Genomic DNA, 54,944 nt, shown 5'->3' on the forward strand with positions numbered 1-54,944 from the left:
CCGCGGCTCCCGGAGGCGGCGCTCCGGCGCAGCGTCCGGCCGCCGCCTCGGGCTCCGGCGCGCCCGCGCGTCCGGGTGGTTCGCGTCCGGCCGCTCCCGGCGGTCCGGCGCAGCAGCGTCCGGCGGCCTCGGGTGCGCCCGGCGCGCGTCCGGGTCCGGCGCAGCAGCGTCCGGCGGGTCCGGGTGCTCCCGGCGCCCGTCCGGGTCCGCGTCCCGCGGGTCCGCGCCCCGGCAACAACCCGTTCACCTCGGGCAGCACCGGCATGCCGCGTCCGGCGTCGCCGGGCGGTCCGCGTCCCGGCGGTCAGGGCGGTCCCGGCGGCATGCCGCCGCGTCCGCAGGGTGCCGGCGCGGCCGGTCCCCGTCCGGGCGGCACCGGTGGTCCCGGTGGCCCGCGTCCGGGCGGTTCGGGCGGCCCCGGCGGCCCCCGTCCCAACCCGGGCATGATGCCCAACCGTCCGTCTCCGGGCCCGCGCCCGGGTGGCGGTCCCGGCGGTCGTCCCGGTGGTCCGGGCGGTCGTCCGGGCGGTCCCGGCGGTGGCGGCGGCGGTCGTCCCGGCTTCGCGGGTCGTCCGGCGGGTCCGGGCGGCGGCGGTGCCGGTCGTCCGGGCGGTCCCGGTGGCGGCGGCGGTCGTCCCGGCGGTCCCGGTGGCGGCGGCTTCGGCCCCCGTCCGGGTGGCGGCGGCGGTCGTCCTGGCCCCGGCGGTCGTGGCGGCACGCAGGGCGCGTTCGGTCGTCCGGGCGGTCGTCCGGGTCGTGCGCGCAAGTCGAAGCGTCAGCGTCGTCAAGAGTTCGACAACATGTCGGCTCCCGCGATCGGCGGCGTGCAGGCTCCCCGTGGCAACGGCACCGTCCTGCGCCTGTCGCGCGGCGCCTCGCTGACCGACTTCGCGGACAAGATCGGCGCGATCCCCGGCTCGCTCGTCCAGATCATGTTCCACCTGGGCAAGATGGTCACGGCGACGCAGTCGGTCTCCGACGAGGACCTCAAGGACCTCGGTGTCGAGCTGGACTGGGACGTCCAGATCGTCAGCCCCGAGGAGGAGGACCGCGAGCTGCTCGAGTCCTTCGACCTCGAGTGGGGCGAGGACGAGGGCGACGAGGAAGACCTGCTTCCGCGTCCGCCGGTCGTGACCGTCATGGGTCACGTCGACCACGGCAAGACCCGCCTCCTCGACGCGATCCGCAAGACCAACGTGGTCGCGGGCGAGGCCGGCGGCATCACCCAGCACATCGGCGCCTACCAGGTGGCCACCGAGGTCAACGGCTCCGAGCGCAAGATCACCCTGATCGACACCCCCGGTCACGAGGCGTTCACCGCCATGCGTGCCCGCGGTGCGAAGTCGACGGACATCGCGATCCTCGTGGTCGCGGCGGACGACGGCGTCAAGCCGCAGACGATCGAGGCCCTGAACCACGCGCAGGCGGCCGACGTGCCGATCGTGGTCGCGGTCAACAAGATCGACAAGGAGGGCGCCGACCCGACGAAGGTGCGCGGACAGCTCACCGAGTACGGGCTGGTCGCGGAGGAGTACGGCGGCGACACGATGTTCGTCGACATCTCCGCGAAGCAGGGCCTCGGCATCGACGAGCTCCTCGAGGCGGTCATCCTGACCGCCGACGCGGCGCTCGAGCTCAAGGCCAACCCGGAGCAGGAGGCGCAGGGCATCGCGATCGAGGCGCACCTGGACAAGGGCCGCGGCTCCGTCGCGACCGTCCTGGTGCAGCGCGGCACGCTCCGCGTCGGCGACGCGATCGTCGTCGGCGAGGCGTACGGCCGCGTCCGCGCGATGCTCGACGAGAACGGCGCCAACGTCGCCGAGGCGGGCCCGTCCCGTCCGGTGCAGGTGCTCGGTCTCACCACGGTGCCCGGCGCCGGTGACAACTTCCTCGTGGTCGAGGAGGAGCGCACCGCCCGCCAGGTCGCCGAGAAGCGCGCCGCCGCCAACCGCAACGCGCTGCTGGCCCGCCGCAACAAGCGGGTCTCCCTCGAGGACCTGGACCGGGCCCTCAAGGAAGGCCAGATCCAGCAGCTCAACCTCATCCTCAAGGGCGACGTCTCCGGTTCCGTGGAGGCGCTCGAGGACGCGCTGCTCAACCTCGAGGTCGGCGACGACGTCGAGCTGCGGATCATCGACCGCGGCGTCGGTGCGATCACGGAGTCGAACGTCACCCTCGCGGTGGCGTCGGACGCGATCATCATCGGCTTCAACGTCCGCCCCGAGGGCCGGGCGCGGACGATGGCCGAGCGCGAAGGCGTGGATGTCCGGTACTACTCGGTCATCTACCAGGCCATCGAGGAGATCGAGGCCGCGCTCAAGGGCATGCTCAAGCCCGAGTACGAAGAGGTCCAGCTGGGCACGGCGGAGATCCGCGCGGTCTTCCGCTCGTCCAAGCTCGGCAACATCGCGGGCTGCATGGTCACCTCCGGGCAGATGCGGCGCAACGCCAAGGCGCGCCTCATCCGCGACGGGGCCGTGGTGGCGGACAACCTCACGCTCGAGGGTCTGCGCCGCGAGAAGGACGACGTCACCGAGGTCCGCGAGGGCTTCGAGTGCGGTATCAACCTTGGTTCGTACAACGACATCAAGGTCGACGACCGCATCGAGACGTTCGAGATCCGCGAGAAGCCGCGCGGCTGATCGCAACGGCAACGGATGCCCTCCGCGTCGACTCGTCGGCGCGGAGGGCTCTCCGTTGCGGCGGCCGCGCGGCCGCCGCGGCGGGACCGGCACCTTGGGTGCCACGGAAGAACCAAGGGAAAAACCACAGGCAGGACACGCGTTCCACGCGGTAGAAACCAAGAACACATTCCCTGATGGCCCCCGGGCGCCTGGCCCGTGATGCCCGTGTTCGTAGGAACAATCACCCTCGATCTGCTGTTCGGTGATGTGCACTCCCTCAAGGAGAAGCGCTCGCTGCTGCGGCCGATACTCGCGGACCTGCAGCGCAAGAACGCCGTTGCCGCCGCCGAGGTCGAATACCAGGATCTGCACCGGCGCGGCCGGATCGGCATCGCGGTGGTCTCCGCGACCGTCGAGCGCTGCGCCGAGGTGCTGGACGAGTGCGAGCGGCAGGTCGCCGGGCGCCCCGAGCTAGAGCTGCTGTCCGCCCGCCGCCGGGTGTTCAGCGAAGACGATTGACCGGGCCGAAGGGCCCAAGTTGGAGGATCAGTGACCGACCACGCGCGGGCGCGCAAACTGGCGGACCGCATCAAGGTCGTCGTCGCCGAGACGCTGGACCGGCGGATCAAGGACCCCCGCCTCGGCTTCGTCACCATCACCGATGCCCGAGTGACCGGTGACCTGCGCGAGGCCACCGTGTTCTATACGGTCTTCGGCGACGAGACCGAGCGCGAGGCGAGCGCCGCGGCGCTGGAGAGCGCCAAGGGCATCCTCCGGAGCGCCGTCGGACGGGAGACGGGTGTGCGGTACACGCCGACCCTGACCTTCGTCGCGGACGCCATTCCGGACAACGCCCGCCAGATCGATGAGCTCCTTGCCAGGGCGCAGGAGGCCGATGCGGCGGTACGCTTCACCGCCGCGGGTGCCAGCTACGCCGGCGACGCGGACCCGTACCGCACCTCGGGCGAGGACACCCTGGACTCGGAAGGCGACGAGGAAGGCGACGGGGACTCCACGAAGGAGGAAACGGAGCGTTGAACCCGACGGTGTCGGCGGCCGGAATCCCCGGACCCGCCAAGTCAGTGGACCCCCTGCCGGGCGACGGCCTGGCTGGTCAGGCGGTGCGCTCCACCGAGCCTGCCGGGCCGCCGACACCGCCGGGCGAACAGGACTGGGACGCGGTCGTGCGGCTGATCGCCGACGCGTCCCGGATCGACCTGTTCGCGCACGTCAACCCGGACGGCGACGCACTCGGCTCGGCCCTCGCGGTCGGGCTGGCGCTGCGCGCCGCCGGGCGCGACGTGCACGTGTCCTACGGCGACGACCCGCTGGTGGTGCCGGCGTCGCTGACCTTCCTGCCCGGCCAGGACCTGCTGGTCCCGCCGGCGGAGGTGCCCGACCGCCCGGACCTGGTGCTGGTCTTCGACGCCGCGAGCAGCGAGCGCCTGGGCCTGCTGCGCGCCAAGGCGGCCGCGGCCGACGCGCTGGTGGTCGTCGACCACCACGCGTCGAACACCCGGTTCGGCACCCACCATCTGATCGACACCACCGCGCCCGCGACGGCGGTCCTGGCCGAGGAACTCGTCGCGCGGATCGGCGGCGAGCTGACCGCCGACATCGCGACCGCGCTCTACACCGGCCTGGTGACCGACACCGGGTCGTTCAAGTACGCCGCCACCACGCCCGAGACACACGCGATGGCCGCGCGGCTGCTGGCCACCGGCATCCCGCACGACGTCATCTCGCGCGCCATCTGGGACACCTGCCGGTTCGGCTACCTCAAGGTGCTGTCCGGCGCGCTCGCCGCCGCCCGCCTGGACGACACCGCCGCCGGCGGCCTGGGCCTGGTGTGGACCGTGGTCACGCGCGCCGACCGGCAGGAGCACGGCATCCGCCTCGACGAGATCGAGGGCGTCATCGACGTGCTGCGCAAGAGCGCCGAGGCCGAGGTCGCGCTGGTGCTCAAGGAGGACGACGCGGGCCGCCTGCAGGCGTCCGCGCGCTCCAAGGGCCGCGTCGACCTGGGCCGGGTGTGCACCGCGCTGGGCGGCGGCGGACACGCCTTCGCGGCCGGGTACACGGCCGACGGCGACACCCCGGAGGCGGTCGTCGACCGGTTCCGGGCCGAACTGGGCGCGCAGGCCGGCACCGGGCCCGCCTGAGCGCCGTACCGACGGCGTGCCCGCACCCGGACGCGCCCCCTCCGAGAGACCGCCGAGAAAGCCACCGATGAGCAAGCCACGCCGCACCGGCCCCCCGCCCCCCGACGGCCTCGTCGTCGTCGACAAGCCCGCGGGCCTCACCTCGCACGACGTGGTCGGGCGGATGCGCCGGATCGCCGGCACCCGCAAGGTCGGGCACGCGGGGACGCTCGACCCGATGGCCACCGGAGTGCTCGTCATCGGCGTCGAGAAGGCGACCCGGCTGCTCGGGCACCTCGCGCTCACCGAGAAGACCTACGAGGCGACGATCCGGCTCGGCCAGGCGACCGTGACCGACGACGCCGAGGGCGAGGTCACCGAGACGGTGTCCGCCGCCGCGGTGACGCGTGACGGGATCGACGCCGGGATCGCCGGGCTGACGGGCGCCATCATGCAGGTGCCTTCCAAGGTCTCCGCGATCAAGGTGGACGGCAAGCGCTCCTACGCGCGCGTCCGCGAGGGCGAGGACGTCGAGCTGGCCGCGCGCCCGGTGACCGTGTCGCGCTTCGACGTGCACGACGTGCGGCACCTGAGCGACCCCGCCGACCTGGTCGACCTCGACGTGACCGTCACCTGCTCGTCCGGCACCTACATCCGCGCGCTGGCCCGCGACCTGGGCACGCACCTCGGTGTCGGCGGGCACCTGACGATGCTGCGCCGCACCGCCGTCGGCCCGTACACGCTGGACGCCGCGCGCACGCTGGAGCAGCTCGAGGAGTCCTTCTCGGTGCTGCCCATCGCGGACGCCGCCGCGGCCGCGTTCCCGCGCCGCGACGTCACCGAGGACGAGGCGCGCCTGGTCGCGCACGGCGGCCGGCTCAAGGCCGAGGGCGCCGCGCCGGGCCCGGTCGCGGTGTTCGGGCCGGACGGCACGTTCCTCGCCCTGGTCGAGGAGACGGGCGGTCAGGCCAAGCCGATCGCGGTGTTCGTCGGCTGACCACGGGCGGCGAGGGGCGACGGGTGGGTGGGCCCGATCAAGGCCGGTGCCCGGCGCATGGCAGGCTTGGTCCTGCGATGTCCTGCGACGATCCCGCAGGGGCGCGAGGAACCGGCACTGGAACGGCATCAGGAACAACGGCACGGGAACGAGGAGCATCACGGTGCAGCGCTGGCGGGGCTTGGAGGACGTCCCATCGGACTGGGGGCGCTCCGTCGTCACCATCGGGTCCTACGACGGTGTGCACCGCGGGCACCAGCGGGTGATCGGCCAGGCCGTCGAGATCGCCCGTGAGCACGGCGTTCCGTCGGTGGTCGTGACGTTCGACCCGCATCCGAGCGAGGTGGTCCGCCCCGGCAGCCACCCGCCGCTGCTGACGCCGCACCACCGGCGCGCGCAGCTGATGGAGGCGCTCGGCGTCGACGCGGTGCTGATCCTGCCGTTCACGCTCGAGTTCTCCCGCCTCGACGCGGCGGACTTCGTGCGCCAGGTGCTGGTGGACGCGCTGCACGCCAAGATCGTCGTCGAGGGCCGCAACTTCCGCTTCGGCCACAAGGCGACCGGCAACGTCGAGCTGCTGGAACGGATGGGCGCGGAGTTCGACTTCACGGTCGTCGAGCCCGAGCTGTTCACCGACGGCGACACGGTCTTCTCTTCGACCGTGGTGCGCGGGAAGGTCGCCGAGGGCGACGTGGACGGCGCCCGCGCGGTGCTCGGCCGGCCGCACCGCGTCGAGGGCGTCGTGGTCCGCGGCGACCAGCGCGGCCGCGAACTCGGTTACCCCACCGCGAACCTGGAGACGCTGCCGTACACCGCGATCCCCGGCGACGGGGTGTACGCGGGCTGGCTCGTGGTCGGCGACGACCGGCTGCCCGCCGCCATCTCGGTCGGCACCAACCCGACCTTCGACGGCACGGAGCGGCGCGTCGAGGCCTACGCGATCGACCGCACCGACCTGGACCTGTACGGCGTGCACGTCAGCGTCGAGTTCCTGACCTACCTGCGCGGCATGGAGCGCTTCGACTCCATCGAGGCGCTGCTCGAGCGCATGGCCGACGACGTGAAGCGGGCCCGCGACCTGGTCGACGCCTACGACGCGGAGCGCGCCGCCTGACCGTGTGAGGATGACGCTCGCGAACGCTCGCTCGCGGCTGAACAGCGAAGGGGGGGCTCCCGCCGAACGGCGGGAGCCCCCCTTCGTGTTGCCGTCAGCTCTGGTGCGGCGGCTGCTGCCACGGCTGGCCCGGGTAGGGCTGCTGGCCGCCCTGCTGCGGGTACTGCTGCTGGCCGGGGTACGGCTGCTGCGGGGGCTGGCCCTGCTGCGGCGGGTACGGCTGACCGCCGTACTGCGGCTGCCCCTGCGGCGGATAGGGCTGCTGCTGGGGCGGATACGGCTGCTGCTGCGGCGCGTACCCCTCCGGCGACCACTGCCCCTGCTGCGGCCAGCCCGCCTCGCCGCCGGCCGTCCGGGCGAAGTCCTCCGCCACGATGGCCGCCAGCTCGAAGTACGCCTCGCGGGTCTTCGGCCGCATCATCTCGAGGTCGAGTTCGGCGCCGGCGGACAGGTGCTCGTCGAACGGCACAACAACGACCGCCCGGCAACGCGTCTCGAAGTGCGCCACGATGTCCTCGGTCTTGACCAGCTTGCCGGTCTCGCGCACCCCGGAGATGACGGTGATGCTCCGCGCCACCAGGTCCGCGTAGCCGTGCGCCACCAGCCAGTCCAGCGTGGTGCTGGCGCTCGTCGCCCCGTCGACGCTCGGCGTGCTGATGACGATCAGCTGGTGCGCGAGGTCGAGCACGCCGCGCATCGCGCTGTAGAGCAGGCCGGTGCCCGAGTCGGTCAGGATGATCGGGTACTGCTGGCCCAGGACCTCGATCACCTTGCGGTAGTCGGCGTCGTCGAACGTCGTGGAGACCGCCGGGTCGACGTCGTTCGCCAGGATCTCCAGGCCGCTGGGGGCCTGCGACGTGAAGCGCCGGATGTCCATGTAGCTGTTCAGGTGCGGCAGCGCGGTCACCAGGTCGCGGATGGTCGCCCCGGTCTCGCGGCGCACCCGGCGGCCCAGCGTGCCGGCGTCCGGGTTGGCGTCGATCGCGATGACGCGGTCCTGGCGCTCGGCGGCCAGCGTCGACCCGAGCGCGGTCGTCGTCGTGGTCTTGCCGACGCCGCCCTTCAGGCTGATGACCGCGATCCGGTACCCGTTGAGGACGGGCGTGCGGATGCGCATCAGGCGCTCGGCGCGCTGGACTTCGGCGGCCTTGCCGCCCAGCTTGAACCGCGGCGTCTGACGGCGCGCCTGCGGCTGGCGGCGCAGCAGACGGTCCGACGTCAGCTCGACGGCGGCCGTGTAGCCCAGCGGCGCGCCGCCGACGGCGCGGGCCGGGCCCGGCTGCATCGTGTTCGGGTCCCACCCGGACACCGGCTGCTGGCCGGGCGCGGGGTAGCCGTCTGCACCGGGCTGGCCCGGCACGCTGTACACCGGGCCGCCTTGCGGCGGGGGGTACGGCGCGGCACCGGGGGCACCGGCGTACGGGCCGGGTTGACCGGGCTGGCCGGGCTGACCCGGCTGCGGGGGTTGCCCGGGCGGGTATTGGCCGCCCTGCGCGGGGTCCTGCGGGTACTGGCCGTACGGCGGCCCGGCGGGCGGCATCTGGCCCTGACCCGGCGGCGGGTACGGCGCGCCGTGCGGCGGCGTGTGCGGACCGGGGGCGCCCGGCGGCGGGAACGGCCCACCGGGGAAGGGCTGTTGCGGAGCACCCGGACCCTGCGGAGCTCCCGGACCCTGCGGGGCACCTGGACCCTGCGGGGCACCTGGACCCGGCGGCGGATAGGGCGCGCCGTGGGGCGGTGTGTGCGGACCCGCGACGCCGGGCGGCGGGAACGGGCCGCCGGGGAAAGGCGGTTGGCCTTCCTTGGGGCCGGGTGCCCCGGGCGCTCCGGGAACGGGGGGACCGTCGTGCGGTGCCCCTTGTGGTGCCCCGTGCGGGAATTCGGGTGCGTGAGGCGCGGCGGGGCCGCCGGGTGCTCCCGGCGGCGGGCCGTCGTACATCGGAGGGGGACCACCGGGCGCGGGCGCACCCGGGGTTCCGGGTGCCGGCGGGCCGGTGTGGGAGGCCGCGTGCGCGAACTCGGGGCCGTGCGGCGCCGCCGGGCCACCGGGCGCGGGAGCGCCGGGAGTTCCGGGATCGTGCGGGCCGTCGTGCGGTGCCGCGTGGGGGAACTCGGGGCCGTACTGCGCGGCAGGACCGGCAGCGGGTGCGCCGCCGGGCGCCGCGGGGGCGTCGGGCTGCGGGGCGTGCGCGGGTTCGGGGGCGTGCGGTGCGTCCGGTGCGTGGTCGGCGACGACCGCTCCGGCGGGCCCGGACGGACCGTCACCATGCGTGTCGGCGGCCGTCGGTGACGCCTCGTCAGGGCGGTGCGGGGACTCGGGCGCGTCTCCTGCCCCCCGCGGGTAGGAGTCCGCGCCTTCGTTCACCGCGGAGTCCGCCGGGGCCGCGCCGTCGGCCGCGTGCGGCTCGTCGATGGCCGCGGCCGGCGTGAAGCCGGTGTCCCACGCGCCGCGTTCGGCGCCGGGGGCGACGAACTGGTCGGGCTTGCCGGACTCGTCGCGGGTCGCGTCGTCGCCGCTCTGCGCCTCGGCGTCGTCGCGAGGCGCGGCCGAGGCGTGGTCGGTCACGTGCGCCGGCTCGGCCGGGGCGTCGTCGACGACGGCCTGGTGCGCGCCGCTGCCGCCCACCGGCTCGGGTTCGGCCTGCCGGGCGAGGCCGGGGTGCGGCGCGTACGACGGCGGCCGTTCGGCCGACTCGGCGGGCTGCTCGGTGTGGGGCTGGCCGTGCTGTTCGGCCTGCGGCGGGACGGGGCCCGGGTGCGGCGCGTACGACGGCGGCTGTTCGGCGTCCGCGGCGGGAGCGGGCGCGGTCGAGACCGGTGCGCCGCTGGGCGGCGGCATGTCGGGGCCGCCGTACGGCGCGGCGGGCGCGGGCTGTTGCGGCGCGCCGCCGTGCCCGGGCGCGCCCGGACCGTGCTGCTCGACGGGTGCGTATGCGCCGGGTGCCTGCTGCTGCCATCCGGCCGGCGGCGTCGCGAATCCCTGCTGGGGGTCGTGCGGTGCGGGGCCGCCCGGCACCGGAGGCTGCCACGGCGCGGGACCCTGCGGACCAGGCGCGTGCTGCGGCGGAAGGTGCGGAGGCCGGCCCTGCTGCCATCCGGCGTCGGGTCCCGGCTGCGGCTGCGGCTGTGCCTGGGGCGCGGGCTGCCAGCGGCCGTCCGGACCCCAGAAGCCGTTCTGGGCGGGAGGCGCGGCCGGCGGCGCTGGCGGTCGCGGCGGCGCGCCCTGTCCGGCCTGCGGCGGCACGGCCGCGTTGGGGCTCACGTAGCCGGGCGGAGGCGGCATGTCGTCGGTGATCGGCGGGAGATAGCGGGTGGGTGCGACGTCCGGGCTGCTGCCGGGACCCGGCTGCGCGGGGCCGCCGGGCGTCCAGGTCGGTTCGGCGCCGCCGAACTGCCCCGGTACGTCCGGATTCTGGCGTGGGGCGGCCGCGTCGGGCGTCACCGGCTCGACGTACGGGCCCGACTGCCGCGGAGCCGCGGGCGACTGTCCCGCCGACTCGTCGACGATGGGCTGCCCGTACCAGGAGGGCATGGTGAAGTCAGGACCTGACCATTCCTCCTCATCGTCGACCGGGGTCTCGATGTGTGTGCCGTCCTGCTCGCTGCTCACCACTGGTCCTTCCGATCATCCGGAGGACGATGGGGTTCCGCCCCGTGGATCCGCCCCCGGCGTTCCGGGCCACTTCCCGGGACAACGGTCCCGGGGACCCCAGACTATTGAACCCGGGGCGCTGCGTCCCGGGTCGGTCAGTCCATACGCCGCGGCGGGCCCAGGAACGACACCTCGACCTGAGTCGGGGTCAGGAGAACGTACCGGCGGACCCGGCTGGTGCACCACAGGGTCAGCTCGTCGGTCATGGCGGGCAGCGCGTCGGCGTCCTGCTTGGTCAGGTTGAGCGCGTACGCGGCGGCCTGCGCCTCGATGGGGGAGACGCGTTGGAGGCCGACCAGGTCGGCGTCCGCCAACCGGCCGGCCAGGCGCGGGTCGAGGAACGGCAGCAGCGTCAGCGTGGTCTGCCACGGCGTCGACGCGAGCCGGTTGCGCGGCGGGCGCGCGCCGCAGTCGCGGATGACCAGCACCGGGCTCGCGGGGGAGGGGCCCTGCGGGCCGAGCCGGCCCACGGGGTGCACGGTGACGGCCTGTTGGCCGCCGCCGGCCTGCTGCGCCATGGGCGTCCACAGGTGCGGGCGGCCGGACTCGATCGCCACGCGCGCGCCGATCGCGGCGGCGCGCAGCGCGATGAGCTGCACGAGGTAGGCGCCGCCGATGAAGGAGATCTCGTACGGCTCCGGGCGGAACAGCCCGAGCACCGCGGGCGCGCGGTCCTGGTCGACGCCGACGACGATGCCGTCGTCGCTGACCGGCATGGTGAGCGCGCCGAGCTGATCTTCCGTCAGGACGTGGCTGTCGTGACGCGGTCCGAACCTTCCGAGGAGCTTCACGCGCCACCTCCCAGCGGAATCGTCGCCAGCAGACCCGGCTGCTGTTCGAAGTCGAGCCGAACCAGGGACAGTCCGGCGTGCCGGCCGCGCGCCTCCAAGTGGCGTGCCGCGGCTTCGAGTTCGTCGGAGGAGCGGGCCGACACCCGCACGTGGCCCTGCACCGCGAGCGAACCGCCGCCGCCCATGTGCGCGGTCAGCGCGAACGTGGTGGCGATACCGGGCGCGCCGGTCAGCGAGGCGATCACGTCCGGCGAGCCGGCCGCGGTCAGCTTGGGCCAGCGCGACACCCAGTACGTCGCGTGCCAGCGGTCGTCGCAGCGCCAGGCGTGCCGCGACTCGGCGATCCGGGCGGCGGTGCGCGCCCGCCCGGGCTGCGCGGCGCGGTTGATCCCGCACGACGCGATCAGCGCCTGCACCAGGCCCTGTTCGTCCAGCGGACGCGCGGTCAGTCCGTTCGCCGCGAGCGCCGCCGTGAGCTGGTTCACCGCGCGCAGCAGCGTGCGCTGGGCGCCCTCGTAACCGCCGCCGCGCGCCGCGATCGCCGTCGTGCAGCGGCTCGGGTCGAGGCGCACCGCGACCCAGGTCTGACGCACCGCCGGGACGTTGAGGTTGTCGCGCTGGCTCAGCTCCTGGTAGGCGCGGGCCGCCATCGCCTCGGCGGGCAGGTGCGGCGCCGGCGCCGGGCGGCTGTGCAGCACGACCTGCGCGGAACCGACCACGATGCCGTCCACGGACAGCGCGGACGCGACCGCCGCGAGCGGCAGCGGGTGCCCCGCGCGGCGCGGCCGCAGCGGCTCGTCCGGGGCCTCGACCAGCAGGACAGAGGTCAGGAACGTTCCGTCGCCGACCATGCCGACAGTGCCGTGCGTACGGTCGTAGGCGGCCTCGAGCGCAAGTCCCGGCACACACGTGCGGATCGGCGCGAGGTCCGCGGACCCCGAGGCCTCGTCGGGCTCCGGCGGCGCCGGCCGCTGGCGCTTGCGGAAGTCCGCCACGATGCCCGGCCACAGCGCCAGGCGCCGGCCGTGGAACGGCACCCAGACACCGATGAGGATGACCACCGCGAGGACGCCGCCGGGCACCACGAGGAACTTCTTCGTGGCGAGGGGGACGGCGATCAGCAGCGCCGCGAGCTGCAGTGCGACAAGGTGCTGCACGAGCAACGGGCCGATGCGCCCCGGACGCGGCTGGAGGCGCGGTGTGGCGCTCGCGCTGGGCGCGGCGATCGCGGCGTACCCGCCGGTGCCGCCGCTCGAGGGACGTGTATTACGGCGCGAGCCGCGCCTACTGCGCGGTGGTGCGGATACGGACACCTTGGCGATTCCCCCTGTGAGCCCGTCGGCGTGCAGCGATCTGCAACTGGCGTGCAACTACGGCAACTGGCGGTTCCCGGTGCGGAACACCGTACGGTACGGGGCGGAAGGAGTGGCGGGAAAGGCCCCCGAGTTCGACGCCCCAGGCCGCGAACGCGTCGGGTACTCTACGCCACGCGGATCGTCGGCTACGGGGAGAACGATGGCATCGCGCCGTGAACAGTTGGAAGCGTACGTCTTCGCGCGGCGCCGTCTGGTGGCCGGATTTGTGCAGCCGGAGCCCAGTAACGGGGGCGCTGCGGAGGAGAAGGCGCCGCGTCCGTTCCGTGCGCTGCTGCCCGGTCTGGTGGTCGGGGCCCTGATCCTCACCGGTTTCGGTGTGTACGGCCTGATCCGGCCGGGCACGCCGCCCGGCTGGAAGGACAAGGGCAGCCTCATAGTCGGGCGCGACTCCGCGAGCCGGTACGTGTACCTGGACGGCAAGCTGCGTCCGGTGCTGAACATCGCGTCGGGCCGACTGCTGCTGGACCCGGGCAAGTTCAAGGTGAACCTGGTCCCGGAGAAGGTGCTCAACAGCGTCGAGCACGGGTCCGCGCTGGGTATCCCGAACGCGCCGGACCGGCTGCCGAGCGCGAAAGAGGTCGCCAAGCCGAAGCCGTGGACGGTGTGCGAGCAACCCGTCCAGGACACGGACGGCAAGCCCGACTTCGGGCGCGACCCGCAGCTGAGCGTGTTCGTCAACCAGGCTCCTGCGCAGGGCGTGCTCAACGCGGACGAGGCGCTGTTCGTGGAACGCCGCGACGACAAGGGCACCAACACGGGGAGCTACTACATCGTCTACGGCGGACGGGCGTATCCGTTCAAGAGCAAGGAAATCCGCTCGGCGCTGCGCCTCGACACGGCCACGCCGCAGCCGGTGACCGAGAAGTGGCTGAGCACGTTCGAGCAGGGTAGCGAGATCGTCCTGCCCACGCTCGACGGCTACGGGAGCCGCAGCGCGAACGCGGGCAAGCTCGGCCCGGCGCTGAACAAGGTGGGCATCATCCTGCGTGCCGAGGGCGGCGGGCAGGAGTACGTGGTGACCATGAACGGCGTCATGCCGATCTCCAAGTTCACAGCGTCGCTCTTCCTGGCCAGGCCGGACGCTAAGCAGAAGCTCTATCCTGACTCGCAGGTGACCGAATTCGAGGTCGGCATCGGCGAGTTGGCGGGTATTGTGCAACAGGGCCAGGTCTTCATGGCCGACAAGGGCTGGCCCGAGGTGATGCCCGCGCAGGCCAACAGGATCGGTACCGACCTGAAGGCCGCCGCCCGACTGACCGTGTGCAACACGTACACAGGGACGTATGCGGGGGGTGTGCCGCAGACGAAGCAGTCCGCCTGGTACACCCTGCCGGCCAACCGTGTCGAGGGCGTCGCGGTTTCCGTGCCGCCGGGCACCGGCATGCTCATCCGTGAGGCCACCGGTCGCGCGGAGGACCAGACGGGGACGCTCTACCTGCTCACCGACACCGGTCTGCGGTACCAGATCGTGAACGACCCGCCGCAGAACGGCAGCCAGCCGTCGGCGCCCGGCGCCGACAGCGAGGCGAAGATCAGACTGGGCTACAAGGACGTTGCGGCAACGCCTGTTCCGCGCTCGTGGACCGAACTGGTCCCGGTAGGAGCACGCTTGAGTGTCGTCGACGCTAAGAAGACGCAAACATTCTGAGGCGTAAAGTGTCCTGCGGGACGTCGCTCCCACCCCGGAGTGACGTACCGTCAGCCAAGTTCCATCTCTCTTGACTCGCGCGTTGCGCAAGCCCCCAACGGGCAAGATCGACGCAAAAGTTGAGTAACCAGAGATGGAGCGCCGCTTGGGTTACCGATCAGACAACCGTTAGTGTCCAGAACACCAACGGTCTCACAGGGGGATGGTGGATCATGGCGGGTGCATACAAGGCAACAATCGAGGAACTCGACGCGCTGGCCAAGCGCATCGACGCGGACCAGGCCGAGATCAACGGCCTGATCCTGGGATTCAACGCCGTCGTCGACGGCGTCGCGACCGCCTGGCAGGGCGAGGCCGCCATGGCCTACAAGCGCCTGCAGGAGAAGGTCAACGAGCTGATGAAGAACCTCAACGTCCAGCTGGACGGGATCGGCCAGATGATGGGCGCGGGCGCGAAGAACTACCGCGAGGTCGAAGAGGCCAACAAGCAGCAGATGGCCTCCATCACCGCCGCGCTCGGCTAGTCGAAGCGCCGTAGTCCTCGGCCGGGGGTCTGGTCCCCGGCCCGTTCCGAACCAAAGACGGGGAGTCATTATGGGTTCGCCCATTGTCGTAACGTTCGCCGCGATCGAAGGCGCGGCGGCCGAGATCGCGCGGATCGACGGTCAGATCCAGCAGAAGCTGGGCGACCTCAAGCGCGAGGTCCAGCGCGTGTCGGGCACCTGGGAAGGCCAGGCGCAGGCCGAGTACCAGCAGAAGCAGCAGGCCTGGGACCGCGACCAGGAGGGCATGCACGAGCTCATCCTGCAGATCTCCAAGGCGCTGACCGAGGGTGCGCGCGTGTACCAGGAGACGGAGAGCGCGAACGCGAAGATGTGGGGCTGACCTACCCGGTCCGCACCACCGCGACGTGACGCGCCCGGCCGGCGGCCGATCCATTCGGCCGCTCGGCCGGGCGCGACCCGTCTCCGCGGTCCCGCGTCGTGCGCCTCACGGGCGCGCGAACTTCCGTTCCACCGCCGCCCGTTCCTCGCACGGCTGTCCCCGCGACGGCTGTCCTCGATCCGGAGGGTCCTCCCACCGTGCATCCCGTCCGGCGGACCAGGCCCGGAGCGACGCTGCTCGCCCTCAGCCTGCTGTGCAGCGTCACGGCGCCCGCGGCGGCGTCCGTGCCCGCTCCCGATCTGCGCCTCGCGGCCGAGACCGACTGCCGGTTCCCCGCGAAACCCCTTGAAGGCAAGCCCTGGTCGCTGCAGCGCGTCGTGCTCGACCAGATGTGGCAGGTCTCGACCGGGAAGGGCGTCGTCGTCGCGGTCATAGACTCCGGCGTCGACGCGAACAACCCGCAGCTGACCCAGGCCCTGTCGGCCGACGGCAAGGACTTCGTTCCGCCCGCCGCCGGCGCCCCCGCGGGTCCCGCCAACGGCACCACCGACGAGAACGGCCACGGCACCATGGTGGCCGGGATCATCGCCGCGCGGCCCGACCCGAGCACCGGGTTCGTCGGGCTCGCCAAGGACGCCACGATCCTGCCGATCAAGCAGAACGGCGGCACCGATCAACAGCAGGGCACCAGCGACACGCTCGCGCAGGCCATCGACTACGCGGTGTCCAAGGGCGCCAAGGTCATCAACATCTCGCAGGAGACGGGCAAGGACCCGACCGGCAAGCTGCTCGCCTCGGTCACCGCCGCCACGAACAAGGACGTCGTCATCGTCGCCGCCGCCGGCAACTCCGGCGACAAGGACAACCTCGACACCCTCCCGGCGGGCATGGCGGCGAACAACGGGGCCGTGCTCGCCGTCGGGGCGTCCGACCGCAACAACGACCGCGCGCCGTTCTCGCAGAACAAGAACTACGTCAGCGTGCTCGCGCCCGGCGTCGACATGTGGTCCACCGTTCCCAAGGGCGGCCACTGCAAGGGTGACGGCACCTCCTTCTCGGCGCCCTACGTCGCCGGCGTCGTCGCGCTCCTGCGTGCCGCACACCCGTACTGGAAGGCCCAGCAGGTCGTCTCGCTCATCGAACAGACCGCGCAGCGCGGCTGGGTCGAGCCGCTGACCGGCGTCGGATGGGGCGTCGTCGACCCGCTGAGGGCGGTCGGCTACCGGGGTGAGGCGGGCTTCGTACCGGAGGGCGGCCGCTCCGACGTCGTCGACTCGGCACCCGTCAACATCGAGCCGCTGCACCTCGGGCCCACCCGCAACGACCAGGACCGCGAGGACGCGACCGCCGTCCTGATGACCGGACTCGGCTGCGCCGTCCTGATCGCGAGCGCCGCGGTCGTCCTGCGCGACTTCCGGCACCGGCGGCTGCACGGGCCGCGCACCGTGGCCGTCTCGACCGGTCCCGGCATCGACGGGTTCCAGGTCACGGGCGGTCTCACCGGTCCGATCGGCGACGACAGGTACGACCCGTCCGACCCGACCGGGCAGCGAATCGTGCAGGCGTCTACCGATCAGTAGCCTGGCGTGCGAGGGTGATCGGTGACCGCCGATCACCCTCGCTCGTGCGTCTGCGCGGCATGCCCGCGCGTGCTGTCGGGAGGTGATCCCTGAGCCGACGCCGTGGAGGATCTGATGGAGCCGTTGCCGAGCTTCCCCGAGGATTTCCTGTGGGGAACGGCGACCGCCGCCTACCAGATCGAGGGCGCGGTACGCGAGGACGGCCGCGGCGTCTCCACCTGGGACACCTTCTGCGCCCAGCCCGGCCGGGTGCGCGACGGCCACACCGGCGAGACGGCTTGCGACCACTACCACCGGTACCGCGAGGACGTCGCCCTCATGGCCGAACTCGGCCTGAACGCCTACCGGTTCTCCGTCGCCTGGACCCGAATCCAGGCCGACGGCCGCGGACCAGCCAACGCCAAGGGCCTCGACTTCTACGACCGGCTCGTCGACGAACTCGCCGCACACGGCATCACGCCGTTCCTCACCCTCTACCACTGGGACCTCCCCCAGGCGCTGGAGGACGAAGGCGGCTGGCTGAACCGCGACACCGCATACCGCTTCGCCGAATACGCCGGCCACGTCCACGCCCGCCTGGGCGACCGGGTGGCCCACTGGACCACGCTGAACGAGCCGTTCGTGCAGATGGCCTACGGCTATGCGATGGGAGTCCACGCCCCTGGCCAGGCCTTGCTGATGGAGGCCCTGCCCGCTGCACACCACTTGCTGCTGGCCCACGGCCTCGGCGTCCAGACCCTGCGCGAGGCGGGTGCGAGCCATGTCGCCCTGACCAACAACCTGACGCCGGTGCGGGCCGAGTCCGACTCCGACGGCGATCGCGCGGCGGCCGCGGCGTACGACGCCCTGCACAACCGGCTGTTCCTCGACCCGGTCTTCCGCGGCCGGTACCCGGACATGAGCGCGTACGGCGTCGCCGAGATGCCGGGAGTGCGCGACGGCGACCTCGAACTGATCGCCGCGCCGCTGGACTCGCTCGGCGTCAACTACTACAACCCGACCCGCATCGCGGCACCGGAAGAAGGCCCCGACGCGCTCCTGCCGTTCGTGGACGTGGGTATTACCGGAGTGCCGCGTACCGCTTTCGACTGGCCGGTCGTGCCGTCCGGACTGACCGAACTGCTCGTCGGACTGCGGGACTCCTACTCGGACGCGCTGCCGCCTATCCACATCACGGAGAACGGCTGCTCGTACGACGACGAGGTGGGCCCGGACGGAACGGTGAACGACCCCGACCGGATCGCCTACCTCGACGGCCACATCCGAGCGATCGCGGCCGCACGCGATGCGGGAGTCGACGTGCGCGGGTACCTGGTGTGGTCGCTGCTCGACAACTTCGAGTGGGCGGAGGGGTACCATCAGCGTTTTGGGATCGTGCACGTCGACTTCGCGACGCAGAGGCGGACGCCCAAGCGCTCCGCGGAGTGGTATCGCGACGCGATCACGGAGATGCGAGGGAAATCCCTCAAGCGCCGCTGACCGGGCGTCAATGCACGTTATGTGAACAGGAATTGACGTGCGTGAGTGGCTACAATGCACAGTAGTCGCGCCACGTGAACGACGAGCTTCCAACGGGGGAGGCGAAAGCACACATGCTGCCACCTGAAGATCAAGCGGCGATGCGCGCCGAGCGCATGCGGGTCCAGCTCGAGGGACTAGAGACCTTCGCGAAGACCATCAACGGCATCCTGGACGATCTGACCAAGGATTCGCACGCGCCGGTCGACAAGTCGGCCGTGCAGGACGTGCACGCCGAGGCGTACGGCCGCAACTTCCTTGAGGCACAGATCGTCCAAGGCGCGACGGACCGTGTGTCGGAACGCGTCAAAGAGCTGGCGACCAAGCTTCAGCTGCAGATCGAGGCCATGCACCTGACGATCAAGATGTCGGTGAACAAGGCCGCCGAAGCGGACCAGGACAACCGCGACGCGCTCGGGAAGATCCTCGGCCAGTACCAGGCGCAGTTCCCCTCCGCGCCAGGGACTCCGACCGCGGGTCAGCCGACGACGACCGCGCCGCCGCCCACCTCTCCGCGCGTGAAGATGGACTGACGGCAATGGTGAAGACTACGCAGCGCAGGGGGCGGTGGCGGCAATGATTCCTAGTGACGGCGGCGGCTGGTCTGGCACCGACTTCAGCCAGTACACGCATGAGCAACTGCTGGAGATGTTCAGCAGCAACAGCGCGTCGGCGGTCACCGACGCCGCGACGAAGCTGGCGAGCATCAGCCGGCGTATGACGCAGGCCGCGGAAGAGCTGAGCAAGCACGCCGCGAACCTGGACTGGGAAGGCGCCTCCGCCGATCAGTTCCAGCAGTGGACGACCGGGCTGGTCAACAACACGCACACCGTCGCCTCCGGTGTCATGACGGTGAGCACGGCCGTCAACGACATCGGCACGCAGATCGCGCAGACCAAGCTGCCGCCGCTCGACCATGCGGACCAGTCGTACGTCAAGGACATGACCAGCCCCACCATGCTGAAGGCGCGGTCGATGGACAGGGCGACCGACCCGGTCGCCTCCGCACAGCTCGACCAGGACGTCAACGCGGCGAAGACCCGGCTCGAGGCGGCGCACAACGAAGCCGTGAACGCGATGCAGAAGCTGGGGTCGACGTACCAGGCGCAGACGTCGACCATCGACGGCGTTCGGCTGCCGGACTACGGGCCGCCGCCGAATCCTTACGGGGTGCGTCTCGAAGATCAGTCCCAGTTCGTTGCCTCTGACGGGGGTAACGGAACTGGTGGCTCGGTCCGCAAGAGCACCGGTGGCACCGGCGGCTCGGTCAAGGGCGGCAGCCAGGGAAGTGTCGTCGGCAGCGCGCCGCCGAGCAGGACTGATGTGACACCCGGCGGCCCTGGAGGGCACGGTGGGACGGTCAACCGCGGCGCCCCTGTCACGGGTGGCCCCGTCACGCCGTATCAGCCTGCGCCGCCGTCCGACACGAGCCTGGCCGGCAGCGGTCAGTTGAGCGGCGGCGGAACGGTCACCGACCCCCGCCCCGGTTGGCAGAACCCGGGCACGAATCCGCCGGGCGGCGGCACTGTGGGTCCCGGCAACAACTACGGGCCCGGCGGTGGACTGCTCACGCCCGGCGGCGGATACCAGCCCGGCGGCGGAGTGGTCGGCGGTTCGTCCGGCGGCGGCTCCGTGCGGGGCGGCGGTTCGACCGGCGGTTTCGGCGGCGGGCGGGTCGGCGGCGGCGGTTCAGTGGCCGGCAGCGAACTCGGCGCGCGTCCCGGCACGGGCGGCAACCGCTTCACGACGGGCACCGGGCAGGGCGGCGGCGTGGTCGGCGGGACGCCGACCGAACGCGGCGGCAGCACCGGTGGCACCTCAGGCGGCCGCGGTGGCATGCACGGCGGCGGCGGTGGCGGCGGAGTCGGCGGGGGAGGTGGCGGTGGCGGCCGTGTCGGCGGCAACCGCCTCGCGACCGGCAGCTCCGGCGGCATGGTCGGCGGCTCGGGCGGTGTCGGGGGCTCCGGACGGTCGTTCTCGTCCGGCGGCTCAGGCCTACGTTCGGGCCTCGGCGGGTCCAGCGCTCCGCGTACCGGACCCGGCGGCGCGCCCGAAGGCGGCGGTCGTTCCGGCAGTTCGATGCGTGGTGGCATGGGCGGTGGATCCGGCAGCTCCGAGGCGCAGCGCCGTCGTCGCCAGCGGGCCGACTACCTCGAGGAAGACGAAGAGACGTGGGAAGGTCATGGCCGCGACATCGTGCCTCCGGTGATCGGCTGACGACCTAGGCAAGAATCGACTTCTCTGCGTTCAATGAAGGGGCGGCACTACGTGGTCAGCAAGTTCGGGCGCGTAGGCCGCCCTTTGAATGCGGCGGCGGCGGTGGCAACAACGGTCGCAGTAGTGCTTGGGCCGGTTTCTGTGGCCCAAGCCGACACACCCCGTCAAGAGCAGTGGTACCTCGATACGTGGAACATCGCCGACGCATGGAAGATCTCGCAGGGCGACGGCGTCAGCGTGGCTGTGGTCGACTCCGGCGTCGACGCGAACACGGAGGACCTGCAAGGCCAGGTTCTGCCTGGCCCGTTGGGCAGTGGTGACGACGCACAGGACCAACACGGCACGCACATGGCAAGCCACATCGCGGGCACCGGCAAGAGCCAAAGTGGTCAGGGACCGGTGGGCGTCGCTCCGAAGACGAAGATCATCCCGGTCAAGGTGGCCGGCAGCGCGAGCAAACTGGCACTGACTGCCGACATCGCCGCCGCCATCAAGGCAGCGGCTGACACCGATGCGAAGATCATCAACGTGTCGATGGGCAGCCAGGGCGCGCCGGACAAGACGGAAGCTGACGCGGTGAAGTACGCGCAGTCGAAAGGCAAACTGGTCGTCGCGAGCGCGGGCAACCGCGCCGAGTCCCTCGGCCCAGGCGCCACGTACCCGGCGGCGTTCCCCGGCGTGTTGGGTGTTGGTGGGTACGACCACACTGGCGCGGTTTGGTCAGGATCGGTGACCGGCAACTGGGTGGCGTTGGCCGCTCCCGGTGTCGACCAGATTTCCGCGTGCACAGGGCCGGGTGGACAGGTCGGATACTGCAAAACGACCGGCACGTCGGCAGCTTCGGCCCTCGTCTCCGGCATCGCCGCCCTCGTCTGGTCCGCCCACCCCGACTGGACGGCGAACCAGGTCATCAAGCGGCTGATCGACACCGCCAACAAGCCGCCGGGCCAGGTCCCCAATGACCAGCAGGGCTACGGGAACGTCAGTCCGCGCAAGGCACTTCAGTCGACCGACCCGCCGGGGCCCGCTGATGTGAATCCGCTCGTCGGTGTGCGCGGTGACAAGCCGGCAGCGGCGCCGTCGTCGGCGCCGTCCGCTGCGGCCAGTGGCGCGGCTCCGCCGCCGGGCAGTGCCGTGCCGAGTGCGCCGCATGCGACGAGCCCGTCGAACGGCGTCAAGGAGGACTCGTCCGACGGCGGCGGTTCGAACGTCGGCTTGATCGCCGGCATCGCCGGTGGCGCCGTTGTGGTTGTTGCTCTCGTCATCTGGCTGGTCGTCCGCCGTCGCAACAACGGCAACCAGCCGCCCCCGCCGCCCGGTTCGGGGCCGCCGCCGGCGTACCAGCAACAGCAGCCGACGACTCCGTTCCCGCAGTCGGCCTACCCGCAGCAGCCGCCGTGGCCGGGGGCTCAGCCGCCGCAGCCGCCTCCCGGGCCGCCGTACCAAGGTGGCGGCCAAGGTCCGTACGCCCGTTAAGCGACGATTTCCGCGAGACCCGCATCCGGTTGGGTGCGGGTCTCGTGCTTGTTGGAGGGGGCCAACGGGCTTACGTGGAGCGGCAATTCGATAGCATGCGCGAATTCCCGCCGCCGGGCGGGGAACCGGCGCCCCGGGTCCCGGGGCGGATCAGCCGGTGCGCCGCTCCGTGGGGAGTGGCGCCTAACCACGGGGGTGGTTGGCACATGGGTTCCATGTACCAGGTCGACATCGACCAGATGCGCGCGATGATCACGAAGCTGAACACCGCTGAGCAGTCGATGCGCGATGCGATGGCCGCGATGCACTCGACGGGCGGCGCCGACAACGTCGGGACCAAGAAGCTCGACGACGCGTGCAACGACTTCCAGAAGCACTGGAAGTACGGACTCGACCAGATCCACAAGGACATCGAGTCGACGCTCAAGGGCCTGGACGACGCGATGAAGAACTACGAGGAGATAGAGAAGGCGCTGGCCGACCTGTTCACGCAGACCGGCGGCGACAAGAAGTAAGCGGCCTGCGGCGAAGCGGCGGCGGGCAGCGGACTCGTCGCGCCGGCGCCGAGATCGGGGGATTTTCGTGGCACCACCCAATCCGTACGTGAACCTCGGCTTCAACCCGGCGCTGGGTTCGGTCGAGACCGTCAGTCACATGGTCGACATGCTCACCAAGGCCAAGACCGCGCTCGAGGACGCCAAGGGCGGCATCGACGTGGTCAAGCGCAGCGACAGCACGGTCTGGAAGGGCGACGCGGCCGAGAAGTTCCGCAAGGAGATGTCGGACAAGCTGCCCAAGCGGCTCGACACGGCGGTCGAGTCCATAGGCAAGGCCATCGCGGCCCTGTCGGGATGGCAGGGCGACCTCGGCGGTTTCCAGAGCGACGCCAAGCGTCTCGACGGTGACGCCAAGGCGGCCAAGGAGAAGCTCGACGGGGCGCAGCAGGCGTACGGCACCGCGCAGCAGAACCCGGACCTCCAGCTCGCCGGTCAGAAGGCGGACACGGACGCCCAGCTGGCCAACATGCAGACGCGCTACAACACCGCACAGGGCGCGCTCGTCGAGGCCGACAAGGCGGTCAAGGCGGCCGGTGACGCGTACGACGCCGTGATCCGCCAGGCCCACGAGCTCGAGCAGCGGCACGACGACGACGCGAAGAAGGTCGCCGGCCAGCTCGACTCGGCCGATGACATCGCGCCCCACAAACCCGGCTTGTTCAGCAGGGCGCTCGGGTGGGTCAAGGACCACTTGGGCGACATCGGCAACGCGCTGGCGCTCGCGGCGGCCGTGCTCGGCACCATCGCGCTGATCATCGGTACGGGCGGCGCGGCGTTCGTCCCGCTGATGCTCGCGTCGACCGCGCTCAGCGCCGGTGCGCTCGGTTTCCACGCGGCCGATCCGGAGACGTGGCAGGGCCTCAAGAAGGGCCCGATGTCCGGGGACTTCTGGAGTGCGGCCATGACGCTCGGCGGCGACGCGCTGGGTGCGATCCCCGGCGTGGGGATCGCGGCCCGCGGCGTCAACGGTGCGGTCCGCATGGCGGCCCACGCGCCCGGTGCCGTCGGTCCGCTGCGGACGGCCATCGAGGCCGGTCGTAACCTGCCTGGTGTGATGCGTACGGTGGCGCCGCGCATCCTGACCGCGGACGCGAGCACCCTCGCGACGAAGGCGGGCGAGTACACGGTCGACGCCGTCAACAGCTATCGCACGGCGCGCGGCGCGCTGCCGTTCATCGGTTCCGACGCCGCGAACATGATCACCAACGTGGCCCGGTTCACCGACGTCTCCGCCTCCGGGCTCGGCGCCTACCAAGCCGCGCTCGACATGATGGGCGACACCGGCATCTACGGCAGCAAGAACGACAAGACCGCGGTCGACGGTGGTCTGAACGGCTTCAACTCGCCCGGCGCGGTGAACACGATCCGCGACACGCTCTCGATCATCCGGAGGTGAACGGGTGACCCTCGACCCGTCCCCGGACGCCGGGGCCCACGCGCCCCCCGAGACGACCGACATGCAACTGCGTTTCCGGGTGCCGACGGGGTTCATCCCCATCGACCTCGATCCGGACGTCGAGGGCATGAAGGCCGTGTTCGACGACGGCAAGGAGTACCTGACGCCGGAGCAGGCCGACGACTGGGCCACGGGCGTACAGGCGATGCTGTTCTCGATCGAGCGCATGCGCATGAACAACACGGTGTTCTACGCCATCGGCGCGCACCTCGACGACCAGGGCGGCGTGGCCACCGCGGCGTTGTCGGTGACCGTCGAGCAGTCGCCGGCGCCGGGTCTTCCGCCCGAGGACGTCGCGGCGCTCGTTCTGCGCCTGATGGAAGGGACGTTCGGGCCCGAGTCGGGCGGCTTGGTGGCGCTCGGCGCGGGACCCGCGGCGGCCGCCACCAGCGTGCTCACCTATCCCGGGATCGAAGGCGGCATGGCGCCGATCGACGAGGACGGCAACAGCTCGGTGGCCCAGGCCCGGATCGTCATCCCGTTCCCCGACGGGAACTTCATCGCGACGCTCGACATGGCCACCGCGCACGTCGAGCACGCGGAGAGCTACGGTGACGTCCTGTACCACTTCGCGAACGAACTGGCCTTCGTCCTCCCGGACGAGGCGCCGGTCCCGGAGCCGGAGCCGGGCGGAGTCGTCGCCGCGATCAAGAACGTGCTGGGCTGACGAACCATCACCCGGTGCCCCGGCGGTTGCGCCGGGGCACCAGGAACTACGCGACCGCAGGAGGAACCTGTCGTGCCCGCTGACGGAGCCGCGCTTCCCTCGTCGGCCCAGGAAACCCCGGCCACCGCACAGGCGTTGTCGGCGGCACGCGCCACCGCCCGCCGTCGGCGCGGCTTCGCGACCGCGATCGCCGTGCTGTGGGCTGTCTTCGCGATCGTCCTGGTGGTGCGCCTGATCACCTCCGGCGGCGCCGCATTGGTCGCGGGCGGCGGCACGGTCCTGGCCCTCGGCACGCTCACCGCGGTCACGTCGGCCGGCCAGGTACGGCGGTCGTGGCGCAAGGCCGAGGTCATGGCCGGGGTCGCCGCCGCCTATCCGTGGCAGGAGTTCGCGGCGACGGGCGGGACCGTCCAGGACGCGGCGGCCGTCCCGCAGCCGGCCCTGGTCCTCACCGCTGACGACGGCTCCACCGTCGCCGAACTAGCCCGCCCCGCACGGCGGACGGCTGTACGCGCCGCCGTCGACGGCACCGCCGCGTCCGGCGGAACGGTCCGCCTGTGGTTCGCCGGAGACCCGCGGTTCGGCGGCCTCGTCGCGCTTCCCGGCGGCGGCGACCCGGAGTTGGTCGAGCCCGTCAACCCGCAGCCGGTGGGTGCGGACTTCGCCGCCGACAGCCGCGCGCGCGACGCGGGCCTGGTCGGCCCGGCGCTCGCCGCGGCGTTCACCGCCCCCGAACCCGGTGCGGCGCAGGACACCAACGGCCCCGGCGACCAAGGCGGCCGCGTCGTCGAACGGCCGCTGCCGTCCCGCGGCGAACAACTCCGGGCGGCGCGCGGCCGTGCCCTCGCCGTCGGTGTGGGCGCGGGCCTGACCACGCTCGTGGGCCTGCTGATCGTGCTCCTCGGCGTGGCCGCGCTCGCCGACGGCTCGTGGGCGGCCATCGCGCTGGTGCTGCTCGGCCTCATCGTGACACTGTTCGCCGGCCTGTGGCTGTACGGCGTCGTCGACGGCTACCGCGGCGTCGTGCGCGTGCTGGACGTCTATCCCTGGCGCGAATGGGACTGCAAGGTCCAGCGCCTGGCCCAACTCGACCGGCTGGTACTGCTCGGCGCCGCGGGCAACGCGGTCTGCGGCGTCCTGCCGAGCGGCGGCAGCGGGGCCGCCCTGCGCGACGCCCGACTGCGCGACCTCGACACCGTCCTCTTCGCGGGCGACGTCCGCCACGGCGGCGTCGTCGCCCTGGCCGACGGCACCCGCGTCACCCCGGTGCGCTGCCAACCGCTCGGCAGCGGCAGGTCCCGGCGCACCGGCGACGACGCCGCAGCGCGCCGGGCCGGCCTGCTCTGAGCTCCCGCACCTCGACGGATTACCGTGCGGACGGCCGCACTTCCTGGGCCGCCCGCGCCAGAGGCTCGGGAGGTTCACGGGGCGTAGTTGAGCCGCCCTTCAGTGCACCCGCCCTTGTCCAACGCCGCGTTCGCGAGGAGGACGAGGGCCGGTCGAAGCTTGGCGGACAGGTCCACTGTGCGCTTGTCGTCGACGCGCAACTCTGCGAGGTGCGATGCATCGCCTGGTCGACACGGGGGAACTTCGACCCAGGCCTCACGGAGACTCACCGCACCGTTCAGGCCGCCTCCGAAGGGCGTGTACACGTGGCCGTCGTTGGAGGACGTCTCGCCAACCCGGGCGGTCCCCTGCAGGTATACCAACCGAGCGCCGATATCAAAGGTCAGGAGTGTGTTTCCACTGGTGAGCTGACAGTCGCTCTGCCCGGAGGGGAACTGGAACTTCACCTTCCCACCGGTCTCCCAATAGTGTCCGGGTCGGAGCAGCGGTTGTAGTTGTTCGAAGGTGACCATCCCCCAGCACGGGACATCCTCCGTTGTCCAGTCTTCGCTCGTGTGCGCGTCACCGTTGGACCGTGACGCGAGGATCCACGTGGCGCCGCCGGCCAGCCCGAGGACGAGCAGCGCCACGACGGCCCAGACGTGTGCGCGGCGATTCATCACTTTCCCTTGACATAGGACTCGTAGTGGTCGTGCCCGTCGTTCAGCCCGTTGGCGACGCTGGCGTCGAAACTCGGCATGCTCGGCTGGCGGCTGTTACGCCATTCGTCGGCCAGCGCCAGGACACTTTCGCGGGTGGTGTCATAGGTCCCGGAAATCTGGAGGGTGGTCGCGTCCGTGGTGTCGACCTGCGCCCTGGAGAACAGCTCGTCCAGCACCGGAGCGACCACGTACTCCGACGCGGCCGGCCCCACCCAGGGAATGCCTTCGACGAGTTTCGACCCCAGCGACTCCCCCCAGGATTTGGCGGTGTCGACGGTGCTGTTGATCGTCTCGTCGTGCTCCTGCTGCGCGCTGCGCATCGCGTCCGTGGTCGATTTGTCGAGCACGCCGAAGACCTGGGATGCCGACGATACGAAGTCCGGCTGAGTCTGCGGCATGCCGCCGTGGGCGGTGATCGCGTCGAGTCCCGATACCATGAACGCCGATTCGGCTTTGTACAGGTTGCCCATGTGCTCCGGGCTGTCGCCGAGTGTGGAGATCACCCGGGTGAGCTCGCCCGTGTGGAACCCGGCGATCGGCTCGTTGTTCGAATACAGCGGGTTCTCGGGAAGTCCTGGACGGCTGATCCCGTAGTGCACGGATGCGATGTTCTTCGCCAGCATCTCCGACACGCTGTCCTTCATCACATCAGGCACGTACGGAGGCACGGTTCCCCCCATCGCTCCGACGGCGTTGGACAGCACGTCCATCATCTCGCGTGTACGGGGGCGCCCCTCCCCGGTCGTGGCGGCGACCAACGCTTCCCCCAAAGCGTCGAGGTGCGGCCGCATCTCGTCGGCTCCGTACGCGGGGTTTCCCGGTCCCACGATGTTGCGTGCCTTCAAGAGGTAGTCGAGGCGCGCCTGGGCATCGGCCTTGGTCTCGGGTTTGGCCAGCGGGTCGCCGTAGAGATCCTGTGTGCGCGGGCTGAAGAACGCCGTTGCGGCCTCCGGACTCTTGGACAGCCCGACGAGGAGGTTGTTCATCGGATCGGTCTGCCCGTTCACCGAGTTCCAGAGCTGGCCTCCGCCGTTGGCTTTCTCCATGTCCATGATGTCGTCGCCGACGACGGACAGGAACTTCGGGTCGTAGCCACCGTTCCTGAACAGCAGGCTCAGTGGCTGGTATCCGTACTCGTAGCCAGCGCCGGCCTTGTGCATTTCACGCCCCGCGTCCTCCAAGCGCAGCATCCATGCCGGGTCCTGAGCCAATCGAGGGCTCGCCGAGGAGAGCAGCGTGCCAAGCGTGTTTTCGGCGCTGTAATCGTTCGCGTACTCCTGGGACAACGCGATGACCTTCTCGGGCCCGACGCGGAGCATGACCTCTTCGGCGAAGAGGTCGTTCTTCTCGTTGCGCCGCAGCAGGTCGAACAGTTCCTTGCGTTCGGCGTCGCTGAGGTTCGACTGCTTGTTGAGGAGAGCCATGGCGCGGTCGACGTCGCTGTACGGATCGGCCTGCGGGTTCGCGTTGAACCGTTCGTCGACACCACCGATCGCGCGCCGGAGCGCGTCCGACAGGGCGGTGTCCGCTTCCCGCGCCGTGTTGAGGGCGGCGCTGATGTCGTCGGCGAGCCGCTTCGCCGTGCTTTCGCGGTCTCTTTGGAACTCGCTGAAGGCCGCGTCGTTCATCTGTGCGGACGACGACAGTGCGGGCCAGGTGACCTGGACGCCGCCAGGGATGTCCGCGAAATGCCCACCCACGGAGTCCTGCTGCCATGTCATTCCGGCAGCGGCGACGGCATCGATTGCGGCGCGCAGCCGCTGCTGCGCCGTAACCAAGTCGACGGCCGCCGTGTCGAGGTACGTGGCGACTGCGTCGGCCTCCACCACAGCGGCCGCGAAGTCCTCGTGGGTGAGCCGAAGTTCGGTCTGAACCTGCTCGTTGGCGACCTGACCGCCCCACGAGTTGCCGAGTTCCATGGATACGTCGCCGTCGAACTGCGTGGTGATCTCACGGAGACCCGAGGCGAACTTTCGCCAGCTCTCCGCTGCGGTGGCCAGCTTTCCCAGGTCCGCGTGGAGTACGTCGTTGACGCCCAGCATCACTGCGCCTTCGGGATGCTCGATGCGGCTGCCTGGTCGGCCTTCTCATAGGCGGTGGCCGTGGCGTTGAGCTTGGCTTCGAGCTCGAACAGGATCTCCCGGAATCCGTCGACTTGGTGCCCCCAGGTTTCCGACGCGTACTGCAAGGCGGCCTCGCTGTCCCAACCGTGCAGGCCCTTCGCGCAGTCGAGCAGAAGCTGCACCGGGTCCACACCCGCGCTGCGGACCCGCTCACCCAGGTCGCCAACCATCTTTCCCGCGGCCCGAAGCCCGTTCGGCGTGACCTTGAATCCGCCGTCGGTGGGCCCGGGCACGGACAACAAGTGTGTTGCCGGTGGTGGTGCGGCGCCCTTCTCGTAGGCCCGTGCGTTCAGAACCCGATCGATGTCGTTGCCGTGGTTCATCGACGTCCCCCCGTCTCGAACAACTGTGGCCAAGACTAGCCAACTATCCTGATCTATAAGCAGTGTTGCTGTTTGGGCCGCTGGTGCGACACCGGTCATGGGTGCATGTACGCGTTCCCCCGTCGCGCAAATGGAAAGGCCCCCGGCGCCGTAGTGGCGCCGGGGGCCGGGTTGCGGGTCAGTCGAACGGTACCCACGCCGTCTGGATCATCTGGATGCCGCGGCGCCGGGAGTAGAACTGGGCTCGGCCCGGCGGGAGTTGCTGCGGGCGCATGTTGCCGATCAGGGCGCCCTCGTCGCGGTTGCCCGAGAGGAGCATGCCCGGCGTGCCGAGGTCGTTGAGCTTCTGCAGGACCGGCTCGTACAGCGAGCGGCTGGCGCCGCCGGAGCTGCGGGCGATGATGAGGTGGAGGCCGACGTCGCGGGCCAGCGGCAGGTACTCCAGCAGCGGGGCGAGCGGGTTGCCGCCGCTGGTGGCCACCAGGTCGTAGTCGTCGATGATGAAGAAGATCTCCGGGTCCGACCACCAGCTGCGGTTGCGCAGTTGCTCCTGCGTGACCTCCGGGCCGGGCAGGCGGCGGCTCAGCGAGCCGGCGACCTGCGGGACGACCGGCTGGAGCGCCGGTGCGGCGGCCGCGTAGACCAGCAGGTGGCTCTCCGGGACCGCGCCCAGCAGCGAGCGCCGGTAGTCGGCCACGATGATGCGGGCCTGCTCGGGCGTGTACCGCTCGCAGATGCCGCGGGCGACCATGCGCAGGAAGTTGCTCTTGCCGGACTCGGTTTCGCCGAACAGCACGAAGCTCGGGTCGGCGTTGAAGTCGAGCGAGACGGTCGCGAGCTGGGTCTCGTCGATGCCGATCGGCACCGCGAGTCCGGGCATCACGTCCGGGCCGGGCAGCTGCTCGTACGGCAGCATGCGCGGCAGCATCCGGACGCGCGGCGCGGGGCTGCCCTGCCAGGCCGCCTTGACGTGCGCGACCAGGTCGGCGGAGCCGTCGGCCAGGTCCTCCGGGTCCGAGGAGCCGTCGATGCGCGGCAGCGCCGCGAGGAAGTGCAGGCCCTCGGGGGTGAGACCGCGGCCGGGCGCGCCGGTCGGCACGTTGACGGCGATGCGGCGGTCGACCTCGGACTCCATCGGCTCGCCGAGGCGCAGTTCCAGACGGGTCTGAATCTGGTCCTTGAGCGCCGGCCGCAGTTCGGGCCAGCGGCCCGCCGTGATGACGACGTGGACGCCGTAGCCCAGACCGCGCGTGGCGATCTCGGTGATGACGGACTCGAGCGCCTCGTAGTCGTTCTTGACGGTCAGCCATCCGTCGATCACCAGGAACACGTCGCCCCACGGCTCGTCGGGCAGCAGGCCCTGCGCGCGCCGCGAGCGGAACGTGGTGATCGAGTCGATGTTGTGCGAGCGGAAAAGCTCTTCGCGGCGGTCGACGATGCCGGAGACCTCGCTGACGATGCGGCGCACCATCTCGGCGTCGAGACGGCCGGCGACACCGCCGACGTGCGGCAGCTCGTTGACCGTCTGCAGACCGCCGCCACCGAAGTCCAGGCAGTAGAACTGCACTTCGCCGGGCGTGTGGGTGAGCGCCAGCGACGTGATGAGGCTGCGGGTCAGCGTGGTCTTGCCGCTTCGCGTACCACCGACGATGAGGACGTGGCCGGCCGCGCCGGACAGGTCCACGTGCAGCAGGTCGCGGCGCTGCTCGAACGGCTTGTCGACGACGCCCAGCGGGGCCGCGAGCCGCCCGTTGCCGCCCCAGCCGACCGGCGACAGACCGCGCTCCGGCGTCGGCGTGAGCGGCACGTTCTGGCTCGCGAACAGTGTGTCCATCGAGGGCGACTCGGACAGCGGCGGCAGCCACACCTGGTGCGCGGGCGGGCCCTGGCCGGCCATGCGCTTGACGATGACGTCGAGCACGGTGTCCGCGAGGGCCGCGTTGAACTGCTCCTGCGCGACCGGCTCCGGCTCGGGCTCGGCCAGCGCGCCGTTGTTCTGCGCGGGGATGAACGCCGCCTCGGGCGTCCACGCGTTGCTGAACGCGACGGGCCGAGGCGCGCCTTCCTGCTGTTGGTGGCTCTGGCCCGACGGGCGGTAAGGGCCGGACACGTACGCGGCCTTGAAGCGGGCCATCGACTCGGTGCCGAACTTCAGCAGACCCGAACCGGGCACCGACGGCAGCGTGTACGCGTCCGGCACGCCGATCGCCGCGCGCGACTCGGCGGCCGAGAAGGTGCGCAGACCGATGCGGTACGACAGATAGGTGTCCAGGCCGCGGAGCCGGCCCTCCTCCAGCCGCTGCGACGCGAGCAGCAGGTGCACACCCAGCGATCGGCCGATACGCCCGATCTGGATGAACATGTCGATGAAATCGGGCTTCGCGGTGAGCAGTTCGCTGAACTCGTCGATGATGATGACGAGCGACGGCAGCGGCTCGAGCGCGGCACCTGCGGTGCGGGCCCGCTCGTAGTCGTGGATGTTGGCGTAGTTGCCGGCCGCGCGCAGCAGCTCCTGGCGGCGGTTGAGCTCACCGGTGATGGAGTCGCGCATACGGTCGACGAGCGTGAGGTCGTCGGACAGGTTGGTGATGACCGCCGCGACGTGCGGCATGTCCGACATGCCGAGGAACGTCGCACCGCCCTTGAAGTCGGCGAGCACGAAGTTGAGGATCTCGGAGCTGTGCGTCATCGCCAGGCCGAGGACCAGCGTGCGCAGCAGCTCCGACTTGCCGGAACCGGTCGCGCCGACGCAGAGGCCGTGCGGGCCCATGCCTTCGAGCGCGGCTTCCTTCAGGTCCAGGAGGATCGGTTCGCCGTTCTCGCCGAGGCCGATCGGCACGCGCAGCTTGTCGTGCGGCGGGCGGGGCCGCCAGGTGCGCGACATGTCCACCGACGCGGCGTCGCCGACGCCCATCAGGTCGGTGAAGTCCAGGTTCGCCAGCAGCGGTTCGTCGCCGTCGTTGCCGGACAGCCGCAGCGGCGCGAGCGCGCGCGCCAGGCTCTCGGTGTCGGCCACGCTCAGGAGGTCGGGCTGGCCGGAGTAGGAGGTACCCGACGCCGCTTCCAGGATCAGCCGGTCCGGCTCGGCGATGACCGCGAGCCCGCCGCGCAGTTCGTCAAGCGGACCGGCGACGACCTCGATGATGGTGACGCCCTGCAGGCCCTCCGCGCCGGCGAGCACCGAACCCGCGGGGATCGTCCCGCCGTCCAGGACCACCACGACGTGCGGCTGGTCGAGCACCGGCGCGCCGCCCTGCGCGAAACGCGGGCGGTTGGTGAGGTGGTCGCCCAGCAGCCGCTCTATCTCGCCCAGGTCGGTGGCGACCATGCGCACCGGTCCCGCGCCGTCCGACTCGGACGTGTGCTGCAGGTGCGGCAGCCACTTGATCCAGTCCCAGCGGTCGGCGTGCGACGGGTGGATCGCCGCGGCGACGACGATGTCGTCGGGGGAGTGCAGCACGGTCAGTTGCCCGAGCATCGCGCGCGTCACGCCGTACACCGTGTCCGGGTCGCCCGAGACGGTCAGGTGGTAGAAGGAGCGCAGCGACACCGCCATCGGCAGGTCGTCGAGCATCGACTGCGTGAGCATGAACCGCCGCAGCGAGTCGGCGCACAGCGGTTCGAGGTCCTCCAGCGGCGCGGTCGCGGGCGCCACCAGCGGCGTCGACAGGCGCTGTTGCCCGGTGCCGAGCCGGATCTGCCCGAAGTCCCCGTCCGTCGCGCGGCGTTCCCACAGGCGGCGGCCGCCCGCGACGACCGACCACAGCTGGTCGGGCGCGGGGTGGGTCCACAGCTGCGCGCTGCGCTGCCGCTTCGCGGTGCGGCGCACCTTGATGCGCTGCTGGTCGAGGTACTTGAGGTAGTCGCGGCGCGCGTCGAGCAGTTCGGGCGAGTTGCCCTTGCGCGCACGCACGATGTTCGCGACGACCATCGCCATCGACGACACCATCATCATGCCGCCCATGACGAACATCATCTTGTTCGCGCCGGGCATGAAGAGGAAGCCCGCGGACCCGAGCGTCGTCATCATCGGGAGCAGGCTGGCCATCCAGCTCTGTTCCTGCTTGCGTTCGAGCTCGGGTGGCGATTCGAGAGACAGCGCGTCCGAGGGGACGCCGGGCGGGTGCACCCGAGGCGGTCGCTTGACAATGACCACGGTCACAACGGATCAGTCCTATCCGCCAGAAAACGGGACCAAGGGGTTCCCGACACTTGTGGTGAGAACTCCCGATACGGCGGATCGACGTGGCACCAACCCACCCCGTAAGGGTCGTCACCGTTGTTGTGCCGCCTCGCCCCGCTGCCCGAAAACAGCCGGGGGGACGGCTCGCGTCGGCCGATACTACTGCCAAGTCGCATGATCGCCACAAGGTCGGGGCGATAACCGGACTCCGGCGGGGGACACCCGTGCTGATGGTCCGTTAGAGTGCGTGGCTCGACTGGTCGGCCCAGCGCGGACCGGTCCTTACCGAAGCGCTGAGCAGCCAAGCCAGCGCCGAGTATCCGCACCGGAGCCACGGGGAGCAGCCGGGTGAGCACAGCACTGGGTACCGTCGGGGCCGGGCCATCGGCCGGCGCCGCGACCATCTCCACGGGTCTGGTCCGGGTGACGATCGTCGCCCCGGACTGCCGCGTCGACGTGGCGCTGCCCGACGAGATCGTCCTCGCCGACCTCTATCCGGAAGTCCTGCGGCTGTCGGGCCAGATCCAGGCCGACGGCACCGCGACCGGATTCCACCTCGCCCGGCTCGACGGCAGCCTGCTCGACAGCGGTCGCAGCCTCGGTGCGCAACTGGTGCGCGACGGCGAGCTGTTGCGCTTCACGCCGCTCGGCGAGGCGCTGCCGCCACCGGTGTACGACGACGTGGTCGACTCGGTCGCGCGCTCCGTCACCGCGGACCACCGCCTCTGGTCGCCCGAACTCCTGCGCACCGCGGGCCTGACCGGCGCGGCCATCTTCCTCTTCGTCGCGCCGGTGGCGCTGTGGCGTTCGGCCATACCGCACTCGTCGGCGGGCATCATCGCGGGCGTTCTCGCGGTGCTGCTGGCCGCCGTCGCCGGAATCCGGGCGCGTGTGTACGACGACCCGGGCGGCGCCGCCGCGCTCGGACTCGGCGCGCTGCCCAACGCGTTCTACGCCGGCCTGGGCATCATCGAGCCGCACAAGTTCGAGGGCCCGGGGCGCGTGCAGTTCGTCGCCGCGTCCGCCGCCGCGATGATCGTGTCCGTTCTCATCGCGGTCCTGATCCCCACCCGCAACGCGACGTTCGTGGCCGGCGCGGGGGCCGGCCTCATCGGCATGCTCACCGCGTTCGGTCTCATCGCCGCGGACGCCGAGCCGCACGACGCCGCCGCGGTCTCCGGTGTCGTCGGCATCGCGCTCGTCGCGTTCCTGCCCGGCTGGTCGGTGCGGCTCGCCCGGCTGCCGATCGGCTTCCTGCCGCCGGACGCGCCGGCCGCCGCCCGCGCCGCCGCCGACGACCCGGTCGACCACGCCGCGCTCGCGGCCCGTGCCCGCGCCGGGCACCAGATGCTCACCGGCCTGGTCGGCGCCTGCGCCGTCGTGGTCACCGCGTCCGCCGTCGTCACCGGCTACTCGACCGAGATGTGGTCGCGCGTGTTCACCGCCGCGCTCGGCGTCGCCATGCTCGGCCGCGCCCGGCTCTTCCGCTACACCCCGCAGGTCGTCCTGCTGCTCTCGGCCGGCGCCGCGGCGTTGTTCTGGCTGTTCGCGGGCCTGACGCTGCACACCAACTTCCTGCAGAAGGAACAGCAGAGCTGGGTCTTCGGCCTGATCGCCGGCGTCGGCGTGATCATGGCGGTCATCGCGGTCACCGTCCCCGCCCGAGGCCTGTCGCCGTTCTGGGGTCGCGCGATGGACATCCTCGAGGGCATGCTGCTGACCGCGCTGATCCCGCTGTGCCTGGCGGTGCTCGGGACGTACGAGACGCTCCGCAACCTGACCGCCTGACCGGGACTGCTAATGTGGTGCCACCGGGTTTCCAGACCCGGTGTGCGTGCTGCCCGCTTTCCGGAGCGGGTCGTGCGCTGTGAGTAACCGAAGTTCCCCCGTGACGCAGACCGGGGGCGCTCACCAGCCACTCGAATGGAGCAAACGTGTCGCTTGACGCCGCAACGAAGAAGCAGATTTTCGCCGAGTACGCCCTGAAGGACGGCGACACCGGCTCCCCCGAGGTCCAGATCGCGCTGCTCTCGCGCCGCATCAACGACCTCACCGAGCACCTCAAGGCTCACAAGCACGACCACCACAGCCGTCGTGGCCTGCTGCTGCTCGTCGGCCAGCGCCGCCGGATGCTGAAGTACCTGGCCAAGGTCGACATCGAGCGCTACCGCTCGCTGATCGCCCGCCTGGGCATCCGCGCCGGTTCGACGGGCGTCCGCTAAACAGTCGAGTGAAGGAGCGGCTTTTCCAAGCCGCTCCTTCGCCGTATCCAGGACACTGTTTTTGTAGGCTGTGACGCAGCGGCGCCGTTTGTAACAGAGCGATGCCGTGCACGACATCAGAAGCAGAACGAGTACCACCATCGGGAGTGCCGCGACGCGGCAAGGAGCCGGCCCAAGGCGCCGGTCCTCGGTAGTGGCCCCCGGGTACCCGGCAGCACCGGATACCGACCCGGAGGCTTCGATCGAAGACCGGCCCGGCCGTCCCTCACACGTCGCAGCGCGGACTCCCTTGATTGCGACGAGGAGGGTGCCCCGTGGAGGGTACCGACGTGACCTTCGCCGAAGCCGTCATCGACAACGGCAGCTTCGGCACCCGTACCATCCGCTTCGAGACCGGCCGCCTGGCGCGCCAGGCCGCGGGTTCCGCGGTGGCCTACCTGGACGACGACACCATGGTGCTGTCGGCCACCACCGCTTCGAAGCGCCCGAAGGACCAGCTCGACTTCTTCCCCCTGACGGTGGACGTCGAGGAGCGGATGTACGCCGCGGGCAAGATCCCCGGCTCGTTCTTCCGCCGTGAGGGCCGGCCGTCCGAGGACGCGGTCCTGACCTGCCGCCTGATCGACCGCCCGCTGCGCCCGTCCTTCAAGAAGGGCCTGCGCAACGAGATCCAGATCGTCGCGACGATCATGGCGCTCAACCCCGACCACCTGTACGACGTCGTCGCGATCAACGCGGCCTCGATGTCGACGCAGCTGGCCGGCCTGCCGTTCTCCGGCCCGATCGGCGGCGTCCGCGTCGCGCTGATCGACGGCCAGTGGGTGGCCTTCCCGACGCACTCCGAGCTGGAGCGCGCGGTCTTCGACATGGTCGTGGCCGGTCGCGTCCTGCCGGACGGCGACGTCGCGATCATGATGGTCGAGGCCGAGGCCACGACCGCCACGATCGAGCTGGTCAAGGGCGGCGCCGTCGCCCCGACCGAGGAGGTCGTCGCGGAGGGTCTCGAGGCGGCCAAGCCGTTCATCAAGACGCTGTGCGCCGCGCAGGTCCAGGTCGCCGAGAAGGCCGCCAAGGAGACCGCCGAGTACCCGGTCTTCCTGGACTACCAGGAGGACGTGTTCGAGGCGCTCGCCGCCGCGGTGTCGGACGAGCTGTCCGCCGCGCTCACCATCGCGGGCAAGCAGGCCCGTGAGACCGAGCTCGACCGCGTCAAGGACCTCGCCGCCGAGAAGCTGCTCCCGCAGTTCGAGGGCCGCGAGAAGGAGATCGGCGGCGCGTTCCGCTCGCTCACCAAGAAGCTGGTCCGCCAGCGCGTGCTGCGCGACAAGGTCCGCATCGACGGCCGCGGCCTGACCGACATCCGCACCCTCGCGGCCGAGGTCGAGGTCGTCCCGCGCGTTCACGGCTCGGCGCTGTTCGAGCGCGGCGAGACCCAGATCCTGGGCATCACCACGCTCAACATGCTCCGCATGGAGCAGATGATCGACACGCTGAACCCCGAGACGCGCAAGCGTTACATGCACAACTACAACTTCCCGCCGTACTCGGTCGGCGAGACCGGCCGCGTCGGCTCCCCGAAGCGCCGCGAGATCGGCCACGGCGCGCTCGCCGAGCGCGCGCTGCTGCCGGTGCTGCCGGCCCGCGAGGACTTCCCGTACGCGATCCGCCAGGTGTCCGAGGCGCTCGGCTCCAACGGCTCGACCTCGATGGGCTCGGTCTGCGCGTCCACGATGTCGCTGCTCAACGCCGGTGTGCCGCTGAAGGCGCCGGTCGCGGGCATCGCGATGGGCCTCATCTCCGACGAGGTCGACGGCAAGACCGAGTACGTGACGCTGACCGACATCCTCGGTGCCGAGGACGCGTACGGCGACATGGACTTCAAGGTCGCCGGCACCAAGGAGTTCGTCACCGCGCTCCAGCTCGACACCAAGCTCGACGGCATCCCCGCCTCGGTCCTGGCCGCCGCGCTGAAGCAGGCGAAGGACGCCCGCCTGCACATCCTCGACGTGATGATGGAAGCGATCGACACGCCGGACGAGATGTCCGAGTTCGCGCCGCGCATCATCACGGTGAAGATCCCGGTGGAGAAGATCGGCGAGGTCATCGGCCCGAAGGGCAAGATGATCAACCAGATCCAGGACGACACCGGCGCCGACATCACCATCGAGGACGACGGCACCATCTACATCGGTGCCGTGAACGGCCCGTCCGCCGAGGCCGCGCGCAACGTGATCAACCAGATCGCGAACCCGCAGATGCCGGAGGTCGGCGAGCGCTACCTGGGCACCGTCGTCAAGACGACGACGTTCGGCGCGTTCGTCTCGCTCATGCCGGGCAAGGACGGCCTGCTGCACGTCTCGCAGCTGCGCAAGATGGCCGGCGGCAAGCGCGTCGAGAACGTCGAGGACGTCGTCAAGGTCGGCGACAAGGTCCAGGTCGAGATCGCCGAGATCGACCAGCGCGGCAAGCTCTCCCTGATCCCCGTGGTCGAGGGCGAAGAGGCCGCTGCCGGGGACGACTCCGACAAGTGACCACGAAGGTAGCCACGGGCCCGGTCGCTGCGTACGCGCAGCGGCCGGGCTCTACCAAGACCATCCTCAAGGGCGACGACGGCGGCATAGTCCGCCGCACCGTCCTGCCCGGCGGTCTGCGGGTCGTCACCGAGGCCATGCCCGGTGTGCGCTCCGCGACGTTCGGCATCTGGGTCGGCGTCGGCTCGCGCGACGAGACGCCGGCCCTGGCCGGTGCCACCCACTACCTCGAACACCTGCTGTTCAAGGGCACTCCGAAGCGCGACGCGCTGGAGATCTCCGCGGCGCTGGACGCGGTCGGCGGCGAGATGAACGCGTTCACCGCCAAGGAGTACACGTGCTACTACGCACGTGTCCTCGACACCGACCTGCCGCTGGCCATCGACGTCGTCTCCGACATGGTCACCGCGTCGCTGATCCGCGGCGAGGACGTGGAGAGCGAACGCGGCGTCATCCTCGAAGAGATCGCCATGAACGAGGACGACCCGGGCGACCTCGTGCACGAGCTGTTCTCCGAGGCGCTGCTGGGCGACCAGCCGCTCGGCCGCCCCGTGCTGGGCACCGTCGACTCGATCAACGCGCTCACCCGCAACCAGATCGCGGGCTACTACCGGCGCCGCTACCGGCCGCCGAACATGGTGGTCACCGCGGCCGGCAACGTCGACCACGCCAAGGTCGTCCGGCTGGTCAAGAAGGCGTTCGCGGACGTCGCGGTCGACGCCGACGCCACCCCCACCCCGCCGCGCGCCGGGCACCGCAGCGTCCGCGGCGCCGGCGGCGTGCACATCCTGGAACGCCCCACCGAGCAGGCCCACCTGGTGCTCGGCATGCCCGGCCTGGCGCGGCACGACGAGCGGCGCTTCGCGCTCGCCGTCCTCAACGCGGCGCTCGGCGGCGGCATGAGCTCGCGGCTGTTCCAGGAGATCCGCGAGAAGCGCGGCCTGGCGTACTCGGTGTACTCGTACACCTCGGGCTTCGCCGACCTCGGCATGTTCGGCGTCTACGCCGGCTGCCTGCCCGGCAAGGTGCACGAGGTGCTGCGCATCTGCCGCGAGGAGCTCGCCAAGGTCGCCGCCGACGGCATCACCGACGAGGAGCTGCGGCGCGCGATCGGGCAGCTGCACGGCTCGCTCGTGCTCGGCCTGGAGGACTCCGGGTCGCGCATGAGCCGGATCGGCAAGAGCGAGCTGGTCTACGGCGAACACCTGTCCGTCGACGAGCAGCTGGCCATCATCGGCGCGGTCACCGCGGACGAGGTCCGGGAGGTGGCGAGGGACGTGCTCGGCGTACGGCCTACGCTGGCCCTCGTCGGACCGTTCCCCGACCCGGAGGCGTTCGCCGGGGCGGTGGCCTGACCCGCGGCGCGGCCCGTCTCCGGACGGGCCCGCCGCACCGCGGCAGCACCTGCCGAACCACGCACGGCGCCTGTACACCGCGCCGGACAACACGAGGAGCACGTACATGACCGCGCTGCGCGTCGCCGTGATCGGGGCGAAGGGCCGGATGGGCGCCGAGGCGTGCGCCGCCGTCGAAGCGGCCGACGGGCTCGAGCTCGTCGCGCGGGTCGACCAGGGCGACGCGCTGGAGGCCCTCGTCGAGGCCGGCACCCAGGTCGTCGTCGACTTCACGCACCCCGGCGTGGTCATGGGCAACCTCGAGTACTGCGTGCGGAACGGCATCCACGCCGTCGTCGGCACCAGCGGCTTCACCCCCGACCGCCTCGACCAGGTGCGCGGCTGGCTCGCCGACAACCCGGCCGTGGGCGTGCTCATCGCGCCGAACTTCGGGATCGGCGCGGTCCTGATGATGCAGTTCGCCGCGAAGGCCGCGCGCTACTACGAGTCGGTCGAGATCGTCGAGCTGCACCACCCGAACAAGATCGACGCGCCGAGCGGAACGGCGCGGCGCACCGCCGAGCTGGTCGCCGAGGCCCGCACCGCGGCCGGCCTCGAGGCGATGCCCGACGCGACGTCCGACGACCCCGACGGCGCGCGCGGTGCCAAGGTCGACGGGATCCCCGTGCACGCCGTCCGGCTGCGCGGCCTGGTCGCGCACCAGGAAGTGCTGCTCGGCGACGCCGGCGAGATGCTGACGATCCGGCACGACTCGTTCGACCGCACGTCGTTCATGCCGGGCGTGATCCTCGGCGTGCGGCGGGTGGGCGGCGTGCCGGGCCTCACCCTCGGGCTCGAGCACTTCCTGGACCTGGACTAGGGACGTGAGGACGGAAGCACCCGTGAAGCAACGCGTCACCGCCCTGGTCCTGATCGGGGTCCTGATCTTCTACGTGCTGCTCGTCGGCAGCCGCGGCGTCATCGCGATCAACGACGGACGGCCCACCGTGGTCGTCCTCGGCGTCGCGGTCCTCGCCATCCCCGTCGTCGGCGTCTGGTACATCTGGCGCGAACTGCGCTTCGGCTTCACCATGCAGCAGCTCGCCCGCGAGCTCGAGGCCGAGGGCGCCCTGCCCGCCGACGAGCTCGAACGCACCGCCGACGGCCGCATCGCCCGCGACAGCGCCGACGAGGTCTTCGAGAAGCGCAAGGCCGAGACCGAGGCCGCCCCGGAGGACTGGCGCGCCTGGTACCGGCTCGCCGTCGCCTACTCCGACGCCCGCGACAACGCCCGCGGCCGCCGCGCCATGCTCAAGGCGATCCGGCTGCACCGCGCCGAGCGGACCTGACCTCAGACCGCCGCTTCGGCGTCCGCCGCGGTCGGCGGCGCCGGGGCCGCGGGCACCGCCCCGCCCGGCGCGGCCAGCGCGGCCACCGTGTCCTGCGACACCGGCGCCGAGAAGATCCCCACCACCGAGTCCACCAGGTCCGCGACGAACGCGGCGGGCGGCAGCACGTCCTCGGGCATCCCGTCGTGCACGCGCTGCTCCCGGTCGGCCGTCGCGTGCACCAGCAGGCTCCCGCCCAGCTGCAGACGGCTGCGGCGCACCGGCGCGGGCAGATGCGCCAAGGCCTCGCCGATCATCAGGCCGATCCGCGTCACGCTGCCCTCGACGCCCATCGCCGGCAACGCGTACACCGACGCACCTGCGTGCTGGTGGACACGCGCCAGGAACCGCACGTAGAAGCTCCCGCCCCCGTCGATCTGCTCCGCCAGCGGACGCACCATCGCGTCCGTCAGCGCCCGCAGGTCGCCGCGCAGCCCCGCGCGCACCAGCACGTCCACCATGTCCTCGCGCCGCCGGTTGATCGACGCCAGCCGGAACGCGAAGATCGCGCGGACCAGGTCCTCCTTCGTCCCGAAGTGGTACTGCGCCGCCGAATTGTTGCGCTGGCCCGCGGCCACACTGATCTGACGCAGCGACACCGCGTCGATCCCGTGCAACGCGAACAGCCGCTCGGCGGTGAGCAACAGGCGCTCCCGCGTGGAGGCCCGAGACGAGGTCGCTGTCACGGCCCCACGTTAAGACGCCTGACTTAGCCGATCAATGCGCGTCCACAGGGCTTTGCAAACGGGAAACCGGCGAGATGGCCCCGCCGGCGCCCTCCCGCGCCGCGCGTCACGCCTCCGTGGCGTCCTCCTCCACGTCCGTGTGCAGCCGCCACTGCCGCACCCGCTGCGCGCCGTGCTCGTCCAGCTCCAGATCCCGGCGCGCGCCGTCCACGGCCCACCCCGCCGTCTCCAGGAACTCCCGCAACGGCGCGTCCGGCTCCAACACCCACATGACCAACACGCCCGCCCCCTGCCCGCGCGCGTGCTCCACCGCGGCCGCCAGCAACCGCGACGCGTGCCCCTTGCGCTGCTCCGCCGGGGCCACGACCAGGATGGTCAGCTCCAGCGCGTCCTCGTCCAGGTCCGGGTCCTGCGCCGGCACCACCGCCGCGAACCCCACCGGCTTCGCCTCCGCGCACGCCACCAACACCGTGTGCCGCGAAGACGGCGGATGCGCGGCGGCATGCCCCCATCCGGCCGCCAGCACCTCCGGATCGAACGGCTCCAGGGCGACCTCTGGCAACACGCCCTGGTACGCCGCGCGCCACGCCGACGCCTGGACGACGCCGAGCGCCGGACCGTCCTCACTACGCGCGGTCCGCACACTTACGTCCGTCATGTCGACTCCTTCGGAACGGGGTACGCAAGCGGATTGTGCCGTCAATCCCCGGCGCACGTCTGCCGATCCGCCTCCAACACCCCGACACGCCGCAGCTGCCAGCGAGCCCACCGCCCGACGTGCCACGCTGTCTCCGACACACCGCGCCCGGCGAGAGGACACGGCCATGCGGGCCCGCACCTGGCACCTTCCCATCACCTGCGCGGCGGTCCTGCTGGCGGCGACGGGGTGCGCGGTCGGCCCGACCATCTCCGACGAACCGGCAAAACCGGCAGCGGCCGAGAGCGGGCTTCCGACGACGACCCAGGCCCAGACCCAGGCCCCGGGCCAGCCGGTCCGGCCGACGACACCGCCGCCCGGCGGCGGTAACCAGCCGGGCAGCCCCGGCGCGACCGCGGCGCCCGCCACGTCGCCCGCCGCCCCCAAGTACGAGATCGGCGGCGGCACGCCATTCGTGTTCGCCGACGGCAGCGAGGTGCAGGTGCTGGCGGCCCACAACGACGGGGCGATCAGCGGCGACCCCAAGGGCCGCGTGCGCATCGCCGTGCGGCTCAGCATCAAGAACGGAACCGACCGGCCGCTGTGGGCCTACCGGCTCGACGTGCAGCTGCGCGCGTGCGCCGATCCCGCCCCGCGCTGCGAGCGCATCACCACGCCGGGCACCTCCGCCGAAGCGGCGAAATACGTCCAGCAGGGTGAGACGAAGACGGTCGACTGGTTCTTCGCGGCAAAGCCCGACGGTCTCGGCAGCGCGGTCGTCGAGGTCGGCGACCCCAAGTCGGTCAGGGCGGAGTTCAACGGAACGGTGTCCTGACAGCGCCGTTTACGCGTGCTTGGGCGCCGGAAGCTCCGTCCGGTCGGGCGGCTCCGGAGCGTCGACGGGCGGGCAGGGCGCCGCGTCGGGTGTCAGGCGTTGTCGTCCCGCGTGGCTAGGCTGGGCGGCGGCCGAATGGGCCAGCTGTTGCCGACCGAGGAGTGCACCGCGTGACCGACACGTCCGCCGAGTCCGAGATCCGTTTCCGCAGCGACGTCACCGTCGAACTGGTGAAGCACAGCGCCGGGGACCAGGACGTCCTGTGGGCCGCACGGGTGTCCACCGCGGGGGAGAAGTCGCTGGACGAGTTGCAGAAGGACCCGGAGCGCTCGAAGGGCCTGATCAACTATCTGATGCGCGACAAGCACGGCAGCCCGTTCGAGCACAACTCGATGACGTTCTTCGTCAGCGCGCCGATCTTCGTGTTCCGCGAGTTCCACCGGCACCGGGTGGGCTGGTCGTACAACGAGGAGTCCGGCCGCTACCGCGAGCTGCAGCCGGTGTTCTACGTGCCGTCCGAGGACCGGAAGCTGGTTCAGCAGGGCAAGCCGGGAGCGTACGACTTCGTCGAGGGCACCGCGGAGCAGCACAAGATCGTCGGGGAAACCACCCGCGAGGCGTACCGCCAGGCGTACCGTGCGTACCAGGAGATGCTCGCGGCGGGCGTCGCGCGCGAGGTGGCCCGGACGACGCTTCCGGTGGGCCTGTACTCGTCGATGTACGCGACGTGCAACGCCCGCTCGCTGATGCACTTCCTGGGGCTGCGGACACGCCGTGACGACGCGGCGTACCCGTCGTTCCCGCAGCGTGAGATCGAGATGGTGGCGGAGAAGCTGGAGGCGGCGTGGGCGGAGCTGATGCCGCTGACCTACGCCGCGTTCAACGCGAACGGCCGGGTCGCGCCGTGATGTGAGGCGGACGCCCGTCCGGTACGCGGTGGTTGGTCGGTGGTTGGTCCGAGCCGCGCAGGTTACCCCGGTTTCGGGTGCTCCGCGTGTGCAAATCGGCACAAAGGGTGACGTACAACTTTTTTCGCGTCATTACCCGGCATTTTTTCGCCACGTGCCTGATACTGAAGGAGACCTCGGCGCTGCTTGAACCCCCGAGCAGGCAGCGCCGGGGTCCCTTGCCGTCCGGACCCGTACGGTCCCCGTCAGGGGACGCGCCGGGGCAGGTCGGTGGGGGTTTCGGGGGCTTCGGTGCGACCGGAATGTGGGCCGCTACAGCCTGCCCGGTACCCGGCCCGGTACCGTTTGGGGCATGGCTCCGACCTCCACCCCTCAGACCCCGTTCGGCCGGGTGCTCACCGCGATGGTGACCCCGTTCACCGCCGACGGCGAGCTCGACCTGGCCGCTGCCCAGCGGCTGGCCGCGCACCTTGTCGACGCCGGCAACGACGGCCTCGTCGTCAACGGCACCACGGGCGAGTCGCCCACGACGAGTGACGCGGAGAAAGCGCGGCTGGTCCGCGCGGTGGTGGAAGCGGTGGGTGACCGGGCCTTCGTGGTGGCCGGCGCCGGGAGCAACGACACGGCGCACAGCGTGGAGCTGGCGCGCGAGGCCGAGGCGGCCGGCGCGCACGGGCTGCTCCTGGTGACGCCGTACTACAGCAAGCCGCCGCAGGAGGGCCTGTACCGGCACACGGTGCGCGTCGCGGACGCGACCGAGCTGCCGGTGATGCTGTACGACATCCCGGGCCGTACCGGGGTCGCTCTGGAGACGGACACCATTGTTCGCCTGGCGGAGCACCCGCGGATCGTCGCGAACAAGGACGCCAAGGGCGACCTGGGCGCCGCGTCGTGGGTCATGGCCCGCAGCGGGCTGCCGTACTACTGCGGCGACGACATGCTGAACCTGCCGATGCTGTCGATCGGCGCGGCCGGTTTCGTCAGCGTGGTGGGCCATGTCGTGGCCCCGGAGCTGCGCGCGCTGGTCGACGCGTACACCGCGGGCGACGTGGTGAAGGCGAGGGAGATCCACCAGAGGCTGCTGCCGGTGTACACCGGTGTTTTCCGCACGCAGGGCGTGATCCTGAGCAAGGCCGCGCTCGCGGCACAGGGCCTGATCGCGGGCGCGCTGCGCCTTCCGCTGATCGAGGCGACCGACGAGCAGATGGCCGTGCTGAGGCAGGATCTCGCGGCGGGCGGGGTAGAGCTTTAGAAAGTGCTCGGACGGGAGTGGATCTCGTCCGGGTTTGAACGCATCACTTGCGCAGACCGTCCGGTGTTCCGGGCGTGTGTGCGTGGCGAGGAGAGAAATTTGAGTCATCCGCATCCGGAACTCGGACCGCCCCCGGAACTTCCCGAGGGCGGACTGCGCGTCATCCCTCTGGGCGGTCTCGGAGAGATCGGCCGGAACATGACCGTCTTCGAGTGCGCCGGGCGGCTGCTGATCGTTGACTGCGGGGTGCTGTTCCCCGAGGAGGAGCAGCCTGGCATCGACCTCATCCTGCCGGACTTCACCGCCATTCGGGACCGGCTGGACGACATCGAGGCGATCGTGCTCACGCACGCGCACGAGGACCACATCGGTGCCGTGCCGTATCTGCTGCGCGAAAAGGGCGACATCCCGCTCATCGGGTCGAAGCTGACGCTCGCGCTCATCGAGGCCAAGCTCAACGAGCACCGCATCCGGCCGTACACGCTGGAGGTCGCCGAGGGCGACCGTGAGCGGCTCGGCCCGTTCGACTGCGAGTTCATCGCGGTCAACCACTCGATCCCGGACGCTCTGGCGGTGGCGATCCGCACGCCGGCGGGCATGGTCGTGCACACCGGCGACTTCAAGATGGACCAGCTGCCGCTGGACGGTCGGCTCACCGACCTGCCGGCCTTCGCCCGTCTGGGCGCAGAGGGCATCGACCTGCTGCTGGCCGACTCGACGAACGCAGAGGTCCCGGGCTTCATCCCGGCCGAGCGCGAGATCGCCGGCGTCCTCGACCGCGTGTTCGCGGACGCCGACCAGCGCATCATCGTGGCGAGCTTCGCGAGCCACGTGCACCGCATCCAGCAGGTGCTGGACACGGCGTACGCCTACGAGCGCAAGGTCGCCTTCGTCGGCCGCTCGATGGTCCGCAACATGGGCGTGGCCCGTGAGCTGGGCTACCTGAAGGTCCCCGCGGACCTGATCGTCGACGTCAAGACGCTGGACGACCTGCGGCCCGACGAGGTCGTGCTGGTGTGCACCGGTTCGCAGGGCGAGCCGATGGCCGCGCTGTCGCGCATGGCCAACCGCGACCACCAGCAGATCCGCATCGTCGAGGGCGACACGGTGGTCCTCGCGTCGTCGCTGATCCCCGGCAACGAGACCGCGGTCTACCGGGTCATCAACGGGCTGACGCGCTGGGGCGCGAACGTCGTGCACAAGGGCAACGCCAAGGTGCACGTCTCGGGCCACGCGTCGGCGGGCGAGCTGCTGTACTTCTTCAACATCTGCAAGCCGCGCAACTTCATGCCCGTGCACGGCGAGTGGCGGCACCTGCGCGCGGCCGCCGACCTCGCGCACAAGACCGGTGTGCGACGGGACCGGATCGTCATCGCCGAGGACGGCGTCGTCGTCGACCTGGTCGACGGTGTCGCGAGCATCACCGGCAAGGTGCAGGCCGGCTACGTCTACGTCGACGGCCTGTCGGTCGGCGACGTCACCGAGTCCTCGCTGAAGGACCGGCGCATCCTCGGCGACGAGGGCTTCGTGTCGGTGTTCCTGGTCGTCGACTCGTCGACCGGCAAGGTGGTCGGCGGGCCGCAGATCACGGCGCGCGGGTCGGGTATCGACGACGCGAAGTTCGACGACGTGATCCCGCGGATCGAGGACGTGCTGCAGAAGGCGGCGGCGGACGGCGTGGCCGATCCGTACCAGTTGCAGCAGCAGGTCCGGCGGGTCGTCGGGAAGTGGGTCAGCGACACGTTCCGGCGGCGTCCGATGATCCTTCCGGTGGTCGTCGAGGTCTGACGGCGGACCGGGGTCCCGGACTCTTCCGGGGTTCCTTGGAGTGCGGGTGGGCGCGCCGACTGTGCGGTTCGGGCCGGGCGGGTCGGCGTGTCGTGGGCCTCTTGTGCGGGGACGCGTGGCCGGCGCGCCGGGGTGCGGGCCCTCGAGGCACGGGGCGGCCGTGGGGAGTGGCGGGAAATCCCGGACAGGAACGGTGATTTGGGCGCCCTCCGGTATGACTGTCGGCTTTCTCGGGGACGGGTGCCGGGATCCGTAGCGTCGTCCGTGTTCCCGAGGGCACCCCTCGGGACCGACCCGCTGGAGGAACCATGCGCACCGTCGCCCACCATTCCGTCCGCACCGGCCGCGGCCGAGCCGCCGTCATTCTGCTCGCGGGGGCGCTGGCCGCCGGGGCCGGTGTCGCCGCGCCGGGCGCGCCGCACGCGTCCGCCGCCCCGGCGTGCAACTACGTCGCCAACGCCGAACGACCGCTGCTGAACGAGGGGATGGAAGGCGAAGCCGTCGCCCAGGCGCAGTGCCTGATCGGGACCAGGTCCGGGTACCCCAAGCGGTTCGACGTATCGGGGGTCTTCGGACCTGAAACCACCGACGCGGTGTTGTGGGTGCAGAAGTGCAACCAGGTCGACGTCACCGGCGAGACCACCGAACCGACGTGGAAGGTGCTCTACCGGGCCAGGAAGGGCTGCGGGAAGGCCAAGCCCGACAAGCCGGGCTCGCCCGACCAGCCCGGGAAGCCGGGGAAGCCGGGCAAGCCGGGGAAGCCCGGGAAACCGGGCAAGCCGGGGACCCCGGGGAAGCCGCCGACGCAGCCGGGCAAGCCCAAGCCGACCGCGAAGCCCAAGCCGCCCAAGCCGGGGACGCCGGACCACCCCGCGAAGCCCGCGCGTCCGGCGGCCGCCGTCAACGTTCCGGTCTGATGAACCGACCGCCGGGCCGGGGCTGTGGACAACGGCGGGCCCCACCGGGCATATCCGCCCACACTGGGCCGATGACGCCACGTGACGACGACCGCGCGACGGCCCTGCTCGCCGCGCCCTTCACCCTCGCCATGGCGGCGGACCACGGGATCACCCGTTCCGTGGTCCGCCGTTGGCTCCGCGACGGCGCGGCCTACCGGGTCGCGCACGGTGTGTACGCCGGCAGTCAGGTGCCGGACGGCATCGCGACCCGGGCCCGTGCGGTGGCGCTCGCCGTCCCGCCGGGCGCGGTCGTGTGCGGCATGACGGCGGCATGGCTGTGGGGTGTCCGCGCCGCCGCCCCCGCCGACGGGGCGGCGGCGCCGGTCGAGGTGGCCGTGCCGAGCGGCCGCACGCCGCCGCGGCGGACCGGCTGCCACGGGCGCGTGCTGCAGCTGGAGGACGGGGACGCCACACGGGTCGCGGGGGTGGCGGTGACCTCCCCGGCCCGCACCGCCGCCGATGTGGGGCGGCGTGCCGACCGCGACACGGCCGTCGCGGTGCTCGACGGCTTCCTCCACAGCGGGCGTCTGACGGCAGCGCAACTGGCGGAGGCCGTCGAGCGGTTCGCGGGTCTGCCGGGAGCGCGCCGGTTCGCGGCGGCTGCGGGGTTGGCCGACGGCCGCAGCGGCGGCCCCGAGGAGAGCCGGCTGCGACTCGCCGTGCTCGACGACGGGCTGCCCGCGCCCGTGCCCGGCTGGGAGGCCGCGTCGGCGTTCGGGCGCGTGCTGCGCAGGTTCGCCCTGGCGTGGCCCGACCTGCGCCTGGCCGTCGACCTGGAGTTCCCCGGGCCGACCGCCGTACCCCTGACCGCGCTGCCGGACGTCCCGGCGGTGCGGACCCGCCGCCGGAACGTGTCCGGACAGAGCTGGCGCGTCGTCGTCTGCGATCCGAAGGAGGTGACCCGCAATGGTTCGGCCTCGGCTGTCGTCGTGCAACTGCGCCGGGAGATGCGGGACATGGCGGTGTCGGGCAGCGCGGCGGCCTGACCCGCGCGTCGGAGACCGGCCGGAGTGGCGCGGCTCAGGCCTCGGCGACCCGCAGGACGAGGATGGCCATGTCGTCGCGCGCCGGTTCGGCGGCGAACGTCTCGACCGCACGGTGCACGCGGGCCGCGACCGCTCCGGCGGTCAGGCCCGCGCAGCCGGCGAGCACCGCCGCGAGGCCGTCCTCGCCCAACATCCGGCCGGCCTCGCGGCGTTCGGTGACACCGTCCGTCACGCACAGCAGGACGTCGCCCGGATCCAGGTCGACGGACTCCGCGACCAGGTCCACCTCGTCGAGCACGCCGAGCAGCGGCTGCGGTGTGGCGACCTGTTCGACGACGCCGTCGGGCCGCAGCCGCAACGGCAGCGGGTGCCCGGCGGAGACCAGGTTCAGGCGCATCCCGCCGTCGTCCCGCACCGTGATGTGGCCGTGCAGCAGGGTCAGGAAGCGGCTGCGCGGACCCTCGTCCAGGATGGCCGCGTTCAGCCGCTGCAGCACCGCCGGGACCGGCATGCCCTCGCGGGCCAGCAGCCGCAGGGCCTGCCGGGCCAGCCCGGTGACGGCCGCCGCCTCGGGGCCGGTGCCGCACACGTCGCCGATCGCGAAGCCCCACAGGTCGGGGGCGATGGCGAACAAGTCGTAGAAGTCGCCGCCGACTTCGTTGCTCTCACCGGACGCCTGGTAGACCACCTCGACGTCCAGCCCGGGCACCCGCGGCAGTTCCGGCGGCAGCAGACTGCGCTGCAGCGCCTGGCTGGTCGCGCTGCGCTCGGAGTACAGGCGCGCGTTGTCCATCGCCAGCGCCGCGCGCCGCGACAGGTCCTCGGCGAGTTCCAGCGTCTCGCGCCGGAACCGCTGGCCGGCGCCGTTGCCCAGGGTCAGCATGCCGATGCCGCGGCCGCGGGCCACCAACGGCAGGGCGACCACGTCGCCGGTGACCAGGTCCTCGTGCTGGGCGGCGGCTTCCGCGCCGAGCCTGCGCAGTCCGGGCCAGGCCCGCGCGCCGGGCGTCGGGTGCGCGCGGGGTGCCTCGGTCTGCTCCAGCAGGCCGCGCAGTTCGTCGATGCGCGACTCGTCCGTGTGCCACACGCAGCTGAGGACCGGGTCGTGCGCCTCGCCGATGGTGTGCACCGCGCACCACGTCGCCAGCCGGGGCACGACGATCTGCGCCACCATGGCGAGCGTCATCTCCGGGTCCAGCGTGCCGGCCAGCAGGTCGGAGGCCTCGGCGAGGAACGACAGCGAGCCGCGGCGCACCCGCTCCAGCTCGGAAAGCCGCGCGCTCTCGACGGACAGCGAGATGCGGTCCGCGGCGCGCTGCAGCCGCGCGGCGGCGTCGTTGTCGAAGTGCCCGCGGTCCTCGGACGCGACGCCGAGCGTTCCAGTGAGCCGGCCCTCGACCTTGAGCGGTGCGGTGACCGCCGAGCCCATGCCGGTGCCGGTGAGCAGCGGCACGGCGTCCTGCTCCGCCTCCAGGTCGTCGTGCACCGCGGGCATCCGCACGGTGCCGAACCGGCCGATCGAGGTCTCGACCGGCACGCGGGCGTGGCGCTGCTGCGCCGCGCCGAGCCCGGTGGTCGCGCGGACCTCCATCTCGCTCTCGTCGTCCGTCGCGATGAGCACGAACGCGGCGTCCCCGTCGAGGAGGTCGCGGGCGCGTTCGATCGCGCGCTGGAGCAGTTCGTCCAGGCCCGGCCGGGTGGTGCCCTCGAGGCCGTCCCACTCGCTGTCGGTCGGCGGCGGGATCAGGGTGCGCCCGGCAGCAGCGGCCGCCCGGTTCTCCAGCACCGCGCGGGCCCGGGCGGGCACCGCGAGCAGCACGAGCGACGGGTTGTCGGACGCGTCGCGCAGCCGGACGTGCGAGGCGAAGACCCGCACCGGGCGGCCCTCGGCGTGCCGGATGTCGTACATGCCCTGCCAGCGGGACAGCTCCAGCATCGCCGCGAACGGCAGATCCGTGTCCGAAATATCGGGAGTGTGCGGCCAGTCGACGAGGTCGGACAGCCGCATGCCGACGGCCTCGTGCGCGGAGCGCCCGAACAGGTCGGCGGCGTCCACGTTCCAGTGCGTCACGCGCTGGTGGACGTCCGCGTGCACGACCGCGACCCGCACGGGGGTGTCGGCGCCCGGCAGCACGTGCGTCGGCAGTGTCGGCCCGGCGAGGCTCGTCGTCGAGCCGCCGTCGGGCAGGTCGAGCCGGAACCACACCTGCTTGACGCTCTTCGTGTACTCGACACCCCACGCCGACGCTATCGACGCCGACAGGAACAGCCCGCGGCCGCTCTCGTCGTCGCTGTCGAAGGCCCCCACCGGAGCCGGGAGTTCCCGGGTGGGGTAGCGGTCGACGACCTCGATCTGCACCGCGGAGTCGTAGCGCACGCACGAGACCTCGGTGGCGGTGCCCGCGTGCACGATCGCGTTGGTCACCAGCTCGCTGACCAGCAGCACCGCGTCGTCGACGACGACCACGGCGTCCCAGTCGGTGAGCGTCTGGCGGACGAAGGAGCGCGCGGCAGCCACCGATCGGCCCTCAGGGGCGAACGTGGCACTCACTTTCGCGGTGACGACCATGTCGGGTTCCGGATCCATACACTCCCGCATCCTGCGATCCGCGGTGGTTGCGGTGGCGCGCGCGACCTCGCTGCTTCCGTTCTGTCCGTGGCGCGAGGCGGTCTCGCGGCAGTCCCGCACATTACCGCGTCACCGCGACACGGGAGCGGGTCCTTGACGAACATTGGCGACTGTGCAAACGGCCCGGGACCTGCGGACTCGGCCGTACGCTCCGCGCGATGGTGGAAGACTGCCCTGTATCAGCGGCGACCGCCCCTGCCGGGTCGAGGACCACACGGCCCGGAAGGCGGCGCCGGGGCCGGGTGGAGGAATTGCGAGATGGCGAACGCTTCCAGGCGGGACGGACGCGCCGAGACCGCGACCAAGGCCGCGAGCGCGGCGAAGGCCGCACCGAAAGGCACGGCGAAAGGCTCCGCGAAGGACGCGGCCAGGAGTGCGGCAAAGGTCACACCGAAAGCCGCCGTCGCGACCGCCGGGGCCGGCCGCGACACCCGGAGCGCCGCCGAGCGGCGTGACGACGAGCGTGCGCTGCGTCAGCTGCTCGCCGCCCTGACCGCGGTGCGTGACGGCAACTTCCGCCGCCGCCTGACGGTGTCCGGGAACGGCGTGATGAGCGAGATCGCCGCCGTCTTCAACGACGTGGTCGCGCGGAACCAGCATCTGGCCGGCGAGCTCGCCCGGGTGCGCCGCGTCGTCGGCCGCGAGGGCAAGCTGAGCGAGCGCTTCGACCCGGGCCCCGGCGAGGGCGCGTGGGCGACCAGCATCGACGCCGCCAACGCGCTGGTCGAGGACCTGGTGCGGCCGACGGTCGAGGTCGGCCGGGTGCTGGAGGCGGTCGCCCAGGGCGACCTGTCGCAGCGCATGGACCAGGCCATCTCCGGACAGCCGCTGCGCGGCGAGTTCATGCGCATGGGCCGCACCGTCAACGGACTGGTCGACCAGCTCTCGGCGTTCGCCGACCAGGTCACCCGGGTCGCCCGCGAGGTGGGCACCGAGGGCAAGCTCGGCGGTCAGGCCGAGGTCCGCGGGGTGTCCGGCAGTTGGAAGGACCTCACCGACTCCGTCAACACGATGGCGAGCCGACTGACCCTGCAGGTGCGCGACATCGCGCTGGTCACCACCGCGGTGGCGAAGGGCGACCTGTCGCGCAAGGTGACCGTCGAGGTCGCCGGCGAGATGCTCGAGCTCAAGAACACCGTCAACACGATGGTCGACCAGCTGTCCGGCTTCGCGGACGAGGTCACCCGTATGGCCCGCGAGGTCGGCACCGACGGCCGGCTCGGCGGCCAGGCCCGCGTCGAGGGCGTGTCGGGCACGTGGAAGGACCTGACGGACTCCGTCAACGTCATGGCGGGCAACCTGACCGCCCAGGTGCGAGACATCGCCCGCGTGACCACCGCCGTCGCGGACGGCGACCTGTCGCAGAACATCACCGTGTCAGCACGCGGCGAAATGGCGCAGCTGGCCGAGACCATCAACTCGATGACCGGGACGCTGCGGACCTTCGCGTCCGAGGTGACCCGCGTGGCCAGCGAGGTCGGTACCGAGGGCAAGCTCGGCGGTCAGGCCGAGGTGCGCGGGGTGTCCGGCAGTTGGAAGGACCTCACCGACTCCGTCAACACCGCGTTCTTCAACCTCACCGCGCAGGTCCGCGACATCGCCCAGGTGACCACGGCGGTCGCGCAGGGCGACCTGTCGCAGAAGATCACGGTGGACGTCTCCGGCGAGATGCTGGAGCTGAAGAACACCGTCAACACGATGGTCGACCAGCTCTCCGGGTTCGCCGGCGAGGTGACCCGTGTCGCGCGCGAGGTGGGCACCGAGGGCCGCCTCGGCGGCCAGGCGCAGGTGCCGGGCGTCGCCGGAACGTGGAAGGACCTCACCGACTCGGTGAACTCGATGGCCGGCAACCTGACCGGCCAGGTCCGCAACATCGCGCAGGTCTCCACCGCCGTCGCGCGCGGCGACCTGTCGCAGAAGATCACCGTCGACGTCTCCGGCGAGATGCTGGAGCTGAAGAACACCGTCAACACGATGGTCGACCAGCTGTCGGCCTTCGCCTCCGAAGTCACCCGCGTCGCCCGCGAGGTCGGCAGCGAGGGCCGGCTGGGCGGACAGGCCCGCGTCGTGCCCGGTGTCGCGGGCGTGTGGCTCGACCTCACCGACTCCGTGAACTTCATGGCCGGCAACCTGACCGGCCAGGTCCGCAACATCGCCGACGTGACCACGGCGGTCGCCCGCGGCGACCTGTCCAAGAAGATCGACGTCGACGCCCGCGGCGAGATCCTCGAGCTGAAGAACACCGTCAACACCATGGTCGACCAGCTGTCGGCCTTCGCGTCCGAGGTGACCCGCGTCGCCCGCGAGGTGGGCACCGACGGCATCCTCGGCGGCCAGGCGCAGGTCCTGGGCCTCGGCGGCGTGTGGCGCGACCTGACGTACTCGGTGAACTTCATGGCGGGCAACCTGACCGGTCAGGTGCGCTCGATCGCCCAGGTCGCCACCGCGGTCGCCAAGGGCGACCTGTCGCAGAAGATCACGGTCGACGCGCGGGGCGAGATCCTCGAGCTCAAGACCACCATCAACACGATGGTCGACCAGCTGTCCGCGTTCGCCGGCGAGGTCACCCGTGTGGCCCGCGAGGTCGGTACCGAGGGACGGTTGGGCGGACAGGCGGACGTCAAGGGCGTCTCCGGTACGTGGAAGGACCTCACCGAGTCCGTCAACGTCATGGCGGGCAACCTGACCGGTCAGGTGCGGTCGATCGCCGAGGTCACGACGGCGGTCGCCGGCGGCGACCTGTCGCAGAAGATCACCGTCGACGCCCGCGGCGAGATCCTCGAACTCAAGGACACCATCAACACGATGGTCGACCAGCTGTCGGCCTTCGCGGACGAGGTCACGCGCGTGGCGCGCGAGGTGGGCACCGAGGGCATCCTCGGCGGCCAGGCACGGGTGCGCGGTGTGTCGGGCACCTGGAAGGACCTGACCGACAACGTCAACTCGATGGGCAACAACCTCACCAGCCAGGTGCGCAACATCGCGCAGGTGGCGACCGCGGTCGCGTCCGGCGACCTGTCGCAGAAGATCACCGTGGACGCGCGCGGCGAGGTGCTCGAGCTCAAGAACACCCTCAACACCATGGTGGACACGCTGCGTTCGTTCGCGGACGAGGTCACGCGCGTGGCGCGCGAGGTGGGCACCGAGGGCATCCTCGGCGGCCAGGCGCACGTGCCGGGCGTCGCGGGCACGTGGAAGGACCTGACCGACAACGTCAACTCGATGGCCGACAACCTGACCGGTCAGGTGCGGTCGATCGCCGAGGTCACCACGTCGGTGGCGAAGGGCGACCTGTCGCAGAAGATCACGGTCGACGCGCGGGGCGAGATCCTCGAGCTCAAGACCACCATCAACACGATGGTCGACCAGCTGTCCGCGTTCGCCGGCGAGGTCACCCGTGTGGCCCGCGAGGT

41 protein-coding genes are annotated in these 54,944 nt (G+C 71.5%); 31 read left to right on the top strand and 10 right to left on the bottom strand.

What is annotated here, in order from left to right; genetic code table 11:
- The 6 genes from infB to QI554_RS40665 all read left to right on the top strand — a co-directional run.
- The coding region (gene infB / locus QI554_RS40640) for a translation initiation factor IF-2 (RefSeq protein WP_281477871.1) at nt 1-2,642 on the top strand (2,642 nt) is incomplete at its 5' end.
- Nucleotides 2,643-2,849: 207 nt separating this feature from the next.
- Nucleotides 2,850-3,143: a DUF503 domain-containing protein gene (locus QI554_RS40645; RefSeq protein WP_281477873.1), complete on the top strand. Its 294-nt coding sequence runs from the start codon at nt 2,850-2,852 to the stop codon at nt 3,141-3,143.
- A gap of 30 nt (nt 3,144-3,173) precedes the next feature.
- Nucleotides 3,174-3,662 carry a 30S ribosome-binding factor RbfA gene (gene rbfA, locus QI554_RS40650; RefSeq protein ID WP_281477875.1) on the top strand — a complete coding sequence of 163 codons (489 nt, stop codon included), beginning with the start codon at nt 3,174-3,176 and terminating at the stop codon, nt 3,660-3,662.
- Nucleotides 3,659-4,786, top strand: coding sequence for a DHH family phosphoesterase (locus QI554_RS40655; RefSeq protein ID WP_281477877.1), 1,128 nt, complete (start codon nt 3,659-3,661; stop codon nt 4,784-4,786). Before rbfA ends, QI554_RS40655 begins: the two co-directional genes overlap by 4 nt.
- Nucleotides 4,787-4,853: 67 nt before the next feature.
- Nucleotides 4,854-5,762 (top strand): tRNA pseudouridine(55) synthase TruB, encoded by a 909-nt coding sequence (truB, locus tag QI554_RS40660; protein ID WP_281477878.1) that lies wholly within the window; start codon nt 4,854-4,856, stop codon nt 5,760-5,762.
- 163 nt (nt 5,763-5,925) lie between these two features.
- Nucleotides 5,926-6,876: a bifunctional riboflavin kinase/FAD synthetase gene (locus QI554_RS40665; RefSeq protein WP_281477880.1), complete on the top strand. Its 951-nt coding sequence runs from the start codon at nt 5,926-5,928 to the stop codon at nt 6,874-6,876.
- A 94-nt stretch (nt 6,877-6,970) separates the two neighbouring features.
- Here QI554_RS40665 and QI554_RS40670 read toward each other — a convergent pair whose 3' ends face one another.
- From QI554_RS40670 to eccE, 3 genes are all read right to left on the bottom strand, one after another.
- Nucleotides 6,971-10,486: a nucleotide-binding protein gene (locus tag QI554_RS40670; protein ID WP_281477881.1), complete on the bottom strand. Its 3,516-nt coding sequence runs from the start codon at nt 10,484-10,486 to the stop codon at nt 6,971-6,973.
- A 137-nt stretch (nt 10,487-10,623) separates the two neighbouring features.
- Nucleotides 10,624-11,319, bottom strand: coding sequence for a hypothetical protein (locus QI554_RS40675; protein WP_281477882.1), 696 nt, complete (start codon nt 11,317-11,319; stop codon nt 10,624-10,626).
- Entirely contained in the window at nt 11,316-12,476 is a 1,161-nt protein-coding gene (gene eccE / locus QI554_RS40680; RefSeq protein ID WP_281477883.1) for a type VII secretion protein EccE, read from the bottom strand. Before eccE ends, QI554_RS40675 begins: the two co-directional genes overlap by 4 nt.
- 43 nt (nt 12,477-12,519) lie before the next feature.
- Between eccE and eccB the strand changes: the two genes are divergently transcribed.
- The 12 genes from eccB (at nt 12,520) to QI554_RS40740 (ending at nt 26,046) form a co-directional block, all read left to right on the top strand.
- Nucleotides 12,520-14,343: a type VII secretion protein EccB gene (gene eccB / locus QI554_RS40685; RefSeq protein ID WP_281477884.1), complete on the top strand. Its 1,824-nt coding sequence runs from the start codon at nt 12,520-12,522 to the stop codon at nt 14,341-14,343.
- 212 nt (nt 14,344-14,555) lie between these two features.
- The gene (locus tag QI554_RS40690) at nt 14,556-14,867 is read left to right on the top strand and encodes a WXG100 family type VII secretion target (RefSeq protein ID WP_281477886.1); all 312 of its coding nucleotides are present in this window, start codon (nt 14,556-14,558) and stop codon (nt 14,865-14,867) included.
- A 70-nt stretch (nt 14,868-14,937) separates the two neighbouring features.
- Complete coding sequence (locus QI554_RS40695) at nt 14,938-15,228, top strand: WXG100 family type VII secretion target (protein WP_281477888.1); 291 nt, start codon at nt 14,938-14,940, stop codon at nt 15,226-15,228.
- A 197-nt stretch (nt 15,229-15,425) separates the two neighbouring features.
- Nucleotides 15,426-16,808, top strand: a complete 1,383-nt coding sequence (mycP, locus tag QI554_RS40700; protein WP_281477891.1) for a type VII secretion-associated serine protease mycosin — start codon at nt 15,426-15,428, stop codon at nt 16,806-16,808.
- Between the two features lie 114 nt (nt 16,809-16,922).
- On the top strand, nt 16,923-18,287 hold the full coding sequence (locus tag QI554_RS40705; RefSeq protein ID WP_281477893.1) for a GH1 family beta-glucosidase: 1,365 nt from the start codon (nt 16,923-16,925) through the stop codon (nt 18,285-18,287).
- Between the two features lie 74 nt (nt 18,288-18,361).
- The gene (locus QI554_RS40710; RefSeq protein WP_281477895.1) at nt 18,362-18,859 is read left to right on the top strand and encodes a hypothetical protein; all 498 of its coding nucleotides are present in this window, start codon (nt 18,362-18,364) and stop codon (nt 18,857-18,859) included.
- Nucleotides 18,860-18,902: 43 nt separating this feature from the next.
- Nucleotides 18,903-20,543: a WXG100 family type VII secretion target gene (locus QI554_RS40715; RefSeq protein WP_281477896.1), complete on the top strand. Its 1,641-nt coding sequence runs from the start codon at nt 18,903-18,905 to the stop codon at nt 20,541-20,543.
- Nucleotides 20,544-20,594: 51 nt separating this feature from the next.
- Complete coding sequence (locus QI554_RS40720; protein ID WP_281477898.1) at nt 20,595-22,019, top strand: S8 family serine peptidase; 1,425 nt, start codon at nt 20,595-20,597, stop codon at nt 22,017-22,019.
- A 206-nt stretch (nt 22,020-22,225) separates the two neighbouring features.
- Nucleotides 22,226-22,534: a hypothetical protein gene (locus tag QI554_RS40725; protein ID WP_281477899.1), complete on the top strand. Its 309-nt coding sequence runs from the start codon at nt 22,226-22,228 to the stop codon at nt 22,532-22,534.
- A gap of 67 nt (nt 22,535-22,601) precedes the next feature.
- The gene (locus tag QI554_RS40730) at nt 22,602-23,972 is read left to right on the top strand and encodes a hypothetical protein (RefSeq protein ID WP_281477901.1); all 1,371 of its coding nucleotides are present in this window, start codon (nt 22,602-22,604) and stop codon (nt 23,970-23,972) included.
- Nucleotides 23,973-23,976: 4 nt separating this feature from the next.
- Nucleotides 23,977-24,699, top strand: a complete 723-nt coding sequence (locus QI554_RS40735) for a hypothetical protein (RefSeq protein ID WP_281477903.1) — start codon at nt 23,977-23,979, stop codon at nt 24,697-24,699.
- A 72-nt stretch (nt 24,700-24,771) separates the two neighbouring features.
- Nucleotides 24,772-26,046, top strand: a complete 1,275-nt coding sequence (locus QI554_RS40740) for a hypothetical protein (RefSeq protein ID WP_281477905.1) — start codon at nt 24,772-24,774, stop codon at nt 26,044-26,046.
- Between the two features lie 74 nt (nt 26,047-26,120).
- On the opposite strand, the gene QI554_RS40745 is transcribed toward QI554_RS40740, so the two are convergent.
- The 4 genes from QI554_RS40745 to eccCa form a co-directional block, all read right to left on the bottom strand.
- Nucleotides 26,121-26,705 (bottom strand): hypothetical protein, encoded by a 585-nt coding sequence (locus QI554_RS40745; RefSeq protein WP_281477907.1) that lies wholly within the window; start codon nt 26,703-26,705, stop codon nt 26,121-26,123.
- A complete protein-coding gene (locus QI554_RS40750) occupies nt 26,705-28,789 on the bottom strand; it encodes a hypothetical protein (protein WP_281477909.1) in 2,085 nt (694 codons plus the stop codon). The genes QI554_RS40745 and QI554_RS40750 overlap by 1 nt, the downstream gene beginning before the upstream one ends.
- Nucleotides 28,789-29,193 (bottom strand): WXG100 family type VII secretion target, encoded by a 405-nt coding sequence (locus tag QI554_RS40755; RefSeq protein WP_281477910.1) that lies wholly within the window; start codon nt 29,191-29,193, stop codon nt 28,789-28,791. Before QI554_RS40755 ends, QI554_RS40750 begins: the two co-directional genes overlap by 1 nt.
- Nucleotides 29,194-29,371: 178 nt before the next feature.
- On the bottom strand, nt 29,372-33,355 hold the full coding sequence (eccCa, locus tag QI554_RS40760) for a type VII secretion protein EccCa (protein ID WP_281477912.1): 3,984 nt from the start codon (nt 33,353-33,355) through the stop codon (nt 29,372-29,374).
- Between the two features lie 369 nt (nt 33,356-33,724).
- On the opposite strand from eccCa, the gene eccD reads away from it, so the two are divergent.
- From eccD to QI554_RS40790, 6 genes are all read left to right on the top strand, one after another.
- The gene (eccD, locus tag QI554_RS40765) at nt 33,725-35,164 is read left to right on the top strand and encodes a type VII secretion integral membrane protein EccD (RefSeq protein ID WP_281477914.1); all 1,440 of its coding nucleotides are present in this window, start codon (nt 33,725-33,727) and stop codon (nt 35,162-35,164) included.
- A 146-nt stretch (nt 35,165-35,310) separates the two neighbouring features.
- On the top strand, nt 35,311-35,598 hold the full coding sequence (gene rpsO, locus QI554_RS40770; protein ID WP_281477915.1) for a 30S ribosomal protein S15: 288 nt from the start codon (nt 35,311-35,313) through the stop codon (nt 35,596-35,598).
- Between the two features lie 314 nt (nt 35,599-35,912).
- Complete coding sequence (locus QI554_RS40775) at nt 35,913-38,129, top strand: polyribonucleotide nucleotidyltransferase (protein ID WP_281477917.1); 2,217 nt, start codon at nt 35,913-35,915, stop codon at nt 38,127-38,129.
- A complete protein-coding gene (locus QI554_RS40780) occupies nt 38,126-39,484 on the top strand; it encodes a M16 family metallopeptidase (RefSeq protein ID WP_281477919.1) in 1,359 nt (452 codons plus the stop codon). The genes QI554_RS40775 and QI554_RS40780 overlap by 4 nt, the downstream gene beginning before the upstream one ends.
- 106 nt (nt 39,485-39,590) lie before the next feature.
- A complete protein-coding gene (gene dapB, locus QI554_RS40785; RefSeq protein ID WP_281477921.1) occupies nt 39,591-40,343 on the top strand; it encodes a 4-hydroxy-tetrahydrodipicolinate reductase in 753 nt (250 codons plus the stop codon).
- A 22-nt stretch (nt 40,344-40,365) separates the two neighbouring features.
- Nucleotides 40,366-40,812, top strand: a complete 447-nt coding sequence (locus QI554_RS40790) for a hypothetical protein (RefSeq protein WP_281477923.1) — start codon at nt 40,366-40,368, stop codon at nt 40,810-40,812.
- A 2-nt stretch (nt 40,813-40,814) separates the two neighbouring features.
- Here QI554_RS40790 and QI554_RS40795 read toward each other — a convergent pair whose 3' ends face one another.
- On the bottom strand, nt 40,815-41,537 hold the full coding sequence (locus QI554_RS40795) for a TetR/AcrR family transcriptional regulator (RefSeq protein ID WP_281477924.1): 723 nt from the start codon (nt 41,535-41,537) through the stop codon (nt 40,815-40,817).
- A gap of 106 nt (nt 41,538-41,643) precedes the next feature.
- Nucleotides 41,644-42,195, bottom strand: a complete 552-nt coding sequence (locus tag QI554_RS40800; RefSeq protein WP_281477926.1) for a GNAT family N-acetyltransferase — start codon at nt 42,193-42,195, stop codon at nt 41,644-41,646.
- Between the two features lie 166 nt (nt 42,196-42,361).
- On the opposite strand from QI554_RS40800, the gene QI554_RS40805 reads away from it, so the two are divergent.
- The 6 genes from QI554_RS40805 to QI554_RS40830 all read left to right on the top strand — a co-directional run bounded on the left by QI554_RS40805 (nt 42,362) and on the right by QI554_RS40830 (nt 48,902).
- Nucleotides 42,362-43,009, top strand: a complete 648-nt coding sequence (locus QI554_RS40805; protein ID WP_281477928.1) for a hypothetical protein — start codon at nt 42,362-42,364, stop codon at nt 43,007-43,009.
- A gap of 170 nt (nt 43,010-43,179) precedes the next feature.
- The gene (thyX, locus tag QI554_RS40810; RefSeq protein WP_281477930.1) at nt 43,180-43,917 is read left to right on the top strand and encodes an FAD-dependent thymidylate synthase; all 738 of its coding nucleotides are present in this window, start codon (nt 43,180-43,182) and stop codon (nt 43,915-43,917) included.
- A gap of 352 nt (nt 43,918-44,269) precedes the next feature.
- Complete coding sequence (gene dapA / locus QI554_RS40815; RefSeq protein ID WP_281477932.1) at nt 44,270-45,169, top strand: 4-hydroxy-tetrahydrodipicolinate synthase; 900 nt, start codon at nt 44,270-44,272, stop codon at nt 45,167-45,169.
- A 99-nt stretch (nt 45,170-45,268) separates the two neighbouring features.
- Nucleotides 45,269-46,957, top strand: coding sequence for a ribonuclease J (locus tag QI554_RS40820; RefSeq protein WP_281477933.1), 1,689 nt, complete (start codon nt 45,269-45,271; stop codon nt 46,955-46,957).
- A gap of 308 nt (nt 46,958-47,265) precedes the next feature.
- Nucleotides 47,266-47,874 carry a peptidoglycan-binding domain-containing protein gene (locus tag QI554_RS40825; protein WP_281477935.1) on the top strand — a complete coding sequence of 203 codons (609 nt, stop codon included), beginning with the start codon at nt 47,266-47,268 and terminating at the stop codon, nt 47,872-47,874.
- 71 nt (nt 47,875-47,945) lie between these two features.
- Complete coding sequence (locus QI554_RS40830; RefSeq protein WP_281477936.1) at nt 47,946-48,902, top strand: type IV toxin-antitoxin system AbiEi family antitoxin domain-containing protein; 957 nt, start codon at nt 47,946-47,948, stop codon at nt 48,900-48,902.
- Nucleotides 48,903-48,936: 34 nt separating this feature from the next.
- Here the strand turns inward: QI554_RS40830 and QI554_RS40835 are convergent, their stop codons facing one another.
- Nucleotides 48,937-51,489 (bottom strand): SpoIIE family protein phosphatase, encoded by a 2,553-nt coding sequence (locus QI554_RS40835; RefSeq protein ID WP_281477938.1) that lies wholly within the window; start codon nt 51,487-51,489, stop codon nt 48,937-48,939.
- Between the two features lie 300 nt (nt 51,490-51,789).
- Between QI554_RS40835 and QI554_RS40840 the strand changes: the two genes are divergently transcribed.
- On the top strand, nt 51,790-54,944 hold a 3,155-nt coding region (locus tag QI554_RS40840), incomplete at its 3' end, for a HAMP domain-containing protein (protein WP_281477940.1).

The sequence above is a fragment of the Yinghuangia seranimata genome (assembly GCF_029953285.1).
Lineage (GTDB): Bacteria > Actinomycetota > Actinomycetes > Streptomycetales > Streptomycetaceae > Yinghuangia > Yinghuangia seranimata.

Excerpts from the sequence above, each read along its gene's own strand:
- truB (WP_281477878.1), top strand. The coding sequence starts at position 4,854 with ATGAGCAAGCCACGCCGCACCGGCCCCCCGCCCCCCGACGGCCTCGTC.
- QI554_RS40690 (WP_281477886.1), top strand. The coding sequence starts at position 14,556 with ATGGCGGGTGCATACAAGGCAACAATCGAGGAACTCGACGCGCTGGCC.
- QI554_RS40695 (WP_281477888.1), top strand. The coding sequence starts at position 14,938 with ATGGGTTCGCCCATTGTCGTAACGTTCGCCGCGATCGAAGGCGCGGCG.
- QI554_RS40705 (WP_281477893.1), top strand. The coding sequence starts at position 16,923 with ATGGAGCCGTTGCCGAGCTTCCCCGAGGATTTCCTGTGGGGAACGGCG.
- QI554_RS40715 (WP_281477896.1), top strand. The coding sequence starts at position 18,903 with ATGATTCCTAGTGACGGCGGCGGCTGGTCTGGCACCGACTTCAGCCAG.
- QI554_RS40725 (WP_281477899.1), top strand. The coding sequence starts at position 22,226 with ATGGGTTCCATGTACCAGGTCGACATCGACCAGATGCGCGCGATGATC.
- QI554_RS40745 (WP_281477907.1), bottom strand. The coding sequence starts at position 26,705 with ATGAATCGCCGCGCACACGTCTGGGCCGTCGTGGCGCTGCTCGTCCTC.
- QI554_RS40750 (WP_281477909.1), bottom strand. The coding sequence starts at position 28,789 with ATGCTGGGCGTCAACGACGTACTCCACGCGGACCTGGGAAAGCTGGCC.
- QI554_RS40755 (WP_281477910.1), bottom strand. The coding sequence starts at position 29,193 with ATGAACCACGGCAACGACATCGATCGGGTTCTGAACGCACGGGCCTAC.
- dapB (WP_281477921.1), top strand. The coding sequence starts at position 39,591 with ATGACCGCGCTGCGCGTCGCCGTGATCGGGGCGAAGGGCCGGATGGGC.
- QI554_RS40800 (WP_281477926.1), bottom strand. The coding sequence starts at position 42,195 with ATGACGGACGTAAGTGTGCGGACCGCGCGTAGTGAGGACGGTCCGGCG.
- QI554_RS40805 (WP_281477928.1), top strand. The coding sequence starts at position 42,362 with ATGCGGGCCCGCACCTGGCACCTTCCCATCACCTGCGCGGCGGTCCTG.
- dapA (WP_281477932.1), top strand. The coding sequence starts at position 44,270 with ATGGCTCCGACCTCCACCCCTCAGACCCCGTTCGGCCGGGTGCTCACC.
- QI554_RS40825 (WP_281477935.1), top strand. The coding sequence starts at position 47,266 with ATGCGCACCGTCGCCCACCATTCCGTCCGCACCGGCCGCGGCCGAGCC.
- QI554_RS40830 (WP_281477936.1), top strand. The coding sequence starts at position 47,946 with ATGACGCCACGTGACGACGACCGCGCGACGGCCCTGCTCGCCGCGCCC.
- QI554_RS40835 (WP_281477938.1), bottom strand. The coding sequence starts at position 51,489 with ATGGATCCGGAACCCGACATGGTCGTCACCGCGAAAGTGAGTGCCACG.